This window comes from Sphingobacterium kitahiroshimense (genome assembly GCF_025961315.1).
GTDB classification, from domain to species: Bacteria; Bacteroidota; Bacteroidia; order Sphingobacteriales; family Sphingobacteriaceae; genus Sphingobacterium; species Sphingobacterium anhuiense.
In genome coordinates this window covers 3,344,950-3,402,620 of record NZ_JAOQNK010000001.1, presented here as the reverse complement: position 1 = coordinate 3,402,620, position 57,671 = coordinate 3,344,950, and the positions used below count along the sequence as shown (strand labels likewise).

The following is a 57,671-nucleotide window of genomic DNA, read 5'->3' as shown; positions in this document are numbered from 1 at the left end:
ATGCATGAAAATAAATGAGTGACTTAAGTAAATTGGCAAGTCAAGCAATGATACAGCCACAAGAGACTTTATCAGCGACTGCTTCTAGGGAAAAAAGATTGTTTATTGGTATACCCAAGGAAATTGCATTTCAGGAGAGAAGGATTTGTTTGACACCACTGTCAGTCGGTCTTTTGGTAGAAAATGGCCATGAAGTTATTATGGAAACTGGTGCCGGTTTAGGATCTAATTTTTTGGATCATCATTACAGTGAACAAGGTGCTCGTATTGTCTCATCTGCTGAGGAAGTTTATCAAGCGGATTGTATTGTGAAAATATGCGCACCAACTTTTGAGGAAGTAGGAATGATGAAGCAAAATCAGATATTGATGTCTTCACTACAGCCTTCATTATTAGAGCTACCTGTTCTGAGAGCACTTATTCAAAAAAAAATTACTGCTTTATCTTTCGAATATCTGCGCGATGAAGGGGGCTGTTTGGCAGTAGTCCGAGCAATGGGAGAAATTGTTGGTGCTACTTCAACTTTAATCGCTTCTGAATATTTAAGTAATAGTTTTGGTGGTAAAGGCTTAATGTTGGGAGGTATTACAGGTGTTCCGCCGACAGAAATGGTCATTATAGGTGCCGGAACAGTTGGAGAATATGCGGCAAGGACAGCTATTGCACTGGGTGCACAAGTGAAAGTTTTTGATAATTCCATTTATAAATTAAGACGTCTCCAAAATAATCTAGGAAGTCGCGTATACACTTCTATTATCCAACCTACAATTTTGAACAAAGCTGTGAAAACCTGCGACGTGGTCATCGGTGCTTTACGCTCAAAAAATGGGAGAACTCCTTGTGTCATTTCTGAAGAAACGGTTTCAGAAATGAAACCTAATTCTGTTATTATAGATGTAAGCATTGATCAAGGGGGATGTTTTGAAACTTCAAATATCACATCACATGATACACCGACCTTTAGAAAATATGATGTCATTCATTATTGTGTCCCTAATATTGCTTCTCGGGTGGCGAGATCTGCAACCTATGCATTAACAAATATTTTTACACCAATACTACTTGATATTGCTGAGCAGGGAGGTGTCAAAAATGTCATTTGGAAAAGTGCAGGAATTAGAAGTGCAACCTACTTATACCAGGGAATATTGACCAATAAGGATATTGCTTCAAAATTTGAAATGACAGCCAAAGATTTGGATTTAATTATAGTGACCAATTTGTAATTCATGAAACTTACTTTAATGATTATTCTTTTTTCAGTTGTTTTTCAAGCAACAGCGCAAGAAAAGTTTGCCTTATATAATGACAAGATCCCAAATTCTATCAATACAGATACGGCCAGATACAATCGAAATATTCCAGAAATATTTGTTTACAAGCCAAATGCAGCTTTAGATAAGGGTATGGGTGTGTTGATTATTCCAGGCGGTGGCTATGCACATATTGCTATGGATCATGAAGGACATGATGTTGCAAAAGAGTTGAACAAAGCTGGTTTTACGGCTTTTGTTCTTAAATATCGATTACCTTCGCCCAATATCATGGTCGATAAGAGCATTGGACCAATACAAGATGCGCAGCGTGCCATGCAGTACATCCGCAGTGGTTTTCCTTTATTGCATAAAGTCGGAGTTATCGGTTTTTCAGCAGGAGGGCACCTTGCATCTACTTTGCTTATCAGTTCAAAACGTGGTTTCATTGCTAATCCGTCACAGTTATCTTTAGCGCCCGATTTTGCCGGATTGATTTATCCCGTTATCTCCATGACTGACGCTATTACGCACAATGGTTCTAGAATCAACCTTCTCGGAGAGAATCCATCTCCAGAGCAGATTGCCAAATTTTCATCTGAACAGCATGTGACCTCAGATCTTTGTCCTGTATTTTTTGTTCACGCAAAGGATGATAAAGCGGTTCCGATTGAAAACAGTTATGTGATGATCAAAGCACTGGATAAAGCTCATGTTAAAAATAAGCTATTGACTTATGAGGAGGGGGGACACGGTTTTGGTTTGATTAATAAGACAAGTTCAGTAGCTTGGTTAGATAGTTTTGTAGATTGGGTAAATCATTTATAACATATTATTGAAATGAAACATATTTTAGGTCTTATTTTTAGTTTTTTGTTTTTAATAGCCGAAGCACAAACCTCTGATGGAGGATGGAAAGTGCCTCTTAATGCAGCAAGTCCTGCATTTGAAGTTCCCAAGAAAGATGGAACTTCTATTGCCAGTTCCGATCTGAAAGGAAAAGTAGTGTTGCTTAATTTCTTCGCAACCTGGTGCCCTCCATGTCGAGAGGAATTGCCTCGCTTGCAGAAGGAAATATGGGAAAAATATAAAGATAACCCCAAATTTGAATTAATGGTACTGGCGCGTGAGCAGGATTGGAATAAAATTGATCCCTTTGTTGCCGAACACAAATATTCCCTACCATTTTATCCAGACTTGAAAAGAAATGTATTTGGTTTATTTGCAGACCAAGGTATTCCACGCAATGTCGTACTCGATGCCCAGGGCAATGTTATTTACCAGTCCCTTGGGTATGAGAAAAAAGAGTTTGATCAATTGATTGCTCTTATTGATCGTCTTTTACTTAAAGACTGATATATTGCGCGATCTTGACGGTTACAGGTTGTCCTATTTGGATTGAAACAGGAGTCGTACTGATGGCATGTAGTTGTAAGGCATGATTTGTAATTACTAATTCATAATAAAAACCTCTAAAGCGGATATCGGTTAATGTGAAATCATGCGTTGTCTCCGATGCCGTTATAGATACCCATTCTTGATGAATGATGACGGTTGTATCACTTTGTATTTGAAGCAATTTCGCATCTGTGCTACTCAGAATATTGCTTTTAGCTAATAAAAGTGCTGTGTATGGATTAGTTGGTCTTTCGTAAAGTTCCCGTGGATGGCCTTGATCCAATATCTTACCATCTTTCATTACAATAAGATCGTCGGCCAGTGCCAATACTTCTGTCGGATCATGGGAAACAAGTATGATCGTAAGGCCTGTCTCGACCACAATTTGTTTGATGTCTTGTTGCAATGTGTCTCTGAAAGAGGCATCAACCTGATTGAAGGGTTCATCCATCAATAGTACTTGTGGATCATTTACCAATGCTCTGCAGATCGCAACACGTTGTTTTTCTCCACCGCTGATGTCAGCAATTCTTTTCTTTGCAAGATGATCAATCCGCAGTCTTTTTAGGATTGCAGCAGTTTTTGTTTGTTTGGCTTCGATATTTGTATTTGGCAATTGGGAAGCGACATTATCCCAAACATTGGCAAATGTGTTTAAGTCATCAAAACCCTGGGAAACCAGCTTCATGTCTTGATGCCCTGGGATTAGTTTATCTTTTCTTGTTGGAACTAACCAGCCTTTGTAACGAACTTCACCGGTTAATGGCTCTAATAGACCATAGATGAGACGAAGTAATGTACTTTTCCCACTGCCGGATTCTCCGATAATAGCCGTGATTTTACCTTCTTGGATTCCTATATTTGCTTGCTGTACGGCTAAACTTTCCGAATTTTCTAAAAATGAAAAACTAAGATTTTCAAGATGGATGTAAGGAAGTCCAAGGACCTCTTTATCAAAGGGAACATACTGACAAGAAGATTGTGACATATTTTGCAAAATAAAAAAAGCCGAATGTTATAATTCGGCTTAAAATTAAGCATTTTAATATTATTCTACCCTAAAAACCTAGCGTCAGGCCAAAAGTAAAATTATTTAAACCCTGTTGATCAGGACTATTTTCGAACATATCATTGAAATAATATTTGACAAAAACGCCCATTGAATCATATCCGAGTCGCGCAAAGGCACCATACTGGAAGCTGGCCAAATTGTAATTATCTTTAAATTTTTGGCTGCCTTGTTCATTACTTTTTAAACGTTGACTACCTTTTATTAAAATTCCGGTCATTGCGCCGACAGCAAGTTTCGCACGCTCACCATTTTTAAACCTTTTACTTCTGAACTCAAATGTTAACGGAACACGTAGGTATGTTGATGTAAATACATTCTTCTTGTAAGTGATGTCATCCGGGTAGGAATAGTCCAAAGGAGTAGCGTCCTGATCCAGCAAAACATTATGTTTCAACCTCAGATAGTTCCATTCAAAACCTGTCGATATATACGTTTTGAATCGATCATTGAACCTAAGGCCAAATTGAGCAATATCGAAACCAAAGTTTGAAGCTTTTTTATATTCTAAAAATTCGTTATTCTCATTTAATGTAAAGCTACCATCATTAATTAACCTTGAAAATCCCCAATCTATGCGAGAAAAAGTGATGCCACCAAATATTTTTGGATATTTTGAAACAGCAGGTGTGTTTTTGTCATCAATTTTATCACTGTCTTCTTTGCCTAAAATGCTTGTTGAAATATTAATTTTTTTAGTGCTGTCCTGTTGTGCATATGCTTTTACTAGAAGGCAGGATGTTAGGATACCGATGATTGCGAACGATAGAAAATATTTTTTCATATGGAAAGAGTTTATTTAGGTTTTACTTTTTTCTTTTTTTATTTTTAACGAAACTATTAAGTAGATCAATCTGTAATGTTCCCTCGTCATCATTGCTGAACTGAACTTCTGAACCATTCCCTTGATTGATGGTTTTGCTCAAAATGTTGAGCACCTTAGTAACAACATTCTGTTTGCTTTCGCTGGTTGAAGCCATCATACTTTCTTCTTCGTCCGGGTTTTCAATAATGGGTTTGATCGGGATGTATTCCATTGCATGTGCTATTTGTGCTTGTGAATCCACAACTACTAGCATCGGTTGTTCTGCTGTTATTTTTAGTTTTTTAAGCGCTACCGCTTCATTGATCTGTGCAATTTTCGGTGGCATTGATTTTATTTGATAATCAGTTTGCGTATCCTGAGTTTTTTCGGGTACAGTTTTGACGGCAAATCGGACAGGCTCTTCTTTAGTTTCTATCAAATCTTCTACTGGCTCCTTTTGTTCTTTTTGGGTAGCTGTATCTTTTTTCCGATTAACAATGTTTGTGGTTTCCACGGTGCTTGCTGACTGCTTCATGACCAATAGACTAAAAATCCCAATACAAATGAGGGTCGCGGCGATGCTAACAAGCGGTTTTAACCACTTTATTTTTTTCTTGATTGGTACAATTTTCTGTTCATCAAGATCCGCTTCTATTTTATTCCAGATATCAGCGCTAGGCTGTATATCAAGTTTGTCAATATGATCGCGGAATAATTTGTCGATTTCTTCATTTTTCATAACGTAAATGCCTCAATTTTTAATAATCTTGTTTTCAGCCACTGCCTTGCTCTTGATAACTGTGATTTTGAATTTCCCTCACTTATGTTGAGCATTTCGGCAATTTCTTTGTGTGTATAGCCTTCTACAGCATAGAGATTAAAGACTGTACGGTAACCAATGGGTAATTGATGAACGATTGACATTAAATCTTTGTAATGTATCTGATCGGTAGCGTTGTTATTCGGAATTTCATGGATAATGTCGTTATCGAGAGACTCTACATAAACAATTTTGTTTTTTCGCTGTATTTCAATAGCCGTATTGACCATAATTCTTCGTATCCAGCCTTCGAGAGACCCATTTTCTGAAAACAGGTGTCCTTTAGTGAAGACTTTTACAAATCCGATTTGCAGTATATCCTCCGCTTCTACGCTGTCTTTTGCATAGCGTAAGCAAACAACAAACATTTTTTTAGAAAAAAATTGATATAGATGGTACTGAGCTTTTCTATCTCCAGTGAGACATTTTTTCCATGTTGAATCTATACTTACGTTTTCCAAAATTTAATCAGTTTATATTAGGAAGACGTAAGATATTTAGGAAAGGTTGCATGGGGCGCAACTATTTTATAATTATTTTTCGACTTGTAGGTGATGTAATCTCAATTTCAATTGTTTTTGCATCATCAGGCAGTAAGTTTGGGATTTTATTCGGCCATTCGATAAAACAATAATTTCCAGAATAAAAATAATCCTCATAGCCAAAGTCATAGGCCTCTTCTTCTTCTTTTATTCTGTAAAAGTCGAAATGAAAAATTGTGCCCTGTGGTGTGCTATATTCATTTACAATTGAAAATGTGGGACTTGAGGTGTTGTCTTGTACTTGCAAAGCTTTGCAAAGTGCTTTTATAAAGGTTGTTTTTCCCGCACCCATATGACCGTAAAAGAGAAATACACGATCATCAGGAAAAGACTTTAAAAGTAGTTCTGCAGCATGATCTAATTCTGAAAGTTGATTTACTTCGATTATCATGCTGCAAAATTACTTATTTGGAAGTATAAGTAGCGAAAGGAATAATCATTTCTTCCAATGAAATACCCCCATGCTGAAAAGTTTCATTAAAATAATTGACAAATTGATTGTAATTGTTTGGGTATACAAAGTATGAATCCTCTTTTGCAAAGACAAAGCAGGAGCTCATGTGCAACTTTGGTAATTGAGCGTCATGTGGATTCTTAATTAAGAACACGTCCTTGTCAATAAAATTTAGATTCTTACCCTGTTTATAGCGTAAATTGGTATTTGTATTACGGTCACCAACAATCTTGCTCGGTTTTTTTACTTTAATTGTTCCATGATCTGTTGTGATGATCACTCGAACATTACGCTGGGACAGCCATTTCAAGGCTTCAAATAAGGGCGAGTGTTCAAACCATGAAAGGGTTAAAGAACGGTAAGCCGCTTCATTGTTTGCCAATTCGCGAATCATAGCCATATCTGTTCTTGCATGCGAAAGCATATCGACAAAGTTGTAGACTAATATATTCAGATTGTTCTGGATTAAATTGCTCAGATTGTCCACGACATCTTTCCCCTGATCTAAGGTTAAGACCTTTGTATAGGAGTGTTTTATAGGCTTCCGGTAGACACGCTGGATTTGGTCTTCTAAAAATTTGTCTTCATATAAATTTTTACCACCTTCATCTTCATCGTTTTGCCACATTTTTGGAAATCGCTTTTCCATTTCTAAAGGCGTCAGTCCACTGAAAATCGCATTTCGGGCATATTGCGTCGCGGTCGGTAAAATACTGTAGTAAGTATCTTCTTCCTCTAGTCTAAAATAATCGGTGATTACTTCGTTGATCACTTTCCATTGATCGTAACGCAAATTGTCAATTAAAAAGAAAAATGTAGGTTTATCTTCCGTTAATTGCGGAAATACCTTTTTCTTAAATAATTGATGCGAAAGTATTGGAGCTTGATCTGGAGCTTTCATCCAATTCAAGTAGTTCTTTTCTATAAATTTGCAGAATTGAACATTTGCTTCCGATTTTTGCATTGTCAAGATTTCATGCATGCCCGCATCTTCAAGTTTCTCTAGCGAAAGCTCCCAATAGATCAGCTTTTTATATGCCTCGGACCATTGTTGATAATTCAGATCATCATTTAATACCATACCAAGGTTTCTAAAGTCCTGTTGATATGCCATCGATGTTTTCTCGTTAACAAGTCTCTTGTTTTCCGTCAGTTTTTTGATAGTCAGGAGAATTTGCTTCGGATTAACGGGTTTTATAAGATAATCGTCAATTTTAGAGCCTATGGCATCCTCCATGACATGTTCTTCTTCATTTTTTGTGACCAGTACAGTAGGTACGGTAGGATTAATGGATTTTAAGATTGCTAATGTCTCTAAACCTGTTAAACCCGGCATATTTTCATCTAAAAATACTAGGTCGAAAACACCTTCTTTAAAAGCATCCACCGCATCATTTCCATTATTTACTGTTTTGACTTTATAGCCTCTTTCTTCTAATAAGAGTATATGAGGTTTTAAAAAATCAATTTCATCATCAGCCCAAAGTATATGTGTTTTTTGCATATTGTAATATTTGCTATAATCAAAATCGATTAAATTCCAATTGTTTTAGTGTTTAGGTAGCTGGAGTAATAATCACTTTTTTTTGATATTTTCATTTAAACTATACGAACTTAAATAAAAAAGGAGCTTTACCTATTATTTTTAACACTTGTTAACCACTTAAACTAATTATATTTGTATTTATAATTTAACTCCTAGGACAGGAAAATAAACTGGCTCATCTTTAACTCATTTGATGAACAATTAAAGTTAGCTATTGTTTTGGCGCTATATGTTAGAAGAAATGCATTCATAAATTGAATAAGAAAAAAATATTAAATGATCCTGTCTATGGATTTGTTTCCATTCCATCGGGATTGATTTTTGAGCTTATACAGCATCCTTATCTGCAACGACTTCGCTATATTAAGCAAGTCAGTATGACACATTTGGTGTATCCTGGAGCGCTGCATACCCGCTTTCAACATGCGATAGGGGCTATGCACTTGATGTCGTTGGCGATTGATACGCTAAAAGGTAAAGGTGTCGATATCAGTGAAGAAGAGAAAGAGGCGGCACTTGCGGCTATTTTGCTTCATGATATTGGCCATGGTCCCTTTTCTCATTCTTTAGAACATACGATTATAGATGGGGTTTCGCATGAGTTACTATCTTCTCTTTTAATGGACCGTATCAATAATGAGTTCGGAGGAAAGCTTGATCTGGCCATTACTATTTTTAATAATAAATATCACCGAAAATTTTTCCATCAGTTAGTTTCCAGTCAATTGGATGCTGACAGAATGGATTATCTAAATAGAGACAGCTTTTTCACAGGAGTATCAGAAGGCGTTATTTCATATGATCGAATTATAGCTATGTTAGCTGTGGTTGATGATCAGATCGTTATTGAAGAAAAAGGAATTTACTCGGTTGAAAAGTTTTTAATAGCGCGTCGATTAATGTACTGGCAGGTATATCTCCATAAAACCGTAGTGGGCGCAGAACAGTTATTAATCAAAATACTGCAACGGGCAAAGCAATTAGCAAGTAGTGGCAACGCATTGTTTGCGACACCAGCGTTTAACTGGTTTTTGACTCAAAAAATTGATAAGAACAATTTTTTAGAAGATGCTTTACACTTGGACTGGTTTACACTTTTGGATGATACTGATATTATGTCTGGTATTAAGACATGGGCCCATCATGAAGATTCTATTTTGCGTATGATGTGTCAGAAATTGATGAGCCGTGAATTGTATCGGACCATTATGAGTAATATGCCTTTCTCAAAAGAATTGATGGATGAGGTTTATCGTCGCGTTAAAGAATATTTTCAGGTAAGTGATGACGAATTGCAATATTACGTTTTCACCCAGGAAATTCAGAACAGTGCTTATGATAGCCACAATGACCCGATTAAGATATTGATGAAGACAGGTGAGATTAGCGATATTGCTGAAGCATCAGATTTGTCGAATTTAGAGGCGTTAGCAAAAAAAGTGCAGAAGTTTGTACTGTGTTATCCCAAAGAGCTTGGATATATAGCAATTCCAGCTAAAAAATAATTAAAATATAATAAAAAAACATAGCTTTGTAGCATGCAATTTACTGCTCAACAAATAGCATCCTTATTAAATGGATCGATAGAGGGGAATCCTGATGTAGAAGTTTCAAATTTAGCGAAAATAGAAGAAGCTTCTTTAGGGGATCTTTCATTTCTATCGAATCCTAAATATGAGCAATTTTTATATGAGACTAATGCCTCTATTGTAATTGTTAATGAAGATCAACAATTATTATCAGCCCCCAAATCAACTTTAACGTTGATCCGCGTAAAAAATGCTTATACGGCATTTTCTACATTATTGAACATCTATAATGAAGTTCGCCTGGATAGAAAAGGCAGAGAAGAACCGTCATATATACATGATACTACTACCATCGGTGAGGATGGTTATATCGGAGCTTTTGTCTATATTGGCAAAGGTGGAAAAATCGGTAAAAATGTTAAAATTTACCCGCAGGTTTATATTGGTGATAATGTGATTATCGGTGACAATACGACCTTATTTCCTGGCGTTAAGATATACCAAGATTGTGTGCTGGGAAATAATGTTACTGTGCATTCTGGAACTGTAATTGGTTCTGATGGTTTTGGATTTGCTCCGCAGGATGATGGTACCTATGCTAAGGTTCCTCAAATTGGTAACGTGATTATTGAAGACGATATCGAAATTGGTGCCAATACGGTTATTGACCGTGCTACAATGGGATCTACAATATTACATAAAGGTGTTAAACTGGACAACTTGATTCAAATAGCCCATAATGTAGAATTAGGAAAGAATACTGTAATTGCCGCTCAAACGGGTGTTTCTGGAAGTAGTAAGATCGGTGAAAACGTAATTTTGGGTGGCCAGGTTGGTATTGTAGGCCATATTACTGTTGCTGACAAAAGTCAGGTACAGGCTCAAGCCGGAATCAATAGATCGATTACCGAAGCGAATAAAAAGTGGGCGGGGAGCCCTGTATTGGGTTTTCAATCCAATATGAGATCGCAAGTCATTTATGCGAAATTACCTGATCTTGAAAAACGTGTCAGGGAGTTGGAGCGATTATTAAAGGAAAATTTGAAATCTTAAAAGAACCTTTTGGTCGTTTTTGATTAAATATATGTTAGAAATGAATGTAAAACAAAGAACCATCAAGCAAGATGTGGTCATATCTGGAGTCGGTTTACATACAGGTAAAACTGTATCTATGACAATAAAGCAAGCTCCTGAAAATCATTGGTATAAGTTTAAAAGAATTGATTTAGAAGGTCAGCCAGAAATACTGGTTGATGCTGATAATGTCACAGATACATCGAGAGGTACAACGATTTCTCAAAATGGCGCAAGTGTGAGTACTATTGAACACTTAATGGCTGCTCTGGTAGGTTTACAGATTGATAACGTATTAATTGAAATTGATGGACCCGAAGTACCTATTTTAGATGGTAGTTCAGCCATATTTATTGATAAATTTGAGGAAGCTGGTTTCGAAGAGTTAGAAGCTGATCGTGATTATTTTGAAATTCAGCATGCCATACATTATATAGAATCTGAACGTAAGGTAGAAATCATGGCAATGCCACTAGATGGTTACCGTTTAACGTGTATGATTGATTTTAATTCGCCTGTATTAGGAAGTCAGCATGCTGCTATTAATACCATTGAAGATTTTTCAAAAGAAATATCTTCTTCAAGAACTTTCTGTTTTTTACATGAATTAGAAATGTTGGTTGATAATGGTTTGATCAAAGGTGGCGATTTAAGCAATGCGATCGTTATCGTTGATAAAGAAACATCTCCTGAGGAATTGAAGAAATTATCACATTTGTTCAACCGTGATGATGTTACTGTTGCAAAAGAAGGTATCTTGAGCAATATTCAGCTTCGTCATCAGAATGAGCCCGCTCGTCATAAGTTATTAGATATGGTGGGTGACCTCGCTTTAGTTGGTCGACCATTGAAAGGACATGTTATGGCAGCAAGACCTGGTCACGCCGCTAACGTTGCTTTTGCAAAGAAAATCAAAGAGCAAATCCGCAAGGATAAAAATACAAAAAAGATTAAGGTGTACGATCCAAATATGACTCCTGTATATGATACAGTGCAGATTATGAAGATTTTACCTCACCGTCAACCGATGTTAATGGTTGATAAAATATTAGAATTAACAGAAAATCATGTAGTTGGCCTGAAAAATGTTACAATGAATGAAGACTTGTTCATGGGGCATTTTCCTGGGGCGCCAATTTTCCCTGGGGTATTGCAAATTGAAGCGATGGCACAGACAGGTGGTATTCTAGTATTGAATACTGTTCCTGACCCGGAGAACTGGTTGACGTTATTTTTAAAAATTGAAAACGCACGATTTAAAGTGCAGGTAAGTCCAGGTGACACGATTATTTTTAGATGCGATTTGACGGAACCTATCCGCAGAGGCATTGCTAAAATGAAAGGTGTAGCTATGGTAGGTGAAAAAGTTGTTTGCGAAGCTGAGTTAATGGCTCAGATTGTGAAAGTAAAATAATAGTAGAGATGATACAGCCGTTAGCTTATATACATCCAGAAGCAAAGATTGCTCAAAATGTTGTTGTAGAACCATTTGCTACTATCCATAGGGATGTAGTTATTGGGGAGGGAACGTGGATCGGTTCCAATGTGACAATTATGGATGGGGCACGTATTGGTAAAAATTGTAAAATTTATCCAGGAGCAGTTATTTCAGGTGAACCTCAAGATTTGAAGTTCGACGGTGAAATTACAACTGCTGAGATTGGGGATAATACTACTATTCGCGAATGCGTTACTATCAATAGAGGAACAAAAGATAAATTTAAAACAGTAATTGGAAAAAATTGCCTTATTCAGGCATATAGTCATATTGCACACGATTGTACAATCGGTGATTACTGCATATTTTCAAATAGCAGTACACTAGCGGGACATATTACCGTAGGAGATTATGTAGTTTTGGCAGGTATGGTAGCAGTTCATCAATTCTGTACCATTGGATCGCATGCTTTCGTGACAGGTGGTACATTAGTAAGAAAAGATGTACCTCCGTTTATCAAAGCGGCACGTGAGCCTATTTCTTATGCAGGTATAAATTCTGTTGGATTAAGGAGAAGAGGCTTCTCAGAAGAGCAGATTGCTGAAATTCAAAATATTTATCGTGTTCTATTTGTTCAAAATAGAAATTTAACAAAAGCGGCGGCGATCATTGAGGCTGAATTTCAGGCAACTGAAATTCGTGACGAGATATTAGGTTTTATCCGCAACTCTAATCGAGGTGTTATTAAAGGATTTAATCAAAGGGCTGTCTAATTTTAGATCATTTGAAAATTATTTTAACAGATGTAGGTCGGCGTTATAATCGGGAATGGATTTTTAAACATATTACATATGAGTTTGAATCCGGAAAGTCATACGCCATACTTGGACCTAATGGTTCAGGAAAGTCCACTTTGTTAAAAGTGCTTTCGGGAAGTTTAGCGCCTTCCGCTGGAAGTATTTATTATGAAATGAATGATAAAGCAGTGGATGTTGAGTCGGTTTTTCAATATCTTTCGCTCGCTACGCCCTATGTAGAATTAATAGAAGAATTTACGTTACGAGAGCAAATACAATTTCATTTTAAATTTAAGAATTATCTAAGCGGATATAGTGAACCTGAGGTTGTACACTTATTAGGCCTGGAAAATGCAATAGACAAAGAACTGAAATTTTTTTCCTCAGGAATGAAGCAACGTGTCAAATTGGCTTTAGCTTGTTGCAGTGATTCTGCTTTCGTGTTATTGGATGAACCAACTAGTAATTTGGATACCGCAGGTGAAGGATGGTACTTAGAATTGGTTGATAAAACAAAGCGTGCAGATCGATTGTTTATCATTTGTTCAAACCAAGAGAAGGAATATAATTTTTGTGACCAGACCCTGTCTATTTCAGATTATAAAAGTTGATAATTATTAGATTTTTATTAAAAGATTAGATTTTGTAGTTTTGTGACTCAGAAAATAATTATAAAAGTTTAAATCATGGCAAAAGCATCAGACGTTAAGTCAGGAAATGTTTTAAGATTCAACGGTGAGTTAGTCGCTGTTGAGGAATTTATACATCGTACACCAGGTAATTTACGTGCTTTCTATCAAGCGAGAATGCGTAATGTGAAAACTGGTAAATTAGTAGAATACCGTTTTCGAGTTGACGAAAGTGTTGAGATTGCTCGTGTTGAAACAAACGATTATCAATATTTATATGAGGAGGGAGACTTTTTCGTTGTAATGGACAATACCACTTACGAACAGTTTAATATCCCTAAGTTCTTGTTTGGAACTTCGGCACGATTCTTGAAAGAGGGTATGAACGTAATTGTAGCATTTGAAAGTGATGAAGCAATTATGGCGCATGCTCCTAAAAGTGTTGAATTAGAAATAACATACACAGAGCCTGCAGTAAAGGGAGATACTTCAACAAATGCATTAAAAAATGCAACAGTGGAAACTGGAGTTGAAATTAAAGTACCTCTTTTTATTAATCAAGGAGATAAAGTAAGAATTGATACGCAAACAGGTGATTACATCGAGCGTGTTAAATAATATTAAGATTTAGGTTTAGGTTGATTATTCGGTCTTGTTAGCACCCAGCTGCAAGGCCGTTTTTTTTTCTATTATGATGACCAAAAATGAACTCAGGACATATTATCGGCATTTAAGATCGCGATTAGCTCCGTCTGAAGAGATTGATCTAAATTTGGGTCTGTTAGAAAATTTAAAGCGTTTGGAATGGCAAAACGTGAAATTTTGTCATGTCTTTTTGCCAATACTGAAATTTCATGAACCTAATACGCTGCTACTCATTTCATATTTGCAGGAAAAGTTTCCGGAGATTCAAATTGTTATCTCCAAATCGAATTTACAGTCTAATGTGATGAGTCATTATATTTATGATGATAAGTTGGCATTAGCTCATAATCAATGGGGCATACTCGAACCGGTAGAAGGAGTTTATGTTGACGAAAAGAGTATTGACATGGTGCTGGTTCCCTTATTAATTTCAGATAAGGCTGGGAATCGGATTGGATATGGAAAAGGTTATTACGATCGCTTTTTATCTTTATGCAGACCTGATGTTAAAAAGGTCGGTCTTTCATTTTTTGAACCTATAGCGATAATCGAGGATATCGATCCGCACGATATTCCTTTGGATGTCTGTGTGACACCAAAAACAATATATTATTATTAAAATAAAAGCGGGAACTATAAGTTCCCGCTTTTATTTTAATATAAAATTCGAAATTTTATGGTATTCTGAACTTTTTTAAGTTGTTTGATTAAATCCCGGTCATATTCACCTTTGATATCCGTGACAGCATAGCCTATATCAGCCTTAGTCATCAGAAATTGAGATATGATATTGATATCATTTTGAGCATAGACAAGATTAATCTGCGCCATGATACCAGGTACATTTTTATGGATATGAAGTAAACGTGTAACATCTTTTACTTTAGGAAGCAATAGATTTGGAAAATTGCGACTCATGTAGGTATCTCCATTATTAATGAAGTCGGCCATTCTTCTCGGAATAAATTCGGCGTTTCTCTTTTTGTCTTTTTTGTCATCAAAAACAACAATGCCTTTTGCATTGCAAATATCTTTGTTAAGATGATTTTTTGCATCACCTAAAACGCCAATCGTTTTGAGCTTATCGGCACGGGATAATTGATCTTCAGAAACAGAGATATCTTTTCCAAGTAAAAGCATGCCGACGTCTTTTGTATACTTTTCTTCAAAAGTGTCTTTTGTGCGCACAGAAAATCCATCTCTTTTTAATATATGAGAAGCAATTTCAGGAACCTCTCCGACGATCAGACAAAGAATCCGATTTTTAGGGTAGGAAATAGCGCGGGGTAAATTATTGACATATAGAAATTCATCAAAACTAGGTGTAATAAAATCCGCTTTTTCAGTGACAGTTTTTCTGGAAATATTTTCAGTAAATGCAAAGAATTTCTCAATAAGCCCGGATTCTTTTAATTGAAAATCAGAATACCCATCACCGATGCCGTAAATAGTACCATCTATTTTTAATTCCTGTAGTAATTTTACTTTACCGCCTTCATCCGATAAAGGATTTGATTCGTCAAATCCGATGATATTATCATGCTCATCAAATATAAAGGTGTTCGCGTAGATATTTTCCTTTTTGATATTATAAGGAATAACAACTGGCGTAATGAACTCTTTAAATCCTCCAGATACAATCCAAGCGGTGTCCGAATTTTTTTTAAAAAACTCTCTATTTCTTGAGAATGAAGTAGAGACTTTCTTTTTCAGGTGTGTAATAAGTTTGTCGAGATGACTTTTATTTGCTTGTAGTAATTGGACACGACCAGCTAATGCTTCACGAAATGAAAGTTTACCCTCCATTGCAAGATTGGTGTAGCGTTCAATTTCAAGATATATCTTTTCCCTGTCAGGATGATGTTCTAGCGAAATTTTTGCTAATTCGTCCAAAGCCTCTACTTGCGTAAAGGTACTGTCAAAATCAATGATGTAATAATTTTTCACGGTTTAGTTTGAGTTTAGGATTAGATTATTTATTGTCAGTTATAGCGTACAGCTATCTCTTTTAAGGTCGTTTCTAAAGGTTTATATTCAAAAGCTAATGCCTGTTGTAATTTTGCATCTGTATAGGCTAGCTTCTCGCTAGAAGCCCTAGCGCTATCTTTTGTAAGGGTCGATTTTTCCTTTTTTATCGATGCAACTGCAGTCGCTAGCGTAGCTGCGATCATCAGTACAGCAGGAGGGATTGCTATTTTAGGAGCTGCTTTACCCATCAAGGCACTTGCCTTCTCCAGTAGTTCCTTATTGCTGAGGTTCACATTGTTGATAATAAAACGCTCTCCTGAAATATTTTTTAGTGCCATTAGATTGCGCATAATGGAAGCCACATCTTCAACATCAACCACACCAACAGTACCTGTTGGGTAGTATTTTAATCCTTTATTGATTAATGAAAATATTGCACCGGAACCTTTTGCACCAGAGGAAGCTCCAATGATAACAGATGGATTTACGATAACAGCATTTAAACCTTCCGCAATACCTCTCCAAACTTCCATTTCACTTTCATATTTTGAAATTGCGTAGTTGGATAACGAAGACTCATATTCCCAATAGTCTTTTTCACTAACAGGAGCTTGATTTTTACTGGATCCTAATGCAGCAACAGAACTGACATGAACAAGTCTGGCCTGATGTGCTAGACAAAGGTTGACAACATAAGCGGTCCCTTCAACATTTACTTTTTTCATGTTCACCGCATCTTGTTTTTGGTAAGATACGACAGCGGCACAGTGGTACACCTCAGTGATATTTTGGAATGCTTCTTCAAGATCAAAGTAGTTACAAATATCAGCGTCAATCCATTGGATTAAAGACGATGATAATAGCTGTTCTGGAATTATCGAGTTTGAGCGTTTCGTAGCTATCACATCAATTCCTAAATCGATCAATTGCTTGATCAATGTAGCCCCTAAAAATCCGGTTCCTCCTGTTATTAATATCACATGTTAAAGATAACGTTAAAAATAATGTTTTCAAAAGTAAGTTAATAAATGGATATTTGTCTAAGGCAAGGTTTTAATTTTTGATTACCGTCAACACAAATTCATCATATGTCATTATCCGTTTTTTTTAGTCCGATTGTTACCCAAAAGCTATTTCCTGAAGAAGGATTTTTTCGTTCGCAACTTGGCAATGTTGTTCGTTTTTATGACAATCAATTTCCGACTTGGGATAAAGACGATAAGCCACAATTGGCTATAATTGGCGTAGAAGAAGATCGTGCTGCTGTTAATAATCAGGGCTGTGCAAAATCTCCTGATGCGATAAGAAAACATTTGTATCAGCTTTACCAAGGGGATTATGCAATCAACGCTGTTGATCTCGGTAATATTAAAGAGGGGGCAACGATAAAAGATACTTACGCAGCACTTAGAGCAGTTGTGGAAGAATTATTAGCCGATGATATCGTTCCCATAATAATTGGTGGTGGTCAGGATCTGACCTATGCACAATACTTAGGCTATCAAAATCTGGGGCAAAAGGTGGAAGTGGCCGTAATAGATGGTCGATTTGATCTGAACCAGGAAAGTGGTGAACAGGTTGCACTGGATTCAAGATCATATTTGAACCATATTATTCTGCACGAACCCGATTACTTATTTAATTTAAATAATATTGCATATCAGACCTATTTGGTAAGTAAAGAATCGTTGAATATGTACGATAAGTTATTCTTCAATGCTACTAGGCTCGGTGCAATAGCCGGTCGAATGGATCAATCTGAACCGCTGGTGCGAGCCGCTGATATGGTTAGTTTTGATATTGGAGCTATCCGTGCTTCTGAAGCTTCGGGCAATGCGAATGCAATGCCAAATGGTTTATTTGGCGATGAAGCCTGCCAGATTGCACGTTACGCAGGGATGTCAGATAAATGTTCTTCAATCGGGTTCTATGAATTTAACCCATCTTATGATCCCATGCAGCAAACAGCCATGTTGGTATCCCAGATGATCTGGTGCTTTATAGATGGCTTTTATAACCGTAAGCAGGATACCCCTTTATTACCAAAATCGTCTTATATTATCTATAGAACGACCCTGGAAAATGAGGAACATGAATTGGTATTTGTTAAAAGTAAAAAATCAGATCGCTGGTGGATGCAAGTTCCATATTTTGGGTCACGTTCTGTTAATGAAAGGTATCATTTGGTTCCTTGTCGATATGAGGACTATCAGATGGCTGTTACAGGTGAAATGCCTGACCTTTGGTGGCGAACTCATCAAAAGTTACAGTAGTTTTAATGGTCTGAAAAGACCATTTTTTATTTAGTTAAGTGAATTTATGGAAACAGTGTATATTATTATCGTTATCATTTTATTAGTTGTTCTAATTGTAATTTCTTTGAAAAAGAAGGATTCACATCAAGATGATAATCAGTGGAGAGAGGAGAAGGAATTAATGGCAATAGAACTGGCAAAAGTGCAGCAACGTGAACAGAGTTTATTGCAAGAGCGGGCGATGTTGCGTGATGAACTGGAAAAAGAACGGGAGCATGTACTGATCGTTGAACGTTCTTTAGAGAGCACGCGTTCTTTTTATGAGGCGCAGCAAGATAAGTTTCAGGAGCAGAAAGTGGAGATTGCTGCTATTAAAAGCCAATTTAATACCGAGTTTCAGGTCATTGCCAATAAAATTTTAGAAGAAAAGACACTTCGATTTACAGAAACCAATTCGAAGTCCATTGGATTGATCTTAGATCCTTTAAAAGAAAAAATCAAACTTTTTGAAGAGAAAGTGGATAAAACTTATTCGCAGGAAGCCGCAGAAAGAAACTCTTTGAAAGGTGTGGTGCAACAGCTGATGGAGCAAAGTTTGCGGATTAAGGATGAAGCGACCAACTTGACGCGTGCTCTTAAAGGTGACGCAAAGAAACAGGGAAATTGGGGCGAGGTAATCTTAGAACGTGTTCTGGAACGCTCGGGGCTTGTGAAGGATCGTGAATTTAGATTGCAGGCATCATTTACAGATATTGATGGGAGACGAATGCAACCCGATGCCATTATTGATTTGCCCGAAAATAAACATCTGATTGTCGATTCGAAAGTTTCTTTGATAGCTTACGAGCGTTGGGTAAATGCAGAAGATGATATCGATCGTGCTGTTTTTGCAAGACAGCATATTTTATCTGTGGAAAATCATGTCAAAGACCTTTCTGCAAAAAATTATCATGAATTGTATGGTATTGAATCTCCAGATTTTGTCTTACTCTTTATGCCGATAGAATCTGCTTTGAGTATGTCGGTTTCCGAAAAACCAGATCTTTTTAGTGATGCATGGGATAGAAAGGTCGTAATTGTAAGCCCATCTACGCTTTTAGCAACCTTACGTACCATAGCTAGTATCTGGAAACAAGAAAGACAGACACGTAATGTTATTGAAATTGCCAAGGAAGCCGGAGCACTTTATGACAAATTCCACGGATTTTTAACAGATATGGATCAAGTACAGGCACAATTGCAAAAAGCATTGAAAAGCCATGAAGATGCTTCTAAAAAACTATCTTTCGGCGCTGGTAATGTGATTAAGCGCGTGGAGAATCTGAAGAAATTAGGTGCTAAGGCAAATAAGCAAATTGATTCCAAATATTTGGATGAAGAAATAGAAGAAGAGGATTAAACCTCTTCTTCTATTTCTTCGTTCATTTTCTTAAGTCTTTTATTGATCGATATATCGATAGAAGCATCTTTTAAATGGTCTATAGCAGCTTTCTCCGTAACGGTATAAGCATCCGATTCATATTCATCGATTATGCGTTGATTGTAGATCGCCTTATCATAAGCATCTCTTCCTGAAAGAAGCTTAACGAATACCGGTAAACACTCAAGGAAAATAAAAAGTAATCCGATGAAAGTAACCGCATTTGCAGTTGCTTCATCCACTTGTCCGTTAGCTTTAAACTTAAGGTTTCCAAGGGCTGAATTTCGGTCAGCAAATCCAGCCAGATTAACAGCGCTATCCAAACTGGCATTTGAAAGCCCTTTTTGATTTAATATACCTTCCGCTTTTTGTTTGTCAAGTATTAAGCGCTCTTTAGCTATAATTGAGCTACGTAAACTGTCAAGATATACTGTTGATTTTTCTAATTCAAGTTCTTTTCGTTTTGCATATGGTCCGTATCCTACTACACCAGATGTTTCGGTTGTTTTATTACCGAAGATTTCAAAGTTGAGCTTTTGTCGATCGGCTTTGATTCTTGCATCAAGGGAATCTCTTTCTGTGGTAAGTGATTTAAGTTGAGTGAGATCAAACGTATATTTTTTGTTAAAAATAATATTTAGACTGTCTATCTTAGCTCGTTCATTGGCAATATAGGTTGTCTTTAAATTTTCTCTTATTTCTTTGTCGAAAATTTTAAGCTCTAAAGGTCTTGAAATAACGATACCAATTAATATGGCAAGTAATATCCGTGGTAAAGCCTGTAAGAATTGAAAGCCACCTGTTTTCGATTTATTAATACTCAATACAATATAACGGTCCATATTGAAGATCATTAGACCCCATATGATACCAAATACAATTGCTAAAAGCCAATCTAGATAGGTTCCACTAAAAACAAAATACATAGCATAGCCACCAGAAAGGGAGGCAAAAAGACCCGTGAAGAAAATGGTAGCACCAATAGCCACATACTTATTATGTTCTTGCGGATATTTTTTTAATGTCTCTTCATGTACACCTGCGCAGTACAAGAAAAAATGATTGATATTATTCATTAATGAAGATTTATGCTATGAGACAACAAAATTATAAAATAGTTTCAGTACTTTTCTGGTTATTACAATATTGTGATAAATATACAATACTTATTTTGATCTTTCTAAAAAGTATTACTTACACAAATATTTGTAACTTTGCCCAAATTATTGCGAGAATAAAAAGATATATAATGAAGAAAAAACGACTTTTGCCATTTTTTTTAATTGTGGCAACAGCCTTTGTTGGTTGCGAACAAAATAAACAAATGACAGATAACCCGCTATTATTAGCATACGATACTCCATTTAATGTTCCTCCATTTGATAAAATTAAAGATGAACATTTTAAACCCGCTTTTGAAGAAGCGCTTAAGGTGCATAATTTAGAGATTGATACAATTATAAATAATTCCGAAGATCCATCATTTGCCAATACCATTGTTGCATTAGAAAATGCTGGAAAATTATTGGGTAATGTATCTACCGTTTTTTATAATTTGAATCAGGCAAATACTAACGATAGTATAAAAGCAATTGCTAAAGAATTAGTGCCCATTATGTCTGCACATAATGATGAAATTTCTTTAAATGCGAAATTATTTGAAAGAGTAAAAGCTGTTTGGTCTAAGAAATCATCGTTAGGTTTAGATAGTGAAGATAATAAATTGTTGGAAGAGACCTATAAATCGTTTGTTCGTGCGGGAGTTAACTTAAAAGATGCTGATAAAGAGAAATTGAAGAAAATTAATTCTGAATTATCGTCATTAACATTACAATTCGGACAGAATTTGATGACTGAGTCTAAAGCTTTTGAATTGGTTGTCGATAGTGCTTCACAATTAGAAGGTCTATCAGAGGCTTTAAAATCAGCGGCTGCTGAAGATGCAAAAGCTAAGGGTAAAGAAGGAAAATGGGTTTTTACTTTGCAGAATCCTTCTATTATGCCATTCTTGCAATACGCTAAAAACAGAGAATTAAGAAAACAAATCTGGGAAGCATACCAAACACAAGGAAATCATGATGATGCTACTGATAATAAAGAAAACTTACGCAAGATTTCAAATCTTAGATTAGCAAAAGCTAAATTATTGGGTTATGCATCTCATGCAGCGTTTGTTTTAGAAGAATCTATGGCTGAAAATCCCGCAAATGTATATGCATTGTTAAATAAATTATGGACTCCGGCACTTAATAAAGCAAAAGGCGAAGCTGCTGATATCAATAAAGAGATAAAAGCAGAGGGGGGTAATTTTGAAGTAGCCCCTTATGACTGGAGATACTATACAGAGATTATCCGTAAAAAAAGATTCGCATTAAACGAAGATGAAATCAAACCTTACTTTAGTTTGCCTACAGTAAGAGAAGGCGCATTTGCTGTCGCTAATAAATTATATGGATTGACGTTCGTTGCTTTAAACAACGTTCCTGTATACCAAAAAGATGTTGAGGTGTACGAAGTAAAAGACAAAGATGGCTCTCACTTAGGTATATTATATGCCGATTTTTTTCCTCGCGAATCTAAAAGAAGTGGTGCATGGATGACATCTTACCGTAATCAAAGTAAAACAGAAGGAAAGCGTAATGCTCCTGTAATCTCGATCGTTTGTAATTTCACAAAACCTGTTGGTGACCAACCGGCATTATTAACTTTTGATGAAGCGAGTACTTTGTTTCATGAATTTGGACATGCTTTACATGGTTTATTATCGAATGTAAAATATAAAAGTCTAGCAGGAACATCTGTTTCAAGAGATTTTGTAGAGCTCCCATCTCAGATTATGGAAAATTGGGCGGCAGATCCACAAGTATTGAAAGAATATGCAAAGCATTATAAAACTAAAGAAGCAATTCCAGATTCTTTAATTGCTAAAATGGAGAAGGCTGGAACGTTTGATCAAGGTTTCGCGACTGTAGAGTATTTGGCAGCTTCTTTATTAGATATGAACTATCATGCAACGACATCACCTATTACTGGAGATATCAATGATTTTGAAAAAGGAGCTATGAAGAAGATTGGTTTAATTGATGCAATAATACCACGTTACAGAAGTACCTATTTCCAACATATTTTTGCCAGTGGGTACTCGGCGGGCTATTATGCCTATATCTGGTCGGAGGTATTAGACTCAGATGCTTTTGCAGCTTTTAAAGAAAAGTCATTGTATGATCAGCCAACAGCAGATTCATTTCGTCGTAATATCTTAGAAAAAGGAAATACAGGAGATCCTGCACAAATGTATAAAACATTTAGAGGAGCGGATCCAGATCCGAAATATTTGTTAATTAAGCGTGGCTTGAATTAAACACAAAAAAAAACAAAAAAAGGAGCAAAATTATTTTTGCTCCTTTTTTTGTTTTTTTATTCGTCAGATTCGGAATTAATCTTTACATTTGATTATTATTTATAATTAGTCTAAATACATACAAGGTGTCATGTTTTAAATAAAGCGAATCATATGTGTCAATCAGTCGTTCTCAGCCATAAAGGCAAATCTCATATCAGTTATTGCACGAAGTGTAAAACATTTTATATCTGGCAAGACTCTTTCCTATTAAGTTTAGGTTATCTTCAGTTTGAGTCCTTTGTTTCCGCAACGATGAGAAGTAATGTGAAAGGGAACTATTTTAGCTTTCCTGATGGTGATATGCGCGTATTGATTGATACACCTTGTCCAGAAATTGTTTTTGTTTTTAATGAAACCGAATGGAATGATTTTTCGGATGCACTGTCAGAATCCACTTACATGAGCGAAATATATCAGATGATGTCCAGCTAAAGATAAAAAGTCCTGTAGGCCTTTTCCACTTTCTTCTTCTATTCTTTTAAAAGGCTTTACAGGCACTATTAAAGTCCGATGTTAATTTATATACGAATCAAATAAATAATATTCGGACTTCTCTCGAACCCAATACATAAAAAATTGGTAAATAAAAAAGGGTTGTTTTCAAACAACCCTTTTTTTATTACAGAAATGCATAGACTTATTCACCGATAGCATAATATTTAAATCCTAGATCTTCCAGGTACTTTCTGTTTAACAGTTTTCTGCCATCAAATATAAAAGCGGGTCGTTTCATTTGGTGTTTTATGGTGTACCAGTCATAGTTTTTAAACTCCTCCCATTCCGTTAACACAGCAATAGCATGGGCGTCTTGGCATGCCTGAATGGGATCATTTACGACCTTTACAAGTGCTCTATTTTCTTCAGGACTTCTTGTATTTAAATAATCGAGATCAGCGTAGATACGTTCGGCTGTGACTTTAGGGTCGTATATCGTGATTTCAGCTTGTTCACTTAATAAGTAATCAGCAACGTAAATAGCTGCAGATTCTCTAGTGTCATTTGTATCCTTTTTAAAAGCCCATCCCAAGAATGTAATTTTCTTTCCTGATACTGTATTGTACAAAGTTTGGATGATATTATCTGCAAAGCGCTGTTTTTGGTGATCATTCATGATGATGACCTGATCCCAATAATCTGCGACTTCATTCAGACCATAACTTCTTGCAATATACACAAGGTTTAAAATATCCTTTTGAAAACAGGAACCGCCAAACCCAACAGATGCCTTTAAAAATTTTGAACCAATACGGGTATCCATGCCAATTGCTTTAGAAACTTCATCCACATTGGCACCTGTTTTTTCGCAGAGTTCAGAGATCGAATTTATCGATGAAACGCGTTGTGCCAAAAAGGCATTTGCCGTCAATTTAGATAATTCCGAAGACCATAAGTTAGTCGTCAAAATGTTAGTGTCAGGAACCCAATTTTGGTAAATTTTTACGAGCGTATCAATTGCTTCTTGATTTTCTCCACCAATTAACACGCGGTCCGGGGCTAATAAGTCTTGAATAGCAGTACCTTCGGCTAAAAATTCTGGATTGGATAGGATATGAAAATTAACACCATTGCCTGTATGGTCGAGAATACTTTTTAATGCTGCTGCAGTACGCACAGGTAAAGTAGATTTTTCGACAATAATCTTATCTGTTTTTGCAACAGAAGCAATTTGTCTCGCACATAATTCAATGTATTTGAGATCAGCAGCCATCCCTTTTCCTTTGCCGTAGTTTTTGGTAGGGGTATTGACAGAAATAAAAATCATATCTGCTTCATCTATAGCTTTATCAACATCAGTAGAGAAAAATAGATTACGACCCCTTGCCTCAGCGACAATCGCTGTCAGCCCTGGTTCGTAGACCGGAAGGTTATCCAAATTTTCGTCATTCCAGGCCGCAATACGTTCGACATTGACATCAACAATGGTGATTTGGATATGAGGACATTGTTGGGCAACAACAGACATCGTCGGTCCGCCTACATATCCAGCACCGATACAACAGATTTTTTTGATATTAAATGACATAGCTTTCTATTTCAGCATTCTTATGGTATTGCAAAAATAGTAAAATATTTAGTTTGGATAGCAGAAATGCCGATGAATTTGATGTTGTAATTGCTTATATATTTATTAAATTTACTGATTATAAAAGGATACGAAATTGATCAAGCAAGAGATAATAGATAAGGTGTTGGATGCTGCTCGAATAGAGGAGGTTGTAGGTGATTTTGTAGACTTGAAAAAGAGGGGTACATCGCTTATTGGTAACTGTCCTTTTCATCATGAGAAGACGCCATCTTTTCACGTTTCTGTTTCCAAAGGAATCTATAAATGTTTTGGATGTGGGGTTGGAGGAGATTCGTTGAAGTTCGTGATGGAACTAGAGAAATTTTCTTATCCGGAAGGCATTAAATACCTCGCTAATAAATACAGTATAGAGGTTGAAGAGGTTGAACGCTCGCCAGCACAGTTAGCGGCTCAAGATAAGAGAGAAAGTTTATATGTGTTGAGCGCATGGGCCAGTAAATTTTTCAAAGATGAAATGTGGACCACAGAGATGGGGCAGGTTATTGGCCTGCACTACTTTAAGGAACGTGGCTATCGGGAAGATATCATCAAAAAATTTGAATTGGGCTATTCCCCCGATAATTGGACTGCACTTGTTGATGCAGCGACCAAAGCGGGTTTTCATCCCGACTATCTGAAGGAAATTGGGCTTGCGATCGAGCGCGATGATAAAAGCTTATACGATCGTTTCCGCGGACGTGTTATGTTTCCTATCCATAATTTGACTGGAAGAGTAATCGGTTTCGGAGGAAGGACATTAAAGACAGATAAGAAAGTTCCCAAATATGTAAACTCACCAGAGAGTGATATCTACCATAAGTCAGATGTGCTTTATGGACTCAATTTTGCGAAAAAAGCAATTATGGAGGAGGATAACTGCTATTTGGTAGAAGGATATGCAGATGTAATATCTACCCATCAAGCAGGTGTAGAAAATGTGGTATCTTCATCAGGTACATCATTGACGACAGCACAGATTCGACTTATTGCGCGCTTCACAAAAAATGTAACAATTCTTTATGATGGAGATGAAGCTGGGATTAAAGCTTCTCTTCGGGGAACGGATATGTTGCTGGAGGAAGGTTTGAATGTTAAGATTTTGCTTTTCCCAGATGGTAATGATCCCGATTCGTATGTAAAGACTTATGGTTCTTCCGTATTTAAGTCCTATATCAAAGAGAATCAACAAGATTTTATTTTTTATAAAACTAGAATTTTACTTCGCGATACCAATAATGATCCGATAAAAAGGGCAGAGGTGATCCGTGATGTCGTTGAGAGTATCGCATTGATTCCGGATGAAATTAAAGTTTCAGTTTTTATACGGGAGTGCAGTAATTTATTGGATATTGAAGAGCGAATCTTACTTTCAGAATTAAATAAGATCCGAATTTCAAAATCTAAGAAAGCAGATAAGGATTTCACTAAGAAGAGTACTCCGGTTATGGGGGCAGGGGCTCCACCAATGGATGGACCTCCTGCAGATTTTTTCATGACCGATGAAGAAAGAGGTGGTGCCGCGCCGCTGGCACCAGAGACACCTGCGCAGCAGATTACTTCAGAAATACTTCAAGAACGTGAAATTATACGGATTCTTATCAATTATGGCGACTATCTGGCGACCTGGGAAGGGGACGGAGATATACCAGTAGCAGGGGTTTTACTAAGTAATATCGCTGATGTCAATTTTGAGGACAAGGCCGCAGCTTTTATCTTAAATGTTTATCGTGAGGCGGTTGAAAAATTTGAAATACCGGAGGCTAAGCAGTTTTACTCTAATCAAGACGCTGCTGTTGCTGAGCTTGCTATTAACTGTGTTGCGTCCAAGTACAATCTGAGTGAAAACTGGAATGATGATAAACGTAAAATCTATGTAACTCAAGAATATGAGCATTTAAAAGTGCTTGTTATCACTTCGATTTACCGCATCAAAAAACGTAAAATAACCCGTGAAATGGTCAAGATCCGTGAAGAGCTAAAGACGGAAAAGGATGACGCGAATGTCGAAGTTTTAATTTTCAAATATCAAAAACTTAAAGATGCCGAGAAGATGTTAGGAGGATTACTCGGAAATACCGTAGTCAAGTAAAGTATGGCCAAGCATCTTGAATTCGGCAAATTAGGAGAGTCTTATGCGGAAAAATTTCTGCAGGATTTAGGGTGTGAAATTTTGTTAAGAAATTGGCGATATAAGAATTTAGAAGTAGATTTGATAGTCAGAGATGCCGGTATTTTAGTTTTTGTTGAGGTAAAAACTCGTCGTAAGCTTGATTACGGAGAACCGTTTGAGTTTGTTGACTGGCAGAAGAAACGAAAATTGACAAGAGCTGCAGATGTATATTTGAAAAAATATGATGTGACTGGAGAAATTCGCTTTGACATTATATCAGTTCTCATCACAGATAAAGATAATATACAATTAGAACACATCAAAGATGCGTTTTGGAATGAATAAAAGTAGATTTAATATGAAAAAAACAACCTATATCCTCTTAGGTTTAGTACTTGGTTTAAGTGCCTGTAAAACGAAGAAGTCAGGTAAACTGGAGTTTGCTAAACCCGATGCTAGCCAATCAATTCAGCTAGGTGATCCAATTCAATTTCAGCTCAAATTTAATTCACCTGATCTGGACTCGGTTGTATATTATATCGATGATAAGATGGTTGCTTCTGGAAAAGATACTTCTGCAGTGCAGGTAGACAGTAAGAACTTAGCCTTGGGTACACGCAATATTTCTGCAAAGGTATATCAAGGAACAAGTATTGATAGTGCAAACGCATACATCACTATAGTGCCACCAGCTCCAAAAGAATATGGGTTCGAAATTGTCAATAAATTTCCACATGATACGACAGCATTTACCCAAGGGTTACAATATGAAAATGGGTTTTTGTATGAGTCAACAGGTAGTGGCGGAGGTACACTTACCTCCTTGAGACGCGTTGACTTAAAAACTGGTAAAGTGCTACAGAAAAAAGAGTTTGATTCAGAAAAATATTTTGGTGAAGGAATGACCATCATGGGAGATAAAATCGTGATGTTGACATGGAAAAATATGGAAGGTTTTGTTCTTAATAAATCAAGTTTTGAACTGGAGAAAACTTTTCCTTATAAGGATAGTAAAGAAGGTTGGGGCTTAACCTACGATGGCAAAAGATTAATTAAGTCTGATGGATCCAATAAATTATATTTTTTAGATCCGAATACACAGCAAGAAATGAGTTCTGTTGATGTTTATGACGAAAATGGTCAGGTGAATTTTCTAAATGAACTGGAGTATATTGATGGTAAAGTGTATGCCAATGTATATGAAAAGGATGTTATTGCTATTATAAATCCTGAAACTGGAATCGTAGAAGGTCGAATTAATTTAGTTGGGATCTATCAGCATGCACAATACGATAATGAGTTGAATGGTATCGCCTATGATCAAGCAGGTAAAAGATTGTTTGTCACTGGAAAACTTTGGAATACGCTATTTGAAATCAAGATGATCGCCCGTTAGGCTACCTACCTTGTCACATTAAAAAATATCTATTTTCAATCAGTAGCTTTGATGCGATGAAGATTGAAAAAAAGAGCATAAATAGATTTTATGCTCTTTTTTTTGTCTTAAGTTTTGGACGCATTACCTCTCTTAGATAGACATATAGATTTGCTGGGAATCTTATGAGAGACACCTTTGAATCTTGTTAGATTTTAGTAGGAATATTTAATAGCTTAAAGGCAGGGTTTGTAGAGGATTTATAGAGCTTTACCTCTATGAACCCTCTACAAACCCTCTATTATCACACTATAAAAACTTAAGGAAATTATAAGATGATCCCTATTAGATAGTAAGTTGTTTCAACTGTCATGAAGGGAGGTCATTTGTTTACGATTTACCAAATACAGGTGGTAGGAAATGTATTTGTTGCTATAGGGTCATTGCCTTTTCTAACAGGACTTAGATCGTTTGAATTAATAGCTAGGGATAATAAGTCATAGCTATTGAATTAATTCATTTTGCAAAATATTTTTCTTTTATCAAGCAGATCTCTATGGTAAAGGAGAAATTTATGATTGTATGCCAATCGGTGATGCTCAAGTAACAATGGATCGCTATGGATATTTTTAATAAGATCCATAGCGATCCATTTTTTTATTAAGGGCGTAACGTATTTGGCTTAATATAAAACTGCATTTTATCACTTAGGGGTTCAAATTCTTCTTTTTGAGCCTCTTCCACACGGTCTGGGTAAAGTATTCCATATAAATGATCTACTTCATGCTGAAAAATAACGGCAGTAAACCCCTCAATATTTTCCTCCTTTATTTTGCCTTCTTTACTAATATATTGTAAGCGGATGGTATTACTGCGAAGTACCTCTTCCCGACGATCAGGTATTGATAAGCATCCTTCAACTCCCTTTCTGATGAATTTTGATCGCCAAATAATTTTAGGGTTAATGTAACTTTCAAAAGGTTCACCTACTTTATCAAATCGTTGTACAACAATTAAGTTTTTATTTATTCCTATTTGCGGGGCCGCGATGCCAACGCCAGCATGCTCTGGATCTTGGACTGTGCTAAACATTCTTTTTTCTAAGATTGCGATCGATGGGTCATCAAATTTAAGGTCAACAGAAGTGGTCGTTAATACAGTCAGATCTTTCTCATTTGTAATTTGTAGCACACGTAATTTTTCTGTTTCTGTACCATTATTGATGATCTTAAGATCATCTGCGCTAAAATTTTGTCCTGCCTGAATATCTACTGGTCTTTCGTTTTTTTGTTTATGAAAAGCTTTTTCTCCTGCCATAATCTTTGTCTCTAAAATGTTTTCTTGAGGTGGTACAGGGCAGCGATAGCCATTGCTGTACGCACAGTAAGGGTTGTAAGCGGTATTAAAATCTATAGTTGCTTTGCCATTTATGATGTCCTCCGTTGATAAATCAATATAACGTCCTCCACTATAGCTTTCCTGACCGTTTGTTAAATCTAAAAAGGGTAGAAAGAGGTGGTTTTTGTATTGTGGATTTTGAAATAGCGCCGCACTTTGATAAACTGTCAGTTGATAGGGTTTATTGTTTAAAGTGAAATTTAAAATAGCATAACGTTTATAGGGGTTGCTAGTTCCATCGTAAGTGGGCATTTTGAACGTTTCTTCTCCTATTAATAAGGTAACGTCCGCCGTCACTTGGTATGCTTTATCTACTGGGAAATAATCTAAAAACTGTACCTGGTCTGCCGGTAAAGGACCGAATTTTGACTTGGAGAGACTCAAAGCTTTTTCTTGGCGATCTTTTAGAATAAGCGCCTGGTAATCTTGAGCATTTGCTTTTATACTTACAGTCATTAAGAAAAGCCCAATTAATATGGTGTATTTCATTCATTTTAATTTAAAGTCTAGCAAATTTATAGATTTTTTTTGATCAATAGGGAATCTATTTTACAGAAACAGAATCGTATTTTTGTCAAAATATTTAAGATAGGCATCGTTATGAGATTAATGGCTTTTGATTATGGAACAAAAAGGATCGGTATTGCAGTGACAGATCCGATGCAAATAATTGCAACAGCATTAACGACGGTGCATCCGGATAAAATTTGGGAGTTCTTAGAAGATTATTTTAAAACAGAGCAGGTGGAGACGTTTGTATTGGGCAAGCCTTTGCAAATGGACGGGACGGATTCGGAGTCTGCGATTCATATTTTAGGATTTGCAAGACGGTTAAAGAAAACATACCCTTTGATCCCTATTATTGAAATAGACGAACGGTTTACGTCAAAAATGGCCGCTGCTGTTATCGCTCAAAGCGGTAAGAAAAAAAATAAAAGACAAGAAAAGGGTATTGTGGATACCATATCAGCAACCTTGATCTTGCAGACATATATGGAAACTAAAGCATTTTAATATGGCATTAAAAGATATTCTATTCTTTGTAGAAGATATTGATTTTAAATTAAAGGAAAAGGCAAAAATTCGTCAGTGGATTGTGGATACAATCAAGGCTGAAGGATTTAAACGTGTTGGTGAACTAAGCTTTATCTTATGTTCAGATGCTTATTTATTGGAAATTAATAAGCAGTATTTGAATCATGATACTTATACAGATGTTGTTACTTTTGACTCCTCGGAAGATGATGATGTGATTGCTGGTGATATATTTATCAGTGTTGAGCGTATTACAGAAAATGCTGCTAAATTTAAAGTTGATAGTAAAGATGAGTTACAGCGCGTGATTATGCATGGCGTATTACATTTATGTGGATACCATGATAAAAAACCCGAAGATAAAACGTTGATGACGGTTAAAGAGAATGAGTATCTTGGGAAACGAGGTTTTTAGATATAAAAAAGGCTTGCAATAATACTATTGCAAGCCTTTTTTATATGATTTGATTAAGACTAAAATCTCTCGAATTGAGAAAAGAAAAATGCACCTTCGATTTGAGCGTTTTCATCTGAATCAGAACCATGAACCGCATTAGCATCGATAGATTTTGCATATTTGTTACGGATGGTACCTTCTGCAGCTTCAGCAGGGTTAGTAGCACCGATTAAAGTACGGAAATCTTCAATTGCATTTTCTTTCTCCAAGATAACAGCAACAATAGGACCTGAAGTCATAAAGTTTACTAATTCTCCGTAGAAAGGACGCGCGCTGTGTACTGCGTAAAAAGCACCCGCTGTTTCTGTAGTCAATTGAATATATTTCATTGCTACGATTTTGAAACCACCAGCAATAATATCATTCAAAATAGCGCCGATGTGACCATTTGCTACTGCATCTGGTTTGATCATCGTAAAAGTTCTGTTAGTTGCCATTAATGTTATTTTTTTTGCAAAAGTAATGATTTCCACCAATAACTGAAAGATAAGCATATTATATTATCATTACGACTATTTTTATGTAACTTTTTCTTTGATAAAAAGTATTTTCTTTGCGTGTCTAGAAATGATTAACTTTGTACTATTATGGCATTAAATCTAACAGTTGATATTGATAAGGATTCCGGTTTTTGCTTTGGTGTAGTCTATGCAATAGACATGGCTGAGGAAATTCTTGAGGAAGATGGTTATTTGTACTGTCTAGGCGATATTGTACATAATGATGAAGAAGTTGCTCGACTAAAAGCAAAGGGTTTGCGGATCATTGCTCATGATGTTCTTCCCACTTTACAACATGAAAAAGTCCTTATCCGTGCACATGGTGAAGCTCCAGAAACTTATAAGATCGCTCTAGAGAATAATATTACGCTAATTGATGCATCGTGCCCCGTTGTTCTCAAGTTGCAAAATAGAATTAAAACTTCTTTTGATCAGGATGAGAAGATCCTCATCTTTGGGAAGCATGGCCATGCTGAGGTTGTTGGTTTGCAGGGACAAACTAATGATGAAGCTTTAGTTTTTCAGGATATTGCTGAGTTGGATGATGCCGACTTGCCAGCATCCTTTACACTTTATAGCCAAACGACGAAGAGTGTAGATAAGTTTTATCAGATCAAAGATGAGTTGATCAAGAGAGGCTATGAAGTAAAAGCAAACGATACCATTTGTCGCCAAGTTTCTAATCGTTACGAAGATCTGGTACACTTCGCCAAGATGTATGACAAAATTGTTTTTGTTTCGGGTAAAAAATCTTCCAATGGTAAAGTTCTTTTTGAAGTTTGCTTAAAAGAAAATCCTGATACTTATTTTGTTTCAGAAGTTGGAGAGATTGATGTAACAGTTTTCAAAGAAGGCGATCGTGTGGGTATTTGTGGAGCGACCTCAACACCTATGTGGCTGATGAAAGAAGTCAAAGCTTACTTAAAAGCAATATAACCTCACAATTACGCGTCATAAATATTTCATATTGTCGTAGATAGCAATATCTACGATCTAATTTTCATACTTTTGTTTCAAATGAGTAAGAAAGCTACCAAAGGAATTTTATTAGTTCAACTGGGGACTCCGGATAGTCCTGCCACATCAGATGTAAGAAAATATTTAACAGAATTTTTAATGGACGGAAGGGTAATTGATATTCCATATATCAATAGAACACTTTTAGTTAGGGGAATCATAGCTCCTACTCGTGCTCCGAAGTCTGCTAAAATTTATGAAACAATCTGGGATAAGGAAACAGGTTCTCCTTTGATGCATTACAGCATTATACAGCGTGATCTCTTGCAGGATTCTTTAGGGGAGGATTATCATGTCGAATTGGCCATGCGTTACCAGAGTCCTTCTATTGAAAATGCTTTAAAAAATATGGAGGGAATGCTTCTGGATTCGATTCGTGTTATTCCTTTATTTCCGCAATATGCATCTGCGACCAGTGGATCTGTTATTGACCGCGTGATGGAACTGATTCGTAAATGGAATTATTTACCGAATATGAGTTTTGTAAGTAGTTATTGTCAAGAGCCACTCATGATTGAAACCTTTGCAGATCATGCAAGACAGCATGATATTGCTCATTTTGACCATATTGTATTTAGTTATCACGGGCTTCCTGTACGTCAATTGGGGAAAGTTGATCCAACCAGGCAGTTAAGTTGTCCGGAGGATGGTTGTGATTCGTGTAAAAATACGGTCAATTCTTTTTGTTATCTGTCACAATGTCATGCAACTACAAGAGCAATTGCTCAAGAATTAGGTCTTGAAAAGGAGCAATATAGCATCTGTTTTCAATCGAGATTAGGCAAAGAACCTTGGATTCAACCTTATACGTCAAGTTTATTAGAGGACTTGGCACAAAAAGGCAAGAAGAAATTATTGGTATTTAGTCCAGCATTTGTTGCCGATTGTATTGAAACAATAGATGAAATTGGCGTGGAATATGCTAATGAGTTTAAGCATTTGGGAGGTGAAGAGGTTCAATTGGTTGAAAGTCTAAACGGTGATCCTAAGTGGATTGAAGCATTGAAGCGCTTGGCTTTGAATGCTTAATACTAACTTAAAAATACGATGTTAATAGTAAATGTAATTGTACTTCTTCTATTGGACTTTTATATCTTTTTTGCATTAAAGGCAACAAAGATCAAGTTTGCAAAGACTAAAACTTTTGGGATTCTTTGGTGGGGTTATTCAATTTTGCTTTCTCTAGGAGTTATCATTTCCTTTAAATTTAATATTCCACTACTAGTTCGTTCCGTTTTTTTAGTTGCTTTTTTTCTCACAGCAGCTTCTAAATTCTTCTTTTTCTTTGTTCTCATTCTGGATGATTTGAGGAGAGGAGGACTTTGGCTAACGAGACTGTTGACCCCGAAAAAAACGATCAAACAAGCGGTCAATGTGTTGGAAATGCCAATCGCTGAAGAGCCAGTTAAAGGGATCACAAGGTCAGATTTCTTAACAAAGGCGGGGATTTTGGTTGGTGCGTCGCCATTGGTGCCTTTAAGCTGGGGAATTATTTCGGGAGCGTATGATTATCGTGTGCGTCGTCAAAAGTTATACTTGCCAAATTTGCCAGCAGCTTTTCACGGGATGAAGATTGGACAAATTTCTGATGTGCATTCGGGTTCTTTTTATAATAGAAAAGCCGTAAATGGTGGAGTTGACTTATTACTGAATGAAAAACCAGATGCTATTTTTTTTACTGGTGATTTAGTTAATAATGTCGCTTCAGAAATGCGTGATTATCAAGATATATTTTCAAGGGTAAAGGCTGATTTAGGTGTATTCTCAAGTTTAGGAAATCATGATTATGGTGATTATTATTTTGGGAAAGAGGATTCAGCGGCCAAAAGAAAAAATCTTCAGGACTTGATTGAGACACATAAAGTAATGGGCTGGGATCTTTTGAATGATGAGAATCGGATTTTGAAAGTTAACAATGAAGAATTGGCTATTGTTGGTGTACAGAACTGGGGTACCGGCCGATTCCCTAAGCACGGCGATTTGCAAAAAGCTTTGTTGGGTGCAGAAGAACAGTCTGTTAAATTACTTCTTTCCCACGATCCTTCGCACTGGCGGGCTCAGGTGCTAGATACAGATATCGACGTCATGTTCGCGGGGCACACACACGGTATGCAGTTTGGTGTTCGGCTTAAGAATGTTCAATGGAGTCCTGCAAAATATGTGTATAAAGAATGGGCCGGTTTATATAGAGAAAAAAACAATAAGCAACTTTATGTAAATGTGGGCTATGGATTCTTAGGTTACCCGGGTCGAGTAGGAATATTGCCTGAGATCACCATTTTTGAACTTATAAAAGGGAATGATCCGAAAGCACGCGTATAATTAAAGAATAACATTTATAAGGGATGTGGTATTTAAATATGCTTCTCCTACATGTTAGCTGATGACAATAAAAAAAATAAGCACTCAATCGAGTGCTTATTTTTTTATTGTCATTGTCATTTTCTTTAACAGTCTAATTACTATCTTTAACGATCAAAAATTATGAAATAAAAATTAGACCATGCAACAAACATTCGAAATTAATTCGGATCCTCATACCCGGTTGAATATACTTACTGGTGAACGTGTGCTCGTTTCTCCACATCGAAGTAAAAGGCCATGGCAAGGACAAGTCGAAGATGACAATCAAGAACAACGACCATCATACGACCCGAAGTGTTATTTGTGTCCGACGAACGAACGGGCTGATGGAGATGTTAATCCCGATTATAAAGAGAGTTTTGTATTTGTAAATGATTTTTCTGCACTCTTGAAGGATACGCCTACGGCAGATATCAATGAAGATGAGCTTTTTATTGCGGAATCTGAAAAAGGTATTTGTAAAGTTATCGCCTTTTCTCCACGACATGATCTGACACTTCCAGAAATGTCAGTTCTGGCAATAAAAGCGGTAGTAGATGTTTGGCAAAAGGAGTTTACTGCTTTGGCTGAACATGAGTGGATAAAGTATATTCAAATATTTGAAAATAAGGGTGCTATAATGGGGTGTAGCAACCCGCATCCACATGGTCAGATCTGGTCACAAAATCATGTTCCTGTGGAACTTCAGAAGGAGTCGAAAAATCAAAAGACATATTTTGACAATCATGGTGTTACCATGCTAAGTGCATATGTTCAAGCAGAATTGAGAAAAAATGAACGTATTATAGAAGAGAATGACAGTTTTGTTGCGTTAGTTCCATTTTGGGCATCATGGCCGTATGAGACGATGATCGTAAGTAAAAGACCTGTACAGAATATATTAGCTTTCACAGATCAGGAGAAAGAACAGCTGGCCTCAATTTTGAAATTGTTGACAACACGCTACGACAACTTATTTAATACATCATTTCCTTATTCTGCGGGTATGCATCAAGCTCCGGTGAATAGTGGAGACTTTCCGGAATGGCACTGGCATATGCATTTTTACCCACCATTGTTACGTTCTGCTACGGTTAAGAAATTTATGGTAGGTTATGAAATGCTGGCAAATCCACAGCGTGATATTACGCCCGAATTTGCAGCTCAACAATTAAGAAACTGCTCAACGACTCATTATAAAAACGTTTAATTTATGATTACTAAAGAATCTATACAGAATAAATTTACATCCATTTTTCAAGCTGAGCCTATTATTGTACGGTCCCCAGGTAGAATTAATATCATAGGAGAGCATACCGATTATAATGACGGGTTTGTGCTGCCAGCGGCTATCGATAAAGCGGTATATATTGCTGTATCTAAAAGAGATGATGAGTTGATCTCTTTATATGCCGAAGATTACAAGGCCGTCTACGAGATCAGTTTAAATGCTATTGCACCAACAGATTTACATTGGCCTAACTATATCTTGGGGGTTGTTGATCAAATCCAGAAAAGGGGTTTATTGGTTGGTGGATTTAATCTTTATATCGATGGTGATGTTCCCTTAGGAGCAGGTCTATCTTCTTCTGCCGCTGTAGAATGTGCTACGACTTTAGCTTTAAGTGAGCTTTTTGAGTTAAATATTCCACGTTTGGAGATTCCAAAAATTGGACAATTGGCCGAGCATACTTATGCAGGAGTAAAATGCGGTATTATGGATCAGTTTGCTTCAACGTTTGGTAAAAAGGATCAGGTATTAAAGCTCGATTGCCGTTCTTTAGAATATGAATATGTTCCTCTGATATTGGATGGTTATACAATCATTTTACTGAATACAAATGTAAAACATGCATTAGGAGATACTGCGTATAACAAGCGTGTGGAACAATGCAAGCAAGCTATTGATTGGGTTAAGGAAAAATATCCTGAAGTTGTCAATATGCGTGATGTGTCGGTTTCGATGTTGGATGAAATTGTGAAAGATAGAGATGCTGAAGTATATACAAAAACACGTTTTGTCGTTGAAGAAAGCGAACGCGTGCATGAGGCATGTGAGCATCTGAAAGCTGGTAATTTAAAAGCATTAGGACAAAATCTATTGGCGTCACATCATGGTTTGAGTCAAGAATATGAAGTGAGCTGTGCTGAGTCAGATTATTTGGTGGATTTTATCAAACAGTTTCCTGAGGTGCTGGGGGCAAGACAAATGGGGGGTGGTTTTGGTGGTTGCACGATTAATCTTGTGAAAAATGATTTTGTTGTCGCACTTATCGAGAAGATCTCACCAGAATATTTCGCGAAATTTGGTAAGGAATTGACCGTAATACAGGTGAAAACAGATGATGGTACATCTGTTTTGTAATGAATAATCTAAAAAAGGTTTCTATCATTAAATAGAAACCTTTTTTAGATCGTGTACTCATATGACAAATGCTATTATACCATTTCTTTTAAAAGCTTTAAAGCATAACTAATACTATTCACATTACTTAAAGCCAGCCTAAGCTGCTTTTTGATTTCTTTTAAATTACTAATCTCTGGGTGCTGCTGAACAAAAGCAAGTACTCTTCCAAATTGATCTGATTCGAAATAAGTTGATTTTGGGTTGTTAACGAAATATCCTTTTAAAGTGTTTTTCTTGTAGGATATTTTTTCAAATCCAATCTGCTTTCCAAACCATTGTAGGCGCAAAGTATTAAACAATTCAAAGACTTCATGTGGTATCGGACCGAATCGGTCTTCTAATGATACTGCAAAATCTGTCAGTTGGTCTTCATTTTCGAGTTTCGATATTTCCGTATATAGGTTATATCGCTCACTGATATTGGTTACATATTCATCAGGTATCAATACTTCCATATCGGTGTCGATCTGCGTAAAGGAGACATATTTGTGGTCTTTATCATCGGCAAAGACATCTGAGAATTCGTCTTCTTTTAATTCCTGAATTGCTTCATCAAGAATTTTATGATACATCTCAAAACCAATTTCGGCAATAAACCCAGATTGTTCTCCACCTAATAAATTTCCTGAGCCACGAATATCAAGATCGCGCATAGCGACATTAAATCCTGCCCCTAATTCTGAAAACTCTTCGATTGCTGATAATCGTTTATAAGCCTCTGGCGTAAGTGTAGATAATGGAGGGCTTAGCAGGTAACAGAATGATTTTTTATTTGAGCGACCTACACGTCCACGCATCTGATGAAGATCGCTTAGACCAAACATATGCGCATGGTTAATGATGATGGTATTGGCATTGGGAATATCCAATCCGGCTTCGATAATGGTTGTGGCAACCAATACATCAAAATCGTGATTGATAAACTTAAGCATAACATCTTCGAGATCATCACCTTCAAGCTGTCCATGCGCGATACCTACCCGTGCATTAGGGACTAATTTTTGAATCATAGCACCTAGTTGCTTAAGATCGGCAACACGGTTGTGAATAAAGAACACTTGTCCACCGCGTTCCAGTTCAAAGGATACTGCTTCCTGTATCAGTGTTTCATTGAATACATGCAATTCTGTTTGAACAGGTTGACGATTGGGGGGTGGCGTGTTGATTAAACTCAAATCTCGCGCCCCCATCAGCGAAAAGTGTAATGTACGGGGTATAGGGGTTGCGGTTAATGTCAGTGAATCGACATTGGCACGTAATAGTTTTAATTTTTCTTTAACGGAGACTCCAAATTTTTGTTCTTCATCAATGATCATCAGGCCCAGATCTTTAAATTTAACATCCTTACTTACTAGGCGATGAGTACCGATGATAATATCAATTTTCCCCTCAGCTAATTTTGCCAATGTTTCTTTAATTTGTTTTGCTGTTTTAAATCTATTGATATAGTCTATGGTACACGGTAGATCTTTGAGGCGTTCAGTAAAAGTTCGGTAATGCTGATGTGCAAGAATCGTTGTTGGTACAAGTACTGCAACCTGCTTGCTGTCTGCAACAGCTTTAAATGCTGCTCTTATAGCAATTTCCGTTTTTCCAAAACCAACATCACCACATACTAGACGGTCCATCGGATGTGGCGATTCCATATCACGTTTTACATCTGCAGTAGCTTTTTCTTGATCTGGTGTGTCTTCATAAATAAAAGAAGCTTCCAGTTCATTCTGTAAATAAGAATCTGGACTAAAGGCCGTACCGGTCTGTGCTTTACGTTTCGCATAGAGCATGATCAAGTCTCGGGCAATGTCCTTGACTTTTTTCTTTGTGGTTTTCTTTAGCTTGTCCCATACATCTGTTCCCAGTTTATTCATTTTTGGAATAGAACCTTCTTTTCCTGAATACTTGGAAATCCGATTTAAGGAGTTGATGTTTACGTACAGAAGGTCATTGTCAGCATAACTCAATCGGATCATTTCCTGAGATTTGCCATTGACTTCCACTTTCTCAAGTCCAGCATACTTTCCGACACCATGGTCGATATGGGTAATATAATCACCTGGTTTAAGATCTCGCAGATCTTTTAACGTGATGGCCTGACTTTTTTCATAACCTTTTTTTCGCTTGTACTTATAATATCGATCAAAAATTTGATGATCTGTATAGCAGGCTAATTTGACATCATCGTCCCTAAATCCTTCTCTGAATCCTTTATGGACAGGAATAAAGGTAACTGTTTTGTCGAGATCTTCTAAGATTTTATATATCCGCTCTATTTGTTTAGGCGAATCTGAGAAGATTAAATTTTCGATTTTATTTTTCTCATTCTCTTTGAAATTATGGATCAACAGATTGAAATCTTTATTGAATGAGGGTTGTGGGTGGATATCAAATTTGATTGTCGTTTCGGCTTTATAGAAGAATTGTTTTCCGAATTCGACGATTGGGAAATCGAAAAGGAGTGCATTGAAATTTTTTTCGTCAGAAAATCCATAAGCGGGATTTATCCACTCTGAATTGTCTTTCTTTTCTTTTTCTGATAAAGCATTCCAAAACTCGGTTGCTTTTTTATTTCCATCTTTTATCGTATCCAATGTGAACTGAACATCTTTTATCCAAACAACTGCATCTTTGTCAATATACTCCAAAAGGGAAATATTTTGCGCACTTAAGAATTTAGCTTGCACATTGGGGACGATGGTTACTTTATGAATTTTTGATACAGACAGTTGGGATTCGATCTCAAATGTTCGAATGCTTTCAATGTCATCTCCAAAAAATTCTATTCGGTAGGGAAGATCATTAGAAAAAGAGAATATATCGACAATTCCTCCTCGAATGGCGTACTGTCCAGGCTCGTAAACAAAATCTACACGGTCGAAATCGTATTCAAATAGAAACTCATTGATAAAGTCTATACTTAATTTGGTGTTTTCGGTTATTTCTAACGTGTTTTTCTCCAGATCACTTCTATTAATTACCTTTTCAGCAATTGCTTCTGGGTATGTAACAACCATTTTTGGTAATTCGGAAGTATGATTTAGTACATTTAATGTTTCTGCGCGTTGTAAAACATGTGTTGCATCAAGTTGTGTAAAATCAAAAGGTTTACGGTAGGAGGCGGGAAAAAATAATACCTGTTTATCCAGAAGGCTTTCCAGATCACTTAAGAAATAAGATGCATCTTCATGTGTTGGAAGGATAAAGAGGTAGGGGCGTTCTTGTAGGGTATAACTCGCTACTGCAACAACGGCATCAGATGAACCGATAAGGCCTCTTAAATGGACTTTTGGATTTTTAGCTTGTATCGCTTTTGTCAAAGTTTGTGTCAACTCACTTTGACCGTATTTTTCTATAATTTCTTTAATTCCCACGCGTTCACTAATTTGGAATATTGCGAATTTAGTTAAAATGATGGGTTGTTACAAAATAAGCTTTTGCTATCTGCTATAAATAACCAAAAAAATTAGTAAGGTCTCATTGTCATTGGTACTGGACGGTGTTGTAAAACTGTATTATAAGTTTGTATTTACATTTAATACTTTTATATAGTCTTTTAATGCTGTAGCATTTGCTGCATCAAGTATTTCTTGGAAATGCTCTCTATAGTCAAACTGATGGTCCTCATGAATTTTTTCATATTTTGACACAGCATGTTTTATTCTGCCAGCTATATATTTTTGAAGTTTATGTGCGGCAGATTGGTAAGATGAACCAAATAACGATGGGTACATCATGATGGCTCTTTCTAAAATGTAAATACGAAATTCTACTTCACTCAATTTATCTTTTGTGATTTTTTCGTGCTCGTTAACCATGCCGCTGGCTTGTTTTACCAATTTGCTTAATCCTACGAAATTGCTCATACTTGGCGTATTGTACACTTGTGATTCACCTATGTCAAAAAGTTTCTGTAGCTGTTTTCTCAGATGTTCAATGCGTTGTTCTAAGTCAGATTCATCTTCTAAAAGCTGAAAATGTAGTTGTTTGATGAGCATTTTATCTTTACTAATCAATCGGAGTAATAACTTGTCTTTTTCCTTTAAGGGAAGGTTAAGCACAGCTTTTTTTAATTCGGGATCTTGATGAATTGACATGATTTAAAGATAGGTGAAAATTAATGATTTTTAAAATTAGTAACGACGATGTATGCCCTACCTTAAAAAGCGGTTGGCTAATTGTTCATCCTGATGTTACTATAAAATCAAAATTTTAATAACATTATTTTAATAGACCTTCTTGACGTACTACATCTAAAATTATTTATATTTGTAGATAAATACCTACATCCTAATAATCTTCCATTGATTTGAAACTGCTAAATATATTTTTCTGTACGTTAGTTTTTGCGAATACGGCTTTTGCGGATTCTATTAAGCTTGAGGATTTGTTTTCCAGTAAGAGTCGGATTGAATATTTAATCAAACAAGAGAGGGATTTTGGGACTGATAATATTGCTTTAAAAAATTTTTTAAAGCCTATCATTTCTTATTCGAAGATATATGATGATGAGTCCTTGCTCATTGCATACGATAATATGCTTGCAAGAGGATTTGCCAATGTTTATGATTCGGCCAATGCTAGAAGCACAAATCTGTATTTAACTGCGATAAAAAAAGCAAAAAATACCAAAGATAAAGAACTTGAATTTTGGACAAAAGTCAATTATGGGTTTTATCTGTATGATTTGCATAATTATACGGACGCATTTCCAGTTTTCTTAGGTCTACGCGACTTACTGCCTCAGATATCTCTGAAAAAACTTCCTAATCCTGATATTTCCCTACGTAATATGGCTTATTTTTTTGGTAGTATAGGTGATGCTGAGGCTAATATGGAATATCTAAATCTTGCCCGTAAACATGCAGCACCTCAATCAAGAGAAATGGGAAGTATCCTTGATGCATTAGGTACGGCATATCTGAAATTGGCAGATACTGTAACAGCATTTCGTTATTTTAAAGAAGTGGAGTCACTGTCTAAATTTAATGGTGACGAAGTTCGATTGGGTAAGGCACTTGGTAATCAGGCACTCATTTATCGGGGGAAAGGGGATTTCGGAAAAGCAGTTGATTTATTATTGGAAGACCTTGTTTATTCTGAACGCAATAGTAGTAATCAGAATACCATGTACGCTTATATCTTATTGGCTCGAATATATGTCGATCAGGGTAAATTAGACCTCGCTGAGAACGCGATCAAGCGAGCGAGTAATTACGCTACTCAAAAAGTGTATCTGAAAAAATCTGAAAAGGAGATTACGGAAGTTAGATTACAAATTGCTGTAAAGCGACAGGATGACCATAGCGAACTTTTAGCCAGGAGGAGACTGATTCAGATTAATGATAGTTTACAGCTGTGGAATAGTGATGAGAAACTGCAACAATTAAAATGGCTGGCGGATAAACAGAAATATATTCATAGAATAGAACTGGGCAAAGAACAATTCGAGAAAGAATTGTTTAAAAAGAGAGCGTACAGTATTGTTGTTGTATTATTATTGGCGTTATCGATAAGTTTGTATTTTCTTTTTAACAGAAAACTGAAGGTGCGTAGAATTATCTATGAGAGGCGTGTATTAGGCCTGCAGATGGAAAAGTATTTGTCTGACCAAAAGCTAATGGAAGCAAATAATAATTTATCTTCTTTTACTATATATCTAAAAGAGAAGAATGAGTATATCGCTAATTTGAAAGATGAAATAGAAACTGTAAAACAAACTTCGTTTTCTGTTATTGAGAATGAAAGGGGGCAACTACAAGCATTGTTGGAATCCCATTTAATGACTGAAGATAAATGGAGTTTATTTAAGGAAGCTTTTGTAAAGGAGTATCCGCTTTTTTACAATGATATCCTTAGAAAATTCCCAGAATTGACTGAATCAAATCTGAGATTCATATTTTTAGGTAAGTTAGGCTTAAAAAATAACGAGATATCTAATTTATTGGGCGTGACTGAGGATGCTGTGAAGAAAGCTAAACAGAGATTGAAGAAGAAAATAGGGGAAGACCGTTACACCGTATTGTCTTCGAATTTAAAATCGTAGCGCTGTCATAGGTGATCTCCACTTTCAAAGTCAAATATCTGTTTATGGATAAAAAATAAAAGGAGTTAACACTAAACGTTAACTCCTTTTATTTTTTTAATCGATTGGATTTTCCTGCAGGTATTTCTCCCACTTCCAAGCGCTATCCATCATTTCGAAGATGCCTAATTGTGCTTTCCAATTTAACTCATTGGTTGATTTTGTGACATCGCCATATACCTTGACGATATCGCCTTCACGACGTGGTCCTACGACATAGTTTAGTTTTTGGCCTGAAGCTTCTTCAAAAGCTTTTATAGCTTCTAAAACAGAATATCCATTTCCTGTGCCTACATTAAATACATCGTACTTTCCTTTAGGATTTCCTTTTTCCAATAATTTGATTGCTGCAACGTGTGCTTTTGCTAAATCTACAACATGGATAAAGTCACGTACACAGAAACCGTCGTTTGTATCGAAGTCATTTCCAAAAACAGTCAATTTATCGCGTTTTCCTATAGCTGTTTGGGTAATGAATGGAAGAAGATTTTGAGGAACTCCTAATGGTAATTCGCCAATTAATGCTGACTCATGTGCTCCTACAGGATTGAAATAACGTAATGCAATAATATTAAAATTGTCATATGCATTTGCAGTTTCTTCTAATATTTCTTCTGCAATCTGTTTGGTGTTACCATATGGAGAAGTTGCTTTTTTTACTGGGGCAGCTTCGTCAACAGGTAAGTAATCAGGTTCTCCATAAACTGTACAACTGGAAGAGAAGACAAAGTTTATCGGCTTTTCACGATAAGCTTCTAAAAGATTGATTAGGGAGAAGAAGTTGTTGTGATAATATTTTAATGGATTCTGAACGGACTCACCTACTGCTTTAGATGCTGCAAAATGAATGATACCGTTGATATCTGGATTGTTTTTAACAAATTCTAAAACTTTGGTGTCATCACATAGATCAAACTGATGAAACTCAGGCTTTATACCGATGATTTTTTCAATTTGATCTAACATTTTGATGCTAGAATTAGATAAGTTGTCAACGATAACCGGTGTATAGCCTGCATTATGTAATTCAACAACTGTATGCGAACCAATATATCCTGTTCCGCCTGTTACAAGTATTTTGCTCATTGTTTATAGTTATAATATGTAAAGTCTTTGTGATCTAAATGCTCAGTTGATACCTATCGATAATATGTCATCGTTTTTTTAATCTTACCGCTTCGGTTATTAAAATTCGTTTCCCAGCCTTATTTTCTACTTATTTCCAACAATTAGAAAAGGGTTTAATATCTTTGACGAATATAAGTATTATTTTACGAACATGCGTCTTCTTTATTCTTTAGGAATTCATCTTTATGGGCTTTTATTACGCTTAATAGCGCCTTTTCATCCGAAAGCAAAGCTTTGGGTAGAGGGGCGTAGGGACTGGTATGCACGCATGAATCAAACGGTTGAAACGGGGCAAAATCACATCTGGTTTCATTTTGCTTCTTTGGGTGAATTTGAGCAGGGAAGGGCTGTTTTGGAAGGAATAAAAAAAGATTTCCCCTTAAAAAAAATTGTTATTACTTTTTATTCTCCCTCGGGATATGAAGTTCGTAAAAATACAAATTTAGCAGATTACGTTTTTTATTTACCTGAGGATACAGCAAAAAATGCAAAACTGTTTATTGATTTAATTAATCCTGAGTTTGTAGTTTTTACAAAATATGAGTATTGGTATCATTATTTTTCTGAGCTGAAAAATAGACAGATATCATTATTGATGATTTCTGCCATTTTCAGGCCTGATCAAATTTTCTTCCAGCCTTATGGCGGTTTTTTTCGAGAGATATTGAGTGCTGTGACTTATTTTTTCATGCAGAATGAAGAAAGTGTTCATTTATTGAAAGAGCATGGATTTAGAAATGTTGGGTTAACAGGGGATACGCGATTTGATCGTGTGGTTGAATTGCCTAAGCAGAGAAAACAGATCGATGAGGTTACGCAATTTGTCGCAGAATATCCAGTTTTGGTTGCGGGTAGTACTTGGCAAGAAGATGAGCAGTTATTAAAAGATTTAATGTTGAAATTTCCGAAGTGGAAGCTGATATTGGCTCCACATGAAATTCATGATACTCATATAAGGGCAATTTTAGCGTTATTTCCTGATGCTTTACAATTCTCTAAATATGTTTCGTATGCTGATGAAAGAGTAGCACATGCTCAAGTGCTGATTATTGATAATATTGGCATGCTGTCGTCGCTATATGGTTATGGAAAGATGAGTTATATCGGTGGAGGCTTTGGAATTGGTATTCATAATACATTAGAGGCTGCTACTTATGGTATTCCCGTTATATTTGGTCCTAAATATCATAAATTTCAAGAGGCTAAAGATCTGATTGAGCAAGGCGCTGGGTTTTCAATTCAAAATCGGGAAGAACTGTATAAAGTGTTTACATGTCTGCAGGATAGTGTAAAAAGAGAATATTCCGGGAAACAAGCAAAATGTTTTGTGCAGCAGCATGCTGGTGCTACTGCAATTATTATGAAATATCTTTATTCTTCTAAATTATTGAAGTAAGGTGTTTATGAGAAATATGATCGAACTTTGATCATACAAGTTTGATCATTTAGTCTACAATAAACAGTTCTGACATAATGTGATCGGCCATGAGTTTTCCTGTATCTGTAAGGGTCAGCTGATTTTCAACTTGAGTTAACTGCTTGTTGTAGATGAACTCTTCAGCATTGTTCAATAATTGTTTTTTAACCTCTGATCCGAATTTATCTTCCACTATTGTAAGATTAATACCCCACATCGTCCTTAGTGAGGTCATCGTATATTCATTGATACGGTCTAAGGCTGATAATTCTTCAGTTTCCAAAGGAAGTACTCCTTGGTAGATATCGTGTATATATTTGGCATTATTCGCGATATTCCATGAACGTGATGTACCATTAAATGAATGTGCAGATGGACCTATGCCTAAATAATGCTTTCCTTTCCAATAGTTCGTATTATGCTTTGCATACATCCCATTTTTAGCAAAATTAGAAATTTCATATTGTTCAAACCCTGCAGTTGTTAATCGATCAATCAGCATCAACATTTGATCCGCTGCTTGATCGCTATCTATTGCGGCTGCTTTTCCTGTTTTGATCATATGATCGAGCGCTGTTTTCTTTTCTACAGTCATCGAGTAGGATGAGATATGCGGAATCTGAAAATCCAGTAGCTTTTGCATATTCATTTTCCACTTTTCATCGGTTAATAATGGAAAGCCATAGATCAGGTCGCAGGTTATATTTTCGAATCCAGCATCTTGAACCCGCATAATACAGGATTCGGCTTCTTCTTGATTGTGTGCCCGGTTCATCCATCTTAGATCTTCTTCAAAAAAGGATTGAATGCCGATACTAAAACGATTGATTTCTGTTTGCCGCAGTTTCGCTACTTTTTCTCGCTTAAGATCGTCGGGATTAGCTTCTAAGGTAATCTCAACATTGGTGTCAATTTCGAAATGCTGCGATACTTTGTCAATCAGTCTGGAGATATCTTCCGCTTCTAGTATAGAGGGGGTGCCACCGCCAAAGTAAATGGACTGAATATTTTTGTCTTCCAGATAATCAGCTCTAAGTTCCACTTCCTTGTATAGCATGCTGAGCATTTCGTCTTTATATTTCAGTGACGTGCTGAAGTGAAAGTCACAGTAATGACAGGCTTGCTTACAGAATGGAATGTGAAAGTAGATCATGGGTACGTTTTATATGAAGGCAAAGGTAAAGGAAAATCCATATTTAAATGGATTTATTCTATTTCTTTGGTATACTGTTGCATGTTTTTATGAACTCTTCTTTTGATCCGATCGCGTAGATTACGGGGAGCAATAACCTCTATATTCTCGCCAAAGCCCAATATTTCTCGTTCCAGTTCAAAGTTTAAAACGACATCAAGACGAATCATGATACTACCATCATTATTTTTATCGATGATCTGTTGAGAGCTGTGTAATGGTTTGGTCTCTACATAAGGAGCATTGAAACTGTCAATTTTTAAAATTACTTTTTGGCCTCGGTCTTTGTGGCTTTTTGTTACGCCGATTGTATCGGCAAAGTAACGATCGAAATCAATTCCATCATAGGCTATGAAACCATTTTTTGCCATTTCATCAATATCTACAATACGATCAAGGGCAAGGTTGAGTAATAATTTTCCTTTTTTTGGTTTACAGATTAAAAACCACCTATTTCGGTATTCTTTTAAAAGGTATGGGTAATAAACATCTTGCGTTGGTGCAAGCGACTTAAATGATTTGTAGGTGATAAGTAAAGGTATTTCTTCGAGGATGGCATGATGTAAGGTACTGATCCAGTTCAAACCTTTCAGTAGTTTATTACTTTCCATTTGCACGACAGGTTTTTGAATTCCTACGGATTTAATGAGTGTATTTTCTAAACGTAAGATCATATCACTCATCTCGTCAAAATAAGAAAATCCATTAAGATGCTTGAGTAAATCCACGGCTTCTTTCATCTTCTTCATATCTAAGGAGGTGATGGGTGAATTACTGATGCTATATTTTGGATCACTATAGCTGTAAAATTTCCGATCTGTCACAATGATTGGAGCATTATATCCTAACTTATTGCTACGCATAAGCTGTATGTCTCCTTGAATCGTTCTTTTACTTATCCCATTATGGATACCTTCCAGTTCGTAAAGGGCATTGGATACTTTTTCAATGAGATCTTCTAACGTCCATTTGCGATGACGTTGACATAAACAACTGTCTATGGTTTTGTAGCGTATTAATGCAAGTTTATTGGTGGACATCTTCTTTTTGATGAAATTTTACAAAGTTAAATGTACAAAATTCATTTTTACTGCGCAATGTATTTGCGCATGAAGTTTTTTGTTAAGATTTTTTTTATATATATTCAAATTTATAAATTTGATTTTCAGTTATATATGTATTTTTTGTATTGTTTTTTAAAAGTATTTTTTGCTACGCAGTAAGGTTGCGTGATTAGGTGTGCACATTTGTAATGTCGATCAAGACAAATAGTTCTTTGAGAAATTAAGCGAATAGCTTTTAAGATATATACCTGAAAAGGTGTATGACATAGTGGATTATTTTAAAGTCCTCGTCTCCTGTTTCTGTATAGCAGGGTAGTATTATTTCAGTTGAAAATAATATGCTGACTTAAAAAACTACTATTGTCTCATGTTGGGGTCGTAGGTTCGAATCCTACCTCCGTCTCGAACGGAGTAACTCAGGGGGTAGAGTACAACAAAAAGGTGGGTTCGAATCCCACGCACATCTCAAAAGTGTGTCCATCGGTTGGAGGAACGAAAGTTCCATGTTCAAGTTTAAACTTTCTTTAAAAAAGTTTCCACTTAATAAGCGCTTCGTCTCTCGTTTGGTTTTCTCTTTTTGTGAAAAGGGCAGACAATTGAATGGGGTCTTTGTAGTATAAAATAGGTTCTAAAAGCAACAATAGGGTTGAGGATAGTGGAATACTTAAAAGTAATACAGGAATGGGCTGTATTTTATTTAGGGATAAGCTGTCATCATTTTATTTTTCTTTTAGCCCACTTTTATATTCCGGTCATATTCAATAAACAGGAATCGAAGCGTTTATAAATAATTGGATGATCTTTTTGATCGCGAGAAAATGTTAGAACAATAGTATATTCTGATAAAACACAGTGTTTTGTGTTGGGGAAGAGTATAATAAAAAATAAAATTAGAAATGAAAAGAGTAAGTATAGATATCAATCAATTGGGATTAGTTGTTAAAAAAAATCGTTATATCCGCGTAGTGCCTGCTGGAAAATACTGGCTAGGTTTTGGTGAAAAACTGGAATTATATGATTTGTCGAAGCCTTTTCCAGGTAGCTTGGATGTCGATGTATTGATGCAGCTTGCAGGTTTTTCGGAGCATGTGGAATTGGTGGAAGTTTCCGATAATGAGATCTGTCTGATTTTTGTTAACAACAACTATAAGCAGGTACTAGCAGCGGGCAGGCATGTTTTCTGGAAGGGTTTATTAACCTATCATTTTCAAAAGGAGGATATTACTGATATAGAAATAGGAACGACAGTACATAAGCAACTGTTGGAGAAGCAGACGCTGGCTTACTACGTACGGCAGTTTAAGTTGGAGCCTTCGGAAAAAGGTTTACTATTTCTTAATGGAGCATTTTCAAAGATATTGGAAGCGGGTACATATTACTGGTGGAAAAATGCGACATCCATCAGTATTTCAAAAGTAGATATACGATTGACGACTATGGATATTGCTGGTCAAGAGATTTTGACTAAAGACAAGGCGCAGATTAGGATTAATTTTTCGATACAGTACCAAGTTGTGGATGTACTGAAAGCAATGCTTGAAAACAAAGATTTTGAGAAGCAGTTGTATATGTTGATGCAATTGGCATTACGTTCTTATATAGGTCGAATGACTTTGGATGAACTGATGGACAATAAATCTGCAATCAACGCACATGTGCTAGAGGAGACTGCTTCACAGGTTGAATTGCTGGGTGTCAAGGTATTTCATGCCGGTGTTAAAGATATCATCTTGCCAGGAGATATCCGAGAGATAATGAATCAGGTACTGGTCGCGGAAAAAAAAGCTCAAGCCAATATCATCACGCGGCGTGAAGAAACTGCTTCTACAAGAAGCTTGTTGAATACAGCGAAATTAATGGAAGATAACGCGATGTTGTTTAAATTGAAAGAGATGGAATATGTGGAGAAGATTGCAGAAAAAATAAACAATATTTCGGTTTCGGGTAATGGTCAGATTGTGGATCAGCTGAAGCAGCTGTTTGTGAAATGATAGAGTTATCGTTTTATTTTAGCGTAAAACGGAGGTATAAATAAAGAGGCGCAGGGGACAGCGGTAAAGAGGTGCTGTTCCTTGCTTAAGAGAAATGAATAACCGATGTGAAAGATTGTCAATCTGTAAGCAATGGTTTCAGTACAATGGATTTGAGTAAGATCATGATGGAAAATAAAAGAATAAATGGCAATGACTTAATTGCTTTAGGCTATGAAGAGAATTTTGCTTTAGGTGAAGCATTGAAAATTAATAAAAAGAGATTAGGGTTTACCCGTGAAGAGATGTTGTTGAAGTTTGCAGAAGTATTGGCCACTCCGGATAGCTATTTGGAGGATGGGCTATTCAAGTCGCTAGCGTCAGCACTTTTAAATGTTGATGAAGTAGCTAAAGCTACGATTTCTTTAAAGGAGGGGAAACAACAATACACTATTTATGGTGAGTCACAGATTGAAGAGGGGGCATTGCGCCAGATGGATCTAGCGATGAAGCTTCCTATTGCAGTTGCAGGAGCATTAATGCCCGATGCGCATCAAGGATATGGTTTGCCAATTGGTGGGGTATTGGCTACTCATCATGCTGTCATTCCTTATGGTGTGGGTGTTGATATCGGTTGTCGAATGGCATTGTCAATTTTTGATGTACCCGAAGAGCATCTTTATCTGCATCATGATTTATATAAGAAAGTGATTATGGATAATACCAAATTTGGTGCTGGACATGGTTATTTAAAACATGAACGTGTTGACCACGCTGTATTAGCGAATAAAGCTTTTGAAGCGAATGATTTTATTCGTCAATTAAAGGATAAGGCTTGGACGCAGTTAGGCTCTTCTGGTGGGGGAAATCACTTTGTTGAATTTGGGGTCATGGAGTTTAAAGAAACAGATCGTACACTTGGTATTGAGAAAGGTCGATATGTGGCTTTATTGACGCACTCGGGATCTAGGGGATTGGGCGCAACTATTGCCGATCATTATACTAAATTGGCTAAAAAGCTTTGTTCTTTACCTTATGAAGCTCAGAATTTGGCTTATATGAGTTTAGATACTGCGGAAGGGCAAGAGTATTGGTTAGCGATGAATCTTGCTGGTGATTATGCTTCGGCTTGCCACGAGGTAATACATGAGAAAATCGGTAGGGCATTAGGTGCAGAGCGATTGGCGATGATCGAAAATCATCATAATTTTGCATGGAAGGAGTTACACCAAGGCGAGGAGGTGATTGTGCATCGGAAGGGAGCAACTCCTGCCGCGAAAGGGGTGCTGGGTATTATTCCTGGATCGATGGCAACTCCAGGTTTCTTAGTACGAGGGAAAGGAAAAGAGGAGGCAATTCATTCGGCTTCTCATGGTGCTGGACGTTTGATGAGTCGTACGAAAGCTATAAAAACCATAGCCCGTAAAGATCTAAAATCCATGTTGTCGGATAATGGTATCACTTTAATCGGTGCCGGATTGGATGAAGCACCAATGGCTTATAAAAATATTCACGAGGTGATGGCTGCGCAAGAAGATCTGGTAGATATTATCGCGAGTTTCTCTCCGAAGATTGTGCGCATGGCTGATGATGGAAGTCGGGAAGATTAACATAAAAATAAGAGGCCGGTTTATTAACCGGCCTCTTATTTTTATGTTATTTCTTTTCCCAGATATTGTCGTTGGATTCAATATCTGCTAAGCGTAGCGATGGATCAATGATTACTTTTGCTGGTTTTTTTGTTAAATTGATCTCATAGGATGGCTGTGTCCAGTTCCAGTCTTCCAATGTTGTTCTTTTAATACCTTCGTATATCTTGAAGTTTTCCGATGGCTTTTCGCCTCTCATTTCACGTAATGGGATATAGAAAAGTTCTTTTGTGCCATCTTCATAGGTTACTGATAGATCAATAGGCATTGCAAAGTCGGATTTGTTCTGTAAGATAATTTCTTTATCGGTAACCGTTTTGATTGCATAATCAATCTTACGAGTTGTGTTTATAAAGAGGTTGAAGTACCATTTCAGATTGATTCCTGATATATTTTCTGCAATTCTTTTAAAATCATTCGGTGTTGGATGTTTGAATTTCCATTGTTTATAGAATTCTAAAAATGTTTTGTCCAAGTTATCTTTACCGATAATATAACCCAACTGTACTGCTAGTACCTGGCCTTTGTTGTAAGCTTCATTACTGTATGCATAGTTGGTGTTGTAATAATCGGCAAGTAGGCTTGCAGGTTCTTCTTTTCCTGATAAAGCTAGTTTGTAATATGCACGATAAGCTTCTATTGATGGGTTAGCTTCAATGGCTCCACGTTTTTCAAATAGATTTTGCATGGCAAGTTCTTCTACATAAGAAGTGAAACCTTCGTCAAACCATTCGTCTACGGTTTCATTAATGCCAAATAAGTGCTGGTACCACGAGTGGGCTGCTTCGTGGAAGATGACACCAACTAGGCTTTTTAAATTACGGCCACCTGTAACCAACGTTGCAGTTCCATATTCCATTCCTCCATCTCCTCCTTGGATAATGGTATAATTTGGCCAAGGGTAAGCTCCAAATGTCTTAGAATTGAAATCAAAAAACTCTGTTGCTAATCCAAGTGCTGTTTTCCAATTTGTTTTGACAGAATCGCTTTCTGGAACATATACTGTATAAACATGCACTCCTTGGTTGCTCTTCGCGGAGTCAACAACAAATTTTGGATCTGCAGCCCAAACAAAGTCATGGATGTTTTTAGCAACATAGTGCCATTGGACTTTATTATCTTTTGCTTTAATCCTTGGTTTTCCAACATAGCCTTTTACTTCTGTAGGGTTTTGTAAAACACCGGATGCGCCTAGAATATAATTTTTGTTGATATTGATGGTGATATCAAAGTCTCCAAATGGGGCGATAAATTCGCGTCCAATATACTCATCTAAGTGCCATCCAAATTCATCAAAATGTGCCATTTTAGGATACCATTGCGCCATGGATAAGGCGACTCCTTCTTTAGAATTGCGTCCCGATCTTCTGATTTGTTCAGGGACTTGGGCTTCCCAGTTCATCTCAAATGTTGCGGTTTCGCCGTCTTCAATTTCATTAGGAAGGGTCACTTCTAAAATGGTACCATCAACTTTGAAATTGGTGTTGTTACCATTCATCGTTAATGATTTTATTTTTTGATAACCAATTTGTTTTGCTGTTAATGTAGCAATACGGCTCTGGTATTTGGGTTTATCTTTTGTTCCAAGATTGGTGGTCATTCTTTTGTCTGGATCGGCAATGTTTGCCAGTCTGTTGTCCATCATTGATCCTGGTTGAAAGGCGTTGAAATACAGGTGGAAATACACTTTTTTGAGTGATTGTCCTGAATTATTACTGTATTTCAATTGCATATTTCCGTCATATTGATATGTCTTCTCATTCACATCAATGTTCATTTTATAATATACGGTCTGTTGCCAATAGCCTTTTCGTTGTGCTGTTGCTGTCTGAAAGACGAACAATCCTACGATTAATGTGTAGAGGTATTTCAAATTCATGGTCCAAATTTACAAAAATGATTAGGAATTTGTGGAACTTAAAGAAGTGCTGTTTTGTAATATTTGTTTGATAAAGGGTTGTTTTTACATCTTTCAATTGTTATTTTAGATATATATCTAATCAAATTTATATGGAGGAAACCTATTATAAATCTTCAGGAAAAGCTCCGATTGGGGGAGTCCTATTTGCTATTGTTGCTGGATTATGTGCTTCTGTTATTTTAGCTATTGTTTATATTGCTTTGCAATGGTTTATACCACTTGTGTATTTCAATTTTTTAATCACATTTGGATTAGCATATGGTTTATTTTATGTCATTGATGTTCTTCTAAAGATAGGAAAAGTTAGGAACAGGATGATTGCACTTTTGCTTACTTTGATCTGTACTTTGGTTGCCTGTTATGCGCAATGGTGCTTATTTGTTTCTTTGATGTTTAATGCGGAAGGTACAATGGGAGGTGATATATGGGTGAAGTCTTCCTTTAATTTGGATGGTTTTTTATACTTTCTATTTCACCCAACGGATACCTTTAGCGGGATTCAAGAATTAAATGCAGTTGGAACTTTTTCTCTACAGAAAAATGTTGTGAGTGGCTGGCCTTTGTGGATTTTATGGGGTATTGAGGCGGCTACCATTATTATCTATCCTATGGTATTAGCCTTTTCGGGTAAGACAACTGAACCTTTTTCTGAGAGGGGTAATGAATGGATGAGAAAAAGGGAACTGGAAAAACAAATTGCTTATATCCAAGATAAGCAGATACCCGAACAGAATTTGCAAAAAAAAGATTTTGCAAGCCTACAAACGTATCTTCAAAGTGATGATTTGGGTGCTACGTTTGCAACTGTCACGATTTATGAATCTGACGCTGATAATTATCAATATATTTCAGTGGTTAATCATAAATTGGGCACAAATAAAAAGGGCGATATTGTTGATAATAAGACGAATGTCCTCACATACTTCAAGATTTCTGAACGTAGTCTTTAAAAATAGAAAAAGCGGATTAATCCGCTTTTTCTATTTAATAAGCTGGCCATTCTTTTCTTTCCAATCTTTCATGGAACCACTATAATTTTTAATCTTTTTTATCCCTGCTCTATAAAGGAGTGAAGTGGCTATAGTAGCACGATCTCCTGACTGACAGTGTAAATAAAGTTCTTTGTTGGTGTCAATTTTATGAAGATTTTCGGTTAAAGTTCCCACGAATAAATGTGTTGCATTTGGAAGATGTGCAGTTTTAAATTCATTCTCATTGCGAACATCTAGAATTTGTGCATTAGGATTATTTAAAGCATTATTCATTTCTTCGAAATCAATAATTTTCTGCTTTTCAAGAGGTAAGCCAAGTGTCGTTATTGTTTCGGGAGTGATAAAACCAATCGCCTGATCAATACCTATGCGCATTAGTTTTCGTGTAACGTCTTCTAATTGGTCTTTTGAAACAATGAGTATAAAAGGGTTATTATAATCTAATATCCAGCCAGCCCAATTGCTGAATGCTTTGTTATTTTGAATGTTAATGCTATTTGGGATAAATCCTTTTGCAAACTCTATTTTATGGCGTGTATCAATAACTGTTACATTATTTTGATAATGCGATACAAATTCATTCGTCTCTAATTCTTTGTAATTGGGTACGGATGTTAATAATGGACGCTTGATTTTGTTGAGTTTTTTCATCATTGCAAAATACTTTGGTGGTTCTGGCTGCCCACTTAACAGTTCTTCTACAAATCCCACTTCATTATTTCCAAATTGTAATGCCCAGTTTCTTACTTTTTCATATCCGACAGTTGTACTTGGGACTGCGCCTAAAGCTTTTCCACACGCTGATCCTGCTCCATGTGCAGGCCATACTTGGACGAATTCGGGAAGGTTGGCAAATATTTTCAAGGATTCGAACATTTGATGTGCTCCAATTTCTTTTGTGCCAATAAGTCCTGCCGCATTTTCTAATAGATCTGGACGACCCACATCGCCAACGAAGACAAAATCTCCTGTAAATAACATGACGGGTTCGCTCGTTGCTGGAGTATCGGTTAATAGGAAACTGATACTTTCAGGCGTATGTCCTGGTGTATGTAGTACTTTGAAAATAAGATTCCCTAATTTTATTTCATCTTGATGCTTTAACCCGATATGATCAAAATCATACTGCCACTCTGGCCCTCCTTCATCAGATAGATAGAGTTGAGCTCCTGTTAGCGATGCTAATTCTAATGATCCCGAAAGATAGTCGGCATGAATGTGGGTTTCTGCGATATGAGTTATTTTTAAATTGTTTTTTTCTGCAATTGATAGGTATGTGTCTACATCTCTTTTAGGATCTATCACAATTGCTACGCCTTTGGCTTGACAGCCAATAAGGTAACTTGCATGTGCTAATGATGATTCGAAAATGTGTTGGAAAAACATAATTTATTTCTTTATAAATTTATAAACTGACTGATTTCGGTACCTGCTATGGCAATGCCTATTGCTCCAAGAAAGTATCCAAATACTACTTTTAAATTTTCTGGCTTTAATTTCGTTTTCAATTGGAATCCAATCATCAATCCAATCAGTGTGATTCCTGTAAAGATAATTAATATTGCCCAATTGATTTGATCTAAGTGTCTGAAATTGCTGAGTAGACCGAATGTGGCGTTAATGGTAATAATGAATAGGGATGCCGCCGTGGCTTGTTTAATGTTAATTTTCATTAATAATACGAGTGCGGGTACGATGATAAATCCTCCTCCGGCCCCCACCAATCCAGTTAATAATCCAGTGATAAATCCGATGGTTATTAAATGAGCTATAGTATTGCGTACTCTTCCAGAATTATTATTATTATTATTATTATTATTATTATTTCTTTTAAGCATTACAAATGCCGAGACTAAAATCAGTACTGAAAAGAAACTCATAATAATCTGATCTTTCGAGATAGTACTCTGATTGATAGGGATACTATTGGGAATATTTGGAAGTATATATTGCTTCGTAATGTACACCGCTAGCAGCGATGGAAGAATAAATAATGTTGTTGTTTTAAAATCAATTTCTTTTTTGTACACGTGTCCAATGGAGCCTATTAGTGATATTATGCTAATGGTAAATAAAGAATAATCAAGTGCCTGGATGGGCTCTATATGAAATAAGTAAACAAATATAGGTAGTGTTAAAATACTGCCGCCACTGCCCATAATACCCATTGTGAGGCCTACAGCTATTGCTAATGTGTATCCGAGAATGAGTGATAATTCCATCATATTATTCCTTTTTTTTCAAAGGTATGGCCTTATTAAATCATAAAAGGTAACATAAGTTACCTTTGAGTGTTTTATTTTATTCATTAAAGTAGCTGGATATTATTCCTTTGCAATAGAATCCTCCCTTGGTTTTCTAATGATTTTAATATGCGCGATACCACTACACGAGATGTATTGAGGTCATTGGCAATTACTTGGTGTGTGATGTCAATGTCTTGTGATTGAATGATTGTTGCTTTTTCTTTTAAGTAGTTCATGATCCGAACGTCCATTTGCAAAAAA

General features: G+C 36.3%; 50 protein-coding genes (1 of these 50 running past the window's edge). 29 read left to right on the top strand and 21 right to left on the bottom strand.

Features of this window, described 5'->3' with window-relative positions; all coding sequences use genetic code 11:
• Window positions 1–14 precede the first annotated feature (14 nt).
• Genes M2265_RS15105 through M2265_RS15095 form a run of 3 tightly spaced genes read left to right on the top strand, consistent with a single transcriptional unit; the run spans window position 15 to window position 2,609 of the window.
• The gene (locus M2265_RS15105; protein WP_021191874.1) at window positions 15–1,226 is read left to right on the top strand and encodes an alanine dehydrogenase; all 1,212 of its coding nucleotides are present in this window, start codon (window positions 15–17) and stop codon (window positions 1,224–1,226) included.
• A 3-nt stretch (window positions 1,227–1,229) separates the two neighbouring features.
• Window positions 1,230–2,081 carry an alpha/beta hydrolase gene (locus M2265_RS15100; protein ID WP_132771626.1) on the top strand — a complete coding sequence of 284 codons (852 nt, stop codon included), beginning with the start codon at window positions 1,230–1,232 and terminating at the stop codon, window positions 2,079–2,081.
• Window positions 2,082–2,093: 12 nt separating this feature from the next.
• Window positions 2,094–2,609 carry a TlpA family protein disulfide reductase gene (locus M2265_RS15095; RefSeq protein ID WP_132771625.1) on the top strand — a complete coding sequence of 172 codons (516 nt, stop codon included), beginning with the start codon at window positions 2,094–2,096 and terminating at the stop codon, window positions 2,607–2,609.
• On the opposite strand, the gene M2265_RS15090 is transcribed toward M2265_RS15095, so the two are convergent.
• The 6 genes from M2265_RS15090 to M2265_RS15065 all read right to left on the bottom strand — a co-directional run bounded on the left by M2265_RS15090 (window position 2,599) and on the right by M2265_RS15065 (window position 7,845).
• Window positions 2,599–3,639, bottom strand: a complete 1,041-nt coding sequence (locus tag M2265_RS15090; protein ID WP_243655462.1) for an ABC transporter ATP-binding protein — start codon at window positions 3,637–3,639, stop codon at window positions 2,599–2,601. The genes M2265_RS15095 and M2265_RS15090 overlap by 11 nt on opposite strands.
• Before the next feature lie 70 nt (window positions 3,640–3,709).
• Window positions 3,710–4,504: an outer membrane beta-barrel protein gene (locus tag M2265_RS15085; RefSeq protein WP_021191871.1), complete on the bottom strand. Its 795-nt coding sequence runs from the start codon at window positions 4,502–4,504 to the stop codon at window positions 3,710–3,712.
• A gap of 22 nt (window positions 4,505–4,526) precedes the next feature.
• The gene (locus M2265_RS15080; protein ID WP_132771623.1) at window positions 4,527–5,264 is read right to left on the bottom strand and encodes a hypothetical protein; all 738 of its coding nucleotides are present in this window, start codon (window positions 5,262–5,264) and stop codon (window positions 4,527–4,529) included.
• Window positions 5,261–5,713: a sigma-70 family RNA polymerase sigma factor gene (locus tag M2265_RS15075; protein ID WP_231577178.1), complete on the bottom strand. Its 453-nt coding sequence runs from the start codon at window positions 5,711–5,713 to the stop codon at window positions 5,261–5,263. The genes M2265_RS15080 and M2265_RS15075 overlap by 4 nt, the downstream gene beginning before the upstream one ends.
• Before the next feature lie 154 nt (window positions 5,714–5,867).
• Window positions 5,868–6,278: a tRNA (adenosine(37)-N6)-threonylcarbamoyltransferase complex ATPase subunit type 1 TsaE gene (gene tsaE, locus M2265_RS15070; RefSeq protein ID WP_021191868.1), complete on the bottom strand. Its 411-nt coding sequence runs from the start codon at window positions 6,276–6,278 to the stop codon at window positions 5,868–5,870.
• A 13-nt stretch (window positions 6,279–6,291) separates the two neighbouring features.
• Entirely contained in the window at window positions 6,292–7,845 is a 1,554-nt protein-coding gene (locus M2265_RS15065; RefSeq protein WP_021191867.1) for a bifunctional response regulator/alkaline phosphatase family protein, read from the bottom strand.
• 296 nt (window positions 7,846–8,141) lie between these two features.
• On the opposite strand from M2265_RS15065, the gene M2265_RS15060 reads away from it, so the two are divergent.
• The 7 genes from M2265_RS15060 (at window position 8,142) to M2265_RS15030 (ending at window position 14,618) form a co-directional block, all read left to right on the top strand.
• Window positions 8,142–9,392 carry an HD domain-containing protein gene (locus tag M2265_RS15060; RefSeq protein ID WP_132771622.1) on the top strand — a complete coding sequence of 417 codons (1,251 nt, stop codon included), beginning with the start codon at window positions 8,142–8,144 and terminating at the stop codon, window positions 9,390–9,392.
• A gap of 33 nt (window positions 9,393–9,425) precedes the next feature.
• Window positions 9,426–10,469 (top strand): UDP-3-O-(3-hydroxymyristoyl)glucosamine N-acyltransferase, encoded by a 1,044-nt coding sequence (gene lpxD, locus M2265_RS15055; RefSeq protein WP_021191866.1) that lies wholly within the window; start codon window positions 9,426–9,428, stop codon window positions 10,467–10,469.
• A 40-nt stretch (window positions 10,470–10,509) separates the two neighbouring features.
• A complete protein-coding gene (locus M2265_RS15050; RefSeq protein WP_183916341.1) occupies window positions 10,510–11,904 on the top strand; it encodes a bifunctional UDP-3-O-[3-hydroxymyristoyl] N-acetylglucosamine deacetylase/3-hydroxyacyl-ACP dehydratase in 1,395 nt (464 codons plus the stop codon).
• A gap of 8 nt (window positions 11,905–11,912) precedes the next feature.
• Window positions 11,913–12,701 carry an acyl-ACP--UDP-N-acetylglucosamine O-acyltransferase gene (gene lpxA / locus M2265_RS15045; protein WP_021191865.1) on the top strand — a complete coding sequence of 263 codons (789 nt, stop codon included), beginning with the start codon at window positions 11,913–11,915 and terminating at the stop codon, window positions 12,699–12,701.
• An 11-nt stretch (window positions 12,702–12,712) separates the two neighbouring features.
• Entirely contained in the window at window positions 12,713–13,336 is a 624-nt protein-coding gene (locus tag M2265_RS15040) for an ATP-binding cassette domain-containing protein (RefSeq protein ID WP_132771620.1), read from the top strand.
• A 75-nt stretch (window positions 13,337–13,411) separates the two neighbouring features.
• A complete protein-coding gene (gene efp, locus M2265_RS15035; RefSeq protein WP_021191864.1) occupies window positions 13,412–13,972 on the top strand; it encodes an elongation factor P in 561 nt (186 codons plus the stop codon).
• 73 nt (window positions 13,973–14,045) lie between these two features.
• Window positions 14,046–14,618: a 5-formyltetrahydrofolate cyclo-ligase gene (locus tag M2265_RS15030; RefSeq protein ID WP_237682853.1), complete on the top strand. Its 573-nt coding sequence runs from the start codon at window positions 14,046–14,048 to the stop codon at window positions 14,616–14,618.
• Between the two features lie 35 nt (window positions 14,619–14,653).
• Here the strand turns inward: M2265_RS15030 and M2265_RS15025 are convergent, their stop codons facing one another.
• Together M2265_RS15025 and M2265_RS15020 are read right to left on the bottom strand one after the other, a co-directional pair.
• Window positions 14,654–15,946 (bottom strand): HAD-IB family phosphatase, encoded by a 1,293-nt coding sequence (locus M2265_RS15025; protein ID WP_021191862.1) that lies wholly within the window; start codon window positions 15,944–15,946, stop codon window positions 14,654–14,656.
• A 35-nt stretch (window positions 15,947–15,981) separates the two neighbouring features.
• Window positions 15,982–16,947 carry an NAD-dependent epimerase/dehydratase family protein gene (locus M2265_RS15020; protein WP_021191861.1) on the bottom strand — a complete coding sequence of 322 codons (966 nt, stop codon included), beginning with the start codon at window positions 16,945–16,947 and terminating at the stop codon, window positions 15,982–15,984.
• Between the two features lie 108 nt (window positions 16,948–17,055).
• Between M2265_RS15020 and M2265_RS15015 the strand changes: the two genes are divergently transcribed.
• A complete protein-coding gene (locus M2265_RS15015; protein WP_021191860.1) occupies window positions 17,056–18,240 on the top strand; it encodes a formimidoylglutamase in 1,185 nt (394 codons plus the stop codon).
• Window positions 18,241–18,286: 46 nt separating this feature from the next.
• Entirely contained in the window at window positions 18,287–19,621 is a 1,335-nt protein-coding gene (rmuC, locus tag M2265_RS15010) for a DNA recombination protein RmuC (protein ID WP_132771619.1), read from the top strand.
• Here the strand turns inward: rmuC and M2265_RS15005 are convergent.
• Window positions 19,618–20,718: a DUF4407 domain-containing protein gene (locus M2265_RS15005; RefSeq protein ID WP_021191858.1), complete on the bottom strand. Its 1,101-nt coding sequence runs from the start codon at window positions 20,716–20,718 to the stop codon at window positions 19,618–19,620. The two genes, rmuC and M2265_RS15005, sit on opposite strands and share 4 nt — an antisense overlap.
• Window positions 20,719–20,891: 173 nt before the next feature.
• On the opposite strand from M2265_RS15005, the gene M2265_RS15000 reads away from it, so the two are divergent.
• Together M2265_RS15000 and M2265_RS14995 are read left to right on the top strand one after the other, a co-directional pair.
• Window positions 20,892–23,003 carry a M3 family metallopeptidase gene (locus M2265_RS15000; RefSeq protein ID WP_132771618.1) on the top strand — a complete coding sequence of 704 codons (2,112 nt, stop codon included), beginning with the start codon at window positions 20,892–20,894 and terminating at the stop codon, window positions 23,001–23,003.
• A 153-nt stretch (window positions 23,004–23,156) separates the two neighbouring features.
• On the top strand, window positions 23,157–23,477 hold the full coding sequence (locus M2265_RS14995) for a hypothetical protein (protein ID WP_031286983.1): 321 nt from the start codon (window positions 23,157–23,159) through the stop codon (window positions 23,475–23,477).
• 205 nt (window positions 23,478–23,682) lie between these two features.
• On the opposite strand, the gene M2265_RS14990 is transcribed toward M2265_RS14995, so the two are convergent.
• Window positions 23,683–25,068 (bottom strand): nucleotide sugar dehydrogenase, encoded by a 1,386-nt coding sequence (locus tag M2265_RS14990; protein ID WP_132771617.1) that lies wholly within the window; start codon window positions 25,066–25,068, stop codon window positions 23,683–23,685.
• Window positions 25,069–25,204: 136 nt separating this feature from the next.
• On the opposite strand from M2265_RS14990, the gene dnaG reads away from it, so the two are divergent.
• Genes dnaG through M2265_RS14975 form a run of 3 tightly spaced genes read left to right on the top strand, consistent with a single transcriptional unit; the run spans window position 25,205 to window position 28,616 of the window.
• Entirely contained in the window at window positions 25,205–27,199 is a 1,995-nt protein-coding gene (dnaG, locus tag M2265_RS14985; RefSeq protein WP_132771616.1) for a DNA primase, read from the top strand.
• A 3-nt stretch (window positions 27,200–27,202) separates the two neighbouring features.
• Window positions 27,203–27,565, top strand: a complete 363-nt coding sequence (locus M2265_RS14980; RefSeq protein ID WP_132771615.1) for a YraN family protein — start codon at window positions 27,203–27,205, stop codon at window positions 27,563–27,565.
• A 13-nt stretch (window positions 27,566–27,578) separates the two neighbouring features.
• The gene (locus tag M2265_RS14975; RefSeq protein ID WP_132771614.1) at window positions 27,579–28,616 is read left to right on the top strand and encodes a glutaminyl-peptide cyclotransferase; all 1,038 of its coding nucleotides are present in this window, start codon (window positions 27,579–27,581) and stop codon (window positions 28,614–28,616) included.
• 639 nt (window positions 28,617–29,255) lie between these two features.
• Here the strand turns inward: M2265_RS14975 and def are convergent.
• Window positions 29,256–30,482 (bottom strand): peptide deformylase, encoded by a 1,227-nt coding sequence (gene def / locus M2265_RS14970; RefSeq protein ID WP_132771613.1) that lies wholly within the window; start codon window positions 30,480–30,482, stop codon window positions 29,256–29,258.
• Between the two features lie 111 nt (window positions 30,483–30,593).
• Here def and ruvX point away from each other — a divergent pair, with 111 nt between their 5' ends.
• Together ruvX and ybeY are read left to right on the top strand one after the other, a co-directional pair.
• Window positions 30,594–31,007 (top strand): Holliday junction resolvase RuvX, encoded by a 414-nt coding sequence (gene ruvX, locus M2265_RS14965; RefSeq protein WP_132771612.1) that lies wholly within the window; start codon window positions 30,594–30,596, stop codon window positions 31,005–31,007.
• Window position 31,008: 1 nt separating this feature from the next.
• Window positions 31,009–31,443 (top strand): rRNA maturation RNase YbeY, encoded by a 435-nt coding sequence (gene ybeY, locus M2265_RS14960; RefSeq protein ID WP_132771611.1) that lies wholly within the window; start codon window positions 31,009–31,011, stop codon window positions 31,441–31,443.
• 59 nt (window positions 31,444–31,502) lie between these two features.
• On the opposite strand, the gene M2265_RS14955 is transcribed toward ybeY, so the two are convergent.
• Window positions 31,503–31,922 carry a nucleoside-diphosphate kinase gene (locus tag M2265_RS14955; RefSeq protein ID WP_132771610.1) on the bottom strand — a complete coding sequence of 140 codons (420 nt, stop codon included), beginning with the start codon at window positions 31,920–31,922 and terminating at the stop codon, window positions 31,503–31,505.
• A gap of 150 nt (window positions 31,923–32,072) precedes the next feature.
• On the opposite strand from M2265_RS14955, the gene M2265_RS14950 reads away from it, so the two are divergent.
• From M2265_RS14950 to galK, 5 genes are all read left to right on the top strand, one after another.
• Window positions 32,073–32,921, top strand: coding sequence for a 4-hydroxy-3-methylbut-2-enyl diphosphate reductase (locus tag M2265_RS14950; RefSeq protein ID WP_132771609.1), 849 nt, complete (start codon window positions 32,073–32,075; stop codon window positions 32,919–32,921).
• Between the two features lie 81 nt (window positions 32,922–33,002).
• Window positions 33,003–34,031 (top strand): ferrochelatase, encoded by a 1,029-nt coding sequence (hemH, locus tag M2265_RS14945; RefSeq protein WP_132771608.1) that lies wholly within the window; start codon window positions 33,003–33,005, stop codon window positions 34,029–34,031.
• Between the two features lie 18 nt (window positions 34,032–34,049).
• Window positions 34,050–35,324, top strand: a complete 1,275-nt coding sequence (locus M2265_RS14940) for a metallophosphoesterase (RefSeq protein ID WP_132771607.1) — start codon at window positions 34,050–34,052, stop codon at window positions 35,322–35,324.
• A gap of 181 nt (window positions 35,325–35,505) precedes the next feature.
• Window positions 35,506–36,555 (top strand): UDP-glucose--hexose-1-phosphate uridylyltransferase, encoded by a 1,050-nt coding sequence (locus M2265_RS14935; RefSeq protein WP_132771606.1) that lies wholly within the window; start codon window positions 35,506–35,508, stop codon window positions 36,553–36,555.
• A gap of 3 nt (window positions 36,556–36,558) precedes the next feature.
• A complete protein-coding gene (galK, locus tag M2265_RS14930) occupies window positions 36,559–37,710 on the top strand; it encodes a galactokinase (protein WP_206368610.1) in 1,152 nt (383 codons plus the stop codon).
• Window positions 37,711–37,784: 74 nt separating this feature from the next.
• Here the strand turns inward: galK and mfd are convergent, their stop codons facing one another.
• Window positions 37,785–41,120, bottom strand: a complete 3,336-nt coding sequence (gene mfd / locus M2265_RS14925) for a transcription-repair coupling factor (protein ID WP_132771605.1) — start codon at window positions 41,118–41,120, stop codon at window positions 37,785–37,787.
• A gap of 141 nt (window positions 41,121–41,261) precedes the next feature.
• Window positions 41,262–41,843, bottom strand: a complete 582-nt coding sequence (locus M2265_RS14920) for a hypothetical protein (RefSeq protein WP_021187994.1) — start codon at window positions 41,841–41,843, stop codon at window positions 41,262–41,264.
• Between the two features lie 212 nt (window positions 41,844–42,055).
• Here M2265_RS14920 and M2265_RS14915 point away from each other — a divergent pair, with 212 nt between their 5' ends.
• The gene (locus M2265_RS14915) at window positions 42,056–43,792 is read left to right on the top strand and encodes a tetratricopeptide repeat protein (protein ID WP_132771604.1); all 1,737 of its coding nucleotides are present in this window, start codon (window positions 42,056–42,058) and stop codon (window positions 43,790–43,792) included.
• A 96-nt stretch (window positions 43,793–43,888) separates the two neighbouring features.
• Here M2265_RS14915 and galE read toward each other — a convergent pair whose 3' ends face one another.
• Window positions 43,889–44,917 (bottom strand): UDP-glucose 4-epimerase GalE, encoded by a 1,029-nt coding sequence (gene galE, locus M2265_RS14910; RefSeq protein WP_132771603.1) that lies wholly within the window; start codon window positions 44,915–44,917, stop codon window positions 43,889–43,891.
• A 193-nt stretch (window positions 44,918–45,110) separates the two neighbouring features.
• On the opposite strand from galE, the gene M2265_RS14905 reads away from it, so the two are divergent.
• On the top strand, window positions 45,111–46,355 hold the full coding sequence (locus tag M2265_RS14905; protein ID WP_132771602.1) for a 3-deoxy-D-manno-octulosonic acid transferase: 1,245 nt from the start codon (window positions 45,111–45,113) through the stop codon (window positions 46,353–46,355).
• Between the two features lie 49 nt (window positions 46,356–46,404).
• Here the strand turns inward: M2265_RS14905 and hemW are convergent, their stop codons facing one another.
• On the bottom strand, window positions 46,405–47,529 hold the full coding sequence (gene hemW, locus M2265_RS14900; RefSeq protein ID WP_031286993.1) for a radical SAM family heme chaperone HemW: 1,125 nt from the start codon (window positions 47,527–47,529) through the stop codon (window positions 46,405–46,407).
• A 53-nt stretch (window positions 47,530–47,582) separates the two neighbouring features.
• A complete protein-coding gene (locus M2265_RS14895; RefSeq protein WP_132771601.1) occupies window positions 47,583–48,608 on the bottom strand; it encodes a helix-turn-helix transcriptional regulator in 1,026 nt (341 codons plus the stop codon).
• Window positions 48,609–49,528: 920 nt separating this feature from the next.
• Here M2265_RS14895 and M2265_RS14890 point away from each other — a divergent pair.
• Window positions 49,529–50,623: a slipin family protein gene (locus M2265_RS14890; RefSeq protein ID WP_132771600.1), complete on the top strand. Its 1,095-nt coding sequence runs from the start codon at window positions 49,529–49,531 to the stop codon at window positions 50,621–50,623.
• Window positions 50,624–50,730: 107 nt separating this feature from the next.
• On the top strand, window positions 50,731–52,212 hold the full coding sequence (locus tag M2265_RS14885; RefSeq protein WP_243655461.1) for an RtcB family protein: 1,482 nt from the start codon (window positions 50,731–50,733) through the stop codon (window positions 52,210–52,212).
• A gap of 46 nt (window positions 52,213–52,258) precedes the next feature.
• Here the strand turns inward: M2265_RS14885 and M2265_RS14880 are convergent, their stop codons facing one another.
• Window positions 52,259–54,130, bottom strand: a complete 1,872-nt coding sequence (locus tag M2265_RS14880) for a M1 family metallopeptidase (protein ID WP_132771599.1) — start codon at window positions 54,128–54,130, stop codon at window positions 52,259–52,261.
• A 131-nt stretch (window positions 54,131–54,261) separates the two neighbouring features.
• Here M2265_RS14880 and M2265_RS14875 point away from each other — a divergent pair, with 131 nt between their 5' ends.
• Entirely contained in the window at window positions 54,262–55,122 is an 861-nt protein-coding gene (locus M2265_RS14875) for a hypothetical protein (RefSeq protein ID WP_132771598.1), read from the top strand.
• Window positions 55,123–55,152: 30 nt separating this feature from the next.
• Here M2265_RS14875 and M2265_RS14870 read toward each other — a convergent pair whose 3' ends face one another.
• The 3 genes from M2265_RS14870 to M2265_RS14860 all read right to left on the bottom strand — a co-directional run.
• Window positions 55,153–56,550, bottom strand: coding sequence for an MBL fold metallo-hydrolase (locus M2265_RS14870; protein WP_021192213.1), 1,398 nt, complete (start codon window positions 56,548–56,550; stop codon window positions 55,153–55,155).
• An 11-nt stretch (window positions 56,551–56,561) separates the two neighbouring features.
• Window positions 56,562–57,389: a sulfite exporter TauE/SafE family protein gene (locus M2265_RS14865; protein WP_132771597.1), complete on the bottom strand. Its 828-nt coding sequence runs from the start codon at window positions 57,387–57,389 to the stop codon at window positions 56,562–56,564.
• 83 nt (window positions 57,390–57,472) lie between these two features.
• Window positions 57,473–57,671: the final stretch of a Crp/Fnr family transcriptional regulator gene (locus tag M2265_RS14860; RefSeq protein ID WP_132771596.1), read on the bottom strand. The gene runs 425 nt beyond the window's last position; the window shows 199 of its 624 coding nt (coding positions 426–624); its start codon lies beyond the right edge, outside the window — the gene reads right to left on this strand; it ends in the stop codon at window positions 57,473–57,475.

Bases quoted from the DNA above. Each gene is read 5' to 3' on its own strand.
- M2265_RS15105 (WP_021191874.1), top strand. From the start codon at position 15: ATGAGTGACTTAAGTAAATTGGCAAGTCAAGCAATGATACAGCCACAA.
- M2265_RS15100 (WP_132771626.1), top strand. From the start codon at position 1,230: ATGAAACTTACTTTAATGATTATTCTTTTTTCAGTTGTTTTTCAAGCA.
- M2265_RS15095 (WP_132771625.1), top strand. From the start codon at position 2,094: ATGAAACATATTTTAGGTCTTATTTTTAGTTTTTTGTTTTTAATAGCC.
- M2265_RS15090 (WP_243655462.1), bottom strand. From the start codon at position 3,639: ATGTCACAATCTTCTTGTCAGTATGTTCCCTTTGATAAAGAGGTCCTT.
- M2265_RS15085 (WP_021191871.1), bottom strand. From the start codon at position 4,504: ATGAAAAAATATTTTCTATCGTTCGCAATCATCGGTATCCTAACATCC.
- M2265_RS15080 (WP_132771623.1), bottom strand. From the start codon at position 5,264: ATGAAAAATGAAGAAATCGACAAATTATTCCGCGATCATATTGACAAA.
- M2265_RS15075 (WP_231577178.1), bottom strand. From the start codon at position 5,713: ATGTTTGTTGTTTGCTTACGCTATGCAAAAGACAGCGTAGAAGCGGAG.
- tsaE (WP_021191868.1), bottom strand. From the start codon at position 6,278: ATGATAATCGAAGTAAATCAACTTTCAGAATTAGATCATGCTGCAGAA.
- M2265_RS15065 (WP_021191867.1), bottom strand. From the start codon at position 7,845: ATGCAAAAAACACATATACTTTGGGCTGATGATGAAATTGATTTTTTA.
- lpxD (WP_021191866.1), top strand. From the start codon at position 9,426: ATGCAATTTACTGCTCAACAAATAGCATCCTTATTAAATGGATCGATA.
- M2265_RS15050 (WP_183916341.1), top strand. From the start codon at position 10,510: ATGAATGTAAAACAAAGAACCATCAAGCAAGATGTGGTCATATCTGGA.
- lpxA (WP_021191865.1), top strand. From the start codon at position 11,913: ATGATACAGCCGTTAGCTTATATACATCCAGAAGCAAAGATTGCTCAA.
- efp (WP_021191864.1), top strand. From the start codon at position 13,412: ATGGCAAAAGCATCAGACGTTAAGTCAGGAAATGTTTTAAGATTCAAC.
- M2265_RS15030 (WP_237682853.1), top strand. From the start codon at position 14,046: ATGATGACCAAAAATGAACTCAGGACATATTATCGGCATTTAAGATCG.
- M2265_RS15015 (WP_021191860.1), top strand. From the start codon at position 17,056: ATGTCATTATCCGTTTTTTTTAGTCCGATTGTTACCCAAAAGCTATTT.
- rmuC (WP_132771619.1), top strand. From the start codon at position 18,287: ATGGAAACAGTGTATATTATTATCGTTATCATTTTATTAGTTGTTCTA.
- M2265_RS15005 (WP_021191858.1), bottom strand. From the start codon at position 20,718: ATGAATAATATCAATCATTTTTTCTTGTACTGCGCAGGTGTACATGAA.
- M2265_RS15000 (WP_132771618.1), top strand. From the start codon at position 20,892: ATGAAGAAAAAACGACTTTTGCCATTTTTTTTAATTGTGGCAACAGCC.
- M2265_RS14995 (WP_031286983.1), top strand. From the start codon at position 23,157: ATGTGTCAATCAGTCGTTCTCAGCCATAAAGGCAAATCTCATATCAGT.
- M2265_RS14990 (WP_132771617.1), bottom strand. From the start codon at position 25,068: ATGTCATTTAATATCAAAAAAATCTGTTGTATCGGTGCTGGATATGTA.
- M2265_RS14980 (WP_132771615.1), top strand. From the start codon at position 27,203: ATGGCCAAGCATCTTGAATTCGGCAAATTAGGAGAGTCTTATGCGGAA.
- M2265_RS14975 (WP_132771614.1), top strand. From the start codon at position 27,579: ATGAAAAAAACAACCTATATCCTCTTAGGTTTAGTACTTGGTTTAAGT.
- def (WP_132771613.1), bottom strand. From the start codon at position 30,482: ATGAAATACACCATATTAATTGGGCTTTTCTTAATGACTGTAAGTATA.
- ruvX (WP_132771612.1), top strand. From the start codon at position 30,594: ATGAGATTAATGGCTTTTGATTATGGAACAAAAAGGATCGGTATTGCA.
- ybeY (WP_132771611.1), top strand. From the start codon at position 31,009: ATGGCATTAAAAGATATTCTATTCTTTGTAGAAGATATTGATTTTAAA.
- M2265_RS14955 (WP_132771610.1), bottom strand. From the start codon at position 31,922: ATGGCAACTAACAGAACTTTTACGATGATCAAACCAGATGCAGTAGCA.
- M2265_RS14950 (WP_132771609.1), top strand. From the start codon at position 32,073: ATGGCATTAAATCTAACAGTTGATATTGATAAGGATTCCGGTTTTTGC.
- hemH (WP_132771608.1), top strand. From the start codon at position 33,003: ATGAGTAAGAAAGCTACCAAAGGAATTTTATTAGTTCAACTGGGGACT.
- M2265_RS14940 (WP_132771607.1), top strand. From the start codon at position 34,050: ATGTTAATAGTAAATGTAATTGTACTTCTTCTATTGGACTTTTATATC.
- M2265_RS14935 (WP_132771606.1), top strand. From the start codon at position 35,506: ATGCAACAAACATTCGAAATTAATTCGGATCCTCATACCCGGTTGAAT.
- galK (WP_206368610.1), top strand. From the start codon at position 36,559: ATGATTACTAAAGAATCTATACAGAATAAATTTACATCCATTTTTCAA.
- M2265_RS14920 (WP_021187994.1), bottom strand. From the start codon at position 41,843: ATGTCAATTCATCAAGATCCCGAATTAAAAAAAGCTGTGCTTAACCTT.
- galE (WP_132771603.1), bottom strand. From the start codon at position 44,917: ATGAGCAAAATACTTGTAACAGGCGGAACAGGATATATTGGTTCGCAT.
- M2265_RS14905 (WP_132771602.1), top strand. From the start codon at position 45,111: ATGCGTCTTCTTTATTCTTTAGGAATTCATCTTTATGGGCTTTTATTA.
- hemW (WP_031286993.1), bottom strand. From the start codon at position 47,529: ATGATCTACTTTCACATTCCATTCTGTAAGCAAGCCTGTCATTACTGT.
- M2265_RS14895 (WP_132771601.1), bottom strand. From the start codon at position 48,608: ATGTCCACCAATAAACTTGCATTAATACGCTACAAAACCATAGACAGT.
- M2265_RS14890 (WP_132771600.1), top strand. From the start codon at position 49,529: ATGAAAAGAGTAAGTATAGATATCAATCAATTGGGATTAGTTGTTAAA.
- M2265_RS14880 (WP_132771599.1), bottom strand. From the start codon at position 54,130: ATGAATTTGAAATACCTCTACACATTAATCGTAGGATTGTTCGTCTTT.
- M2265_RS14875 (WP_132771598.1), top strand. From the start codon at position 54,262: ATGGAGGAAACCTATTATAAATCTTCAGGAAAAGCTCCGATTGGGGGA.
- M2265_RS14870 (WP_021192213.1), bottom strand. From the start codon at position 56,550: ATGTTTTTCCAACACATTTTCGAATCATCATTAGCACATGCAAGTTAC.
- M2265_RS14865 (WP_132771597.1), bottom strand. From the start codon at position 57,389: ATGATGGAATTATCACTCATTCTCGGATACACATTAGCAATAGCTGTA.